Here is a 57,671-nt window from a genome sequence, read left to right as displayed (position 1 = left end):
GCCGTACGCCTCGACAGCCGCGTCGAGGGCGTCGGCGTCGACCCGCGCCAGCCCCCGCTCGTGTGGGAGGCCTGGAACGGCGGCGGCTGGCAGGCCTGCGAGACCGGCGACGACACCACCGGCGGCCTCAACCGGCCCGGCGAGGTCGTCGTGCACGTGCCCGCCGGACACGTGGCGTCCGTGATCGGCGGGACCCGGGCCGGATGGCTGCGCTGCCGGGTCACCGAGGCGGAACCGGGCCAGCCGTTCTACTCGGAGTCCCCGACGGTCCGCGAGGCGGAGGTCTTCACCGTCGGCGGCACCATGGCGGTCGAGCACGCCGAGACGGTCACCGACGTACCGCTCGGCGTCTCGGAGGGGGTCGCGGGACAGACCTTCCGGCTCGCCCGGCCGCCGGTCCTGCTCGACGCCGGGCCGCCCGTGGTGGAGGTGTCCTCCGAGGAGGGCTGGCGGCGCTGGGAGGTGGTCGAGCACTTCGGCCGCTCCCTCCCCGCCGACCGGCACGTCCGGGTGGACGCCACCACCGGCGAGTTCGCCTTCCCCCCGGCCCTGCGGGAACCGGACGGCACCCTGCGGCAGTGCGGCGCCGTACCGCCCAAGGGCGCGCGGATCCGGGTCGCCCGCTACCGCACCGGCGGCGGTCCCGCCGGCAACGTCGCCCGCGGCGCGATCTCCGTCCTGCTCAGCTCCGTCCCGTACGTCGCCCGGGTCACCAACCGGGAGGCGGCGCGCGGCGGCGTCGCGGGGGAGAGCGTGCGCGACGCCCGGCTGCGCGCACCGGAGACGCTGCGCATGCAGGACCGCGCGGTGACCGCCGAGGACTACGAGATCATCAGCCGCCAGGCCGCGCCCTCGGTGCGCCGGGTGCGCTGCCTGCCGGCCGCGGACGCACCTGGCGCGGTACGGGTCCTGGTGGTCCCGGACGCCGTCGCCGACGAGGGCGACGACCGGCTCCGCTTCGAGCAGATGATCCCCGGCGAGCAGGTGCTCTCGGCGATCACCGCGAGCCTCGACGAACGGCGCCTGATCGGCACCCGCCTCGTGGTGGAGCCGCCGGTCTACCAGGGCGTCACCGTGGTCGCCCGCCTCGCCGCCGCCCCGGGCGACGCCGACGCGGTCCGCACGGCGGCCCTGGACGCCCTGTTCCGCCACTTCAACCCGCTGACCGGCGGCCCGGACGGCACCGGGTGGCCGTTCGGACGGCCCGTCCAGTACGGCGAGGTCTTCGGCGTCCTGCAACGCGCCACGGGCGACGCGCTGATCGAGGAGATCCGCCTGTTCCCGGCCGACCCGGTCACCGGCCGGCGCGGCGCCCCGGCGGACCGCATCGACGTCGGCCCCGGCGCCCTGGTCTTCTCCTACCAGCACCAGGTGGTCGTGTCCGCCACCGGACCGGAGGGACGATGAGCCGCGCCGCGATACCCGGGCTGCCCAGCAGGCACCCCATCGGGGAGCAACTGCCCGCGCTCTACGCCGACGACGACCTCGCGCAACGCCTCACCGCCGGCCTCGACACGGTCCTCGCCCCGGTCTTCTCCACCCTCGACAACCTGCCCGCCTACCTCGACCCCCGCCTCGCGCCGCCGGACTTCCTGGTGTGGCTGGCGTCCTGGGTGGGCGCCGCCGACGATCCGCGCCGCCCCCTGGAGCTGCGCCGGGAGGTGGTCGCCCGCGCGGTGGAAATGCACCGGTGGCGCGGCACGAAACGGGGCCTTGCCGAGGCCCTGCGCCTCGCCCTGGACGTGCGCGCCGAGATCGTCGGCGACGGCGGGGCGGTCTGGTCGGACACCGCGGGCTCCGACCTCCCGCCGGAGCCCGACGCCGAACTGCTCGTCCGGGTCGTCCCGGAAGGGGCGCGGGCCGGACGGGTGGACGCGGACCGGGTCCACGAGATCGTCCGGGCCATGTGCCCGGTGCACGTCGCGTTCCGGGTGGAGGTCGTCACCGACCCGCCCGCCGAGGAAGGGAGCTGACGCATGCGCGCGTGTCCTTCGTGCGGGGCGGCCAACGACCCCGCCGACGACTTCTGCGGCAACTGCGGCGCGTATCTGGGCTGGTCGGACGAGCCCGCGCGACCCGGGACGGCGGGCGGTACGCCGTCGTCCGGGGGGACTCCGGAGAGTACGGGCGGGCCGACGGGTACGGGCGCGCCGGCGGGCGGCACGGGCGGGCCGGGGAGCACGTCCGCGTCGGCGGGTGGCAGAGGCGGACCGGAGAGCACACCCGCGCCGGCGGGCGGTACGGGCGGGCCCGAGAGCAGGCCCTCACCGGCGGGCGGTACGGGCCGGCCGGCCCGTACCCGCGGGCGGGGGAGCAGGGGTCCGGACGGGGAGGCGGGCGCGATCGTCCCCGGCGAAGCCCCGGCGCCCGCGGACCCCTCCGGCGCGCCGTCCGGCCCCCCGACCGGGGCGCGCACCGGGCCGGGCGACGAGGGGGAGCGCGGCGCCCCGGAGGCCGGTACCTCGGTGCCGGACGCCCCGGCGTCGAATGTCCCGGCACCGGACACCTCGGCGCCTGCCACCCCGGTACCGGGTGCACCGGCACCGGACACCCCGGCACCCGGCACCCCGGCACCGGGTGCCCCCGCACCTGGCACCCCGGCACCGGACACGGCGGCGGCCCGGACCCGGGCGGCCCTCGCCCGGGCGGCGCTGACCCGATTCGCCCGGACCCGGGGCGCCGGGACTTCGGACGTCCCGCCGACCGGCACCGAGGACCCCGTACGTACCGAGAACTCCGTACGTACCGAGGACCCCGTACGTCCCGCCGACCAGGCGTCCGCACCCACACCCGCCCCGGCCCCGGCGCCCGCCCCGGCACCCGGTTCGGGGACGGCCTCCCGGCCCCCGGGCGCCCCCGTCGCGCCCGCCGTCCCCGCCTCCCCGACCGCCCCGCGCACTCCCACGCTCCCCACGCCGCCCACGCCCTCCTCACCCACCCGCGACCCGATCCTGCCCGTGCTCCCGGCAAAGGCCGTCGCGCCCCGCCCGGTCGTACGGCCCGCGGCGGTGGAGGACGAGGGGAGCGGGCGGCCCTGTCCGGCGTGCGGGACGCCCAACCGGCCGGAGCGGAAGTTCTGCCGGCGCTGCGCCGCGGAACTGCGGCCGGTGCCGAAGGCCGCGCCGCTGCCGTGGTGGCGGACGATGTGGCCGTTCCGGCGCCGGACGCGGGCGGGCTCGGGGCGGGGGGTGCGCCTCACCGTGATCCTCGCGGTCGTGCTCGCGCTGTGCGCCGCCGGGTTCCTCCTGCTGCCCGCGGGACGCGCCCTGATCGAGGACGTCCGGGACAAGCTGGGCAAGGCCACGCCCATCACCCCCGTACGGACCGAGGCGAGCGGAGCGCTCCCCGGGCACCCCGCGACCAACACCACGGACGGCCTGAACAACAAGTACTGGGCGGCCCCCGGGCCGGGCGCCTCGGTGACGTACACCTTCCGCAAGCCGTTCCGGCTGGTCGACCTGATCATCACCAACGGCGCGTCCACGTCCCCGGAGGCGTACGCCCGCCAGGCGCGCGCGCTCCAGGTGGACCTGGAGGTGACGACGGCGGACGGCACCCGCCACGTCAAGGAACTCGCCCTCAGCGACAAGCCGGTCCCGCACACGGTCCAGACCGGGATCAGCGACGCCACGACGGTCCGTCTGACGCTGCGTTCGCCGGTGAACCTGTCCGGGGGACGTCATCTGGCCCTGGCGGAGGTGGAGTTCTTCCAGAGGAGCTGAAGCGGATCCTCCGCTCCTGGATGACGGCCGGGAGTACGGGAGTTGAAGCAACCGGGGAGCGGAGAAGGCGAATCGGCCGGGAAGCGCGGGACCGGCCGTACCCCGCCCCGCCGGTGGCTACGTTGACCCCGTGCAGACACAGCAGCAGTCAGGGGACGACAGGGCCGGCACGTCCGAGCGGGCGGACCGGACGCCCCGCACCGCGCCCCCGGACGCGCTCGCCGCCGGGGCCGCGCACCCGCTGCTCTCCCTCCAGCGCACCGCGGGCAACGCGGTCGCCTCACGGGCCGTGGGCAGGAACCGGAACCGGAGCGCCCGTCCGGCGCTGCCGGACATCGAGGAGCGCACCGAGACGGGCTTCGTCCTGCCGTCGTACCTGCTGCGGCTCCAGGCGGGCGGTCTCTCCTCGACGTACGGCCTGACCGGCCACGAGTTCGTCCGGCACGCGGTGTCCGCGGCCGTCGGGCACGCCGACGGCACGGTCGCGGAGATCGCGGAGGAGCTGGCCGGGCGCCCGGAGAGCTTCTACGGACAGGGACGGGCCTTCGCCGTGGAGGGCCGGACGGGCACGGAGTCGTACGACGTCACCGTACGGATCTCCCGGGCCCCCGCCGACCGGCCGCCCGTCTTCCAGCCGAAGGACCTGCTGTCCGCCGCCTCGGCGGGGACCGACGGCGTGCCGCAGGCCGCCCTCGACGAGCCGGTGGGCAAGGACACCAAGCTCGACGTCCACCACAATTCGGCCGCCACCGTCGGAAGTTCGAGCGGCGGCTCGTCGAGCAAGGGCGCCGGCGGCCTCGCCTTCGGGCTCGCGCCCGTCGCGCCCGGACTGTGGCTCGGCGGCGCAGCCACCCTCAACGCCCAGCCCTGGCAGTCCTCCCGGGAGTCCCGGCGGCAGACGACCGTGGCCGAACCCCGCGTGCTGCGCAGCGACAAGGGCACGGTCGAGGTGCGCCGCCAGGTCCGCTACGAGGTCCGCGTCCGGCGGCACGGCACCGACGACGCGCAGACCTTCCGGGACTCCGGCACGCTCCTCCAGCGCGTGCCGACCGAACACCTGGTCCCGGTGGGCACCGAGGACCCCGCCCCGCCGGTGCCGGTCTCCGCGGACACCGCCCGCCGCGTCTCCCTCGCCGACTCGCTGGCGCCGGTCGCCGTCACCGACGACGCCGCGCCCCACCGCTCGGGCCGAGGCCTGTTCGACGCCGTCGCCTCCGTGCTGCACCCCTCGCTCACCGAGCCCGGCGCGCCGGGCCGGGGCAGGCTGTACGAGGCGACCTCCACGGCGACCGTCCTGGAGGACCTGCCCCGGCTGCTGCGCGACGGCGTGACCGGCGAGGACCTGTACTCCAAGGACGGCAGGACGGCCGGCGGCTACCGGCTGCGCGCCGCGATCACCGGCCTCTCCCCGGCCTGGGGCACCGGCAGGACCCAACTGCGCACCCACCAGCACGGCCAGACCGCCGTGACCGACGCCGCGGGCAAGGGCCGGTCCGTGCAGGCGGGCCTGGGCCCGGCGATCGGCGTCGGGGCGGCGGCGAACGCGGCCGTCGTCCGGGCCACCGCCATGCCGGTCGCGGCGGCCCGCAAGGCACGCTTCACGGTGGCCGAGCAGAGCGTCGCGAGCCGCCAGGGCGCCGAGGTCAAGGGGGAGAAGGCGCTCTACTCCGGGACCGTGACGTTCACCGCCGAGGGCACGGGACCCCGCTCGGTCCGGGCGATCCTGCGCCCCGAAACCCGGGTCGCCGTCCACACCATGCACGTGTGGATCAGCCTCCGCGCCGACGAGGCCCGCTCGTTCGGGCTGCCGCTGCCGGCGGGGGTGACCGCCGAGGACTTCGTGAGCAAGCCGAAGCGCGTCGACGAGAACGGCGAGGAACAGGAGCTGGAACGCCATCTCCCGTACGACGGGAAGGGATCGAGCGTCGCCCTGAGCCAGGTCGACACCGGGCCGATGGTGCGCGCCGTGCTGCGGATGTTCGCCACCGACCCCCGTCTCGCGGGCTACCTGCCCGCCTTCGGCACCACCGCGCCCGCCCCCGGCATCGGCGACGAGGAGGCCGAGGCCCAGCGGCGCAACCACCGCGAACTGACGGCCGCCCTCTCGGAGACCAACCTCCGGGTCAACAAGGACCAGTTGCTGTCCACCGGCCTCCGGGTGCGGCTGCGCCGCAAGACCACGATGCACTCCCACGACGTGCAGGTCCTCGTCCGGGGCAGCCTGAGCGACACCGCCTACGAGGGCGACGTCAAGGACTGGTCGGTCCGCAGCCACGCCACCGTGGGCGCCGGCGCGCAGAGCGGGCGCAGCAGTTCGCGCTCGATCGGGGGCCTGGTGCTCGGGCAGGCCCGGCTGATCCCCGGCGTCCTGACCGCCGGAGCCCGCTACGAGCGGCACAGCTCCGGCTCCCACCGCAACCAGGCGGGCCCCACCGGCCGTACGGACGTCGTCGCCAACGGGTCCGACACCGCCGCCGCCTTCCGCGCCGCCCTGCACCTCGACGTGGAGGCCACCATGACCTCCCGGCCCCGCAAGCTCGCCCGCGGCCTCACGGTCGGCGCGCCGGGCCGGGACGTGCCGGAGGCCGAGACGCTGACGTACATGAACCTGGGGAGCCAGGACGTACGGCTCCTCACACCGGCCGAGTTCACCCTGGACCAGGAGGGCAAGGACCGGGCCGACGCGGCGCTCGCGGCCGGTACGACACCGTCGCCCACCGCCACCGTCGCCGCCGAGGGCATCGGAGACCTGGCCGGTCTCGCCCCGGCCGCCGGAGCGGGGCCGGTCCTGCGCGACTGGCAGCTGGTGGAGACCGTCGACGCGCGGCCCGTACGGGAGCTCGCCTTCGCGCTGCTGTCCCGGGCCGCCGCCCGGAACCGGGGGCTGCGCGAGGACCCGGCGCTCGCCACCGAGGGGCTCGCGCCGCGGCTCGCGATCGAGGAACGGTTCGGCGAACGGGCCGTCCAGGCCGCCCTGCGGCAGGCCGCGTCCTCCGGCTGGATCGTGAAGAACCTCCGCTATCCGCGCCGCCTGGCCGCCCTCGACGGCGCGGTCGGCACCCGCCTCGCGCTCGCCAACCCGAGGTTCGTGCACACCGCCGAGGGCCCGGGCACCGAGACCTTCGTGCTCGGCGGCCACCAGTCGGCGGGACAGACCGGGCAGGGCACCAGCAGCACCGTGCAGGTGGGCGCGACCGGATCGGAGACCGGTGCCACGTGGCGGGCCGGACAGGGCCTGTCGACGTTCCGCACGAAGAGCGAGGGCGACACGGAGGCGTACGCCCTGTCCGGCACGGTCGAACGCAACGCCCACACCCCGAAGAAGGGACCGCTGCACCTGGTCCAGTGCGACCTGCTGGTCACCATGGTGGCCGAGGTCAAGGTGACCGGCGGCGGCCCCTACGTGGCCACGGGCGCCCGGACGCTCCCCGCGGCGACCGGAGTGTGGCTGACGGAGGAGCAACTGCCCGAGGCGCTGCGCCGCCGCCTGCGGCCCGACGCACAGCCCTCCACGGCGTCGTCCGCGCCGCAGGGGGAGAGCCCGGCGGAGAGCTCGCGAACGGCCGCCGAACGGACGACCACCGAACGGACCACCGGCCCGGAGGGCTCCTCCCCGGCCACACCGCCCACCACCACCACCGGCCCCGCCTTCCGCCGCGAACTCCCCCTCGGCTTCGGCACGATCGAGGACCTCCCCGACTTCGTACCGCTGCTCGCACAGCTGCGGGCGGGGCTCGTCGCCACCCGGCGCCAGGACCTGGCCGACACCCTGCTGCCCCGCCGGCAGCTCGACGACCGCAACGACAACGTGCGGCGGCTGCTGCGCGTCCTGGACCGGGACGGCTCGGCGGGGCTGCTGTCCGGTGCCATGGACGGCGGGGTCACCGTCGAGCTCCTCGACGGCCGCCGCACCCCGCACTGGGCGGTGTTCAAGGTCGACCGGGTGGGCGACGGCGCGTTCCTCGGGGACGCGAAGGACCGGCGGGACATGGAGTACATCACCTCCGCCGTCGCCCAGCGGGCCACCTCCCACGACGAGGGCACGACCACCGGCGTCGAGGGCGTCCTGGCGGGCTCCGGCAAACCGGACGGCGGGACGGGGCAGGTGAAGAGCACCGGCGGAGCGGCCGGCGCCGCCCTCGCGTCCGGCGCGTCACGGCGCCGTGGCACCGTGAGCCGGGGCCAGCTCGGCATGAAGACGGTCGCGGACGCCGGTTCGGCGGCGGTGGCGAGGATGCGGGTGCCGGTCCGGGCGAGCCTGGAGCTGTACCGGGGCGGCACCCGGGTGGCGCTCGCCCGGCTGGACGGCCTGACGCTCACCCACCGCGTCCTGCGCGCCGACCTGGAGGCGCTGTCCCGGGCCGAACTCCCGGCGCGGGACGTGGCGGCGGTCGCCCGCGGCTCGCACGCCCCCGACCCGGGAGCTCCGGCCGACCCGGCCGCCTGGCGCGCGAGCGGCGCGAGCCTGCCGATGGAGGCCCAGGTCAACGGATTCCACGGCGTCACCCAGGTACGGCAGCTCCTGACGTCCGCGATCCGGGGGGCGGGCGGCGGGGCGCGCTTCCGCGACCGGGGTCAGGCCGCCGCGTACGCCCTGAACGAGGCGGTCTCCACCGAGTGGATGATCGCCGCCCTGCCCCTGCTCACCTCGGCCGGCGCCGACCTGCCCCCGGTGCACGCCTCCGGCGCGGAGGGCCAGGACCTGCGGGCGTCCCTGCACGCCCGGCTGCGCGACGGCCGGGTCCTCGGCGTGGGCGACAAGATGGCCTTCGAGACGATCGGCCAGAGCCACCTGGAGGGCATGCGCCCCACTCAGCGGGACGGGCAGAGCGCCGCCGACCACGGCAGGTCGGCCCGCGGCCTGCTGGGCGCCGGGCTCCTCAACGCCGACCAGTTCCGGCTCAACCAGCTCATGGCCAACACGGGCGGCTCGGGCGGCACCACCGACGCCACGGCGAACTCCTCCGGCTCGATGCCGGTCCACAAGCCGAAGAGCAGGTCGGTCCTGGTCCAGTTCACCCTGGACGTCAGGGCGGTCGCCCGGGTCACGGGCAGGATCCGCTCCGGCACCACCGCGACGGCGACCCGCGAGACGACCCTCGCCCGCCCCCTGGTCATCCGCATGCCGGAACACGCCGTCCGCCCCATGCTCACCGCCCACCCCACCCGACTCCACGACCCCGACGGCCACCTGAACCCGCGCTGACGACCACGACGGCCCCGGACGACGACGCCCGGGGCCGCGCGCGGGTCCCGGCCCGAAGGGGAGGGGGGTGGGCGTACGGCCCCCTCCCCGGCGGCCCTCAGATGTCCCGGAAGATCTCGATCTGCGCCCCGATCGAGTTCAGCCGCTCCGCCAGGTCCTCGTACCCCCGGTTGATGACGTACACGTTCCGGAGGACCGACGTGCCCTCGGCGGCCATCATCGCGAGGAGGACGACCACGGCGGGGCGGAGGGCGGGCGGGCACATCATCTCGGCGGCGCGCCAGCGCGTCGGGCCCTCCACGAGGACGCGGTGGGGGTCGAGGAGCTGGAGGCGGCCGCCGAGGCGGTTGAGGTCCGTGAGGTAGATGGCCCGGTTGTCGTAGACCCAGTCGTGGATCAGGGTCTTGCCCTGCGCCGTGGCCGCGATGGCCGCGAAGAAGGGGACGTTGTCGATGTTCAGGCCGGGGAACGGCATCGGGTGGATCTTGTCGATCGGCGCCTCCAGCTTGGAGGGGCGGACCGTCAGGTCGACCAGGCGGGTGCGGCCGTTGTCGGCGGTGTACTCGGGCGAGCGGTCGTGGTCGAGGCCCATCTCCTCCAGGACCGCGAGCTCGATCTCCATGAACTCGATCGGGACCCGGCGGATCGTCAGCTCCGACTCGGTGACGACGGCGGCGGCCACCAGGCTCATCGCCTCGACCGGGTCCTCGGAGGGGGAGTAGTCGACGTCCACGTCGATCTGCGGCACGCCGTGCACGGTCAGGGTGGTGGTACCGATGCCGTCGACCCGTACGCCGAGCGCCTCCAGGAAGAAGCAGAGGTCCTGGACCATGTAGTTGGAGGAGGCGTTGCGGATGACGGTCGTGCCGTCGTGCCGGGCGGCGGCCAGCAGCGCGTTCTCGGTGACCGTGTCGCCGCGCTCGGTCAGGACGATCGGGCGGCCGGGGGAGACCGAGCGCTCGACCTGCGCGTGGTAGATGCCCTCGGTGGCCGTGACCTCCAGGCCGAAGCGGCGCAGCGCGATCATGTGCGGCTCGATCGTGCGCGTGCCGAGGTCGCAGCCGCCGGCGTACGGCAGCCGGAAGCGGTCCATGCGGTGCAGCAGCGGGCCGAGGAACATGATGATCGAGCGGGTGCGGATCGCGGCCTCGGCGTCGATGGACTCCATGTCCAGCTCGGCCGGCGGGACGATCTCCAGGTCCACGCCCTCGTTGATCCAGCGGGTGCGCACGCCGATGGAGTTGAGGACCTCCAGGAGCCGGAAGACCTCCTCGATGCGGGCGACCCGGCGCAGGACCGTGCGGCCCTTGTTGAGGAGCGAGGCGCAGAGCAGCGCGACACAGGCGTTCTTGCTGGTCTTGACGTCGATGGCGCCGGAGAGCCGGCGTCGGCCGACGACCCGGAGGTGCATGGGACCCGAGTACCCCAGGGACACGATCTCGCTGTCGAGGGCCTCGCCGATCCGGGCGATCATCTCAAGGCTGATGTTCTGGTTGCCGCGCTCGATCCGGTTGACGGCGCTCTGGCTCGTGGCCAGTGCTTCGGCGAGCTGCGTCTGGGTCCAGCCGCGGTGCTGCCGGGCGTCACGGATGAGCTTGCCGATGCGTACGAGGTAGTCGTCTGCCATGGCGTCACGTTATCTCAGATATGAGATGAAGATCGGATCGGGGGTGAGCCGTCAGGGTGAAAGGTCGTGCGCGGTCGGGTGACGCGGTTCGTAGAGGGGGAGTTCGGTGCCGCTCGGCAGCCGGACGGCCGCGAGCAGCCCCCAGCCCCGCTCGGTGATGGCCCGTGAGATCTCCGCCCCCCGGTCCTCCAGGACCGTCAGGGTGCGGGTGAGGTCGTCGCACATGAGGTACACCTCGTGCCGCGGCCCGTCCGCCGTGGGGTGCATCGCGATCTCGGCGGGCGGCAGCTTGAAGACGAGCCAGCCGCCCCCCGCGTCCACGTGCTCGAAGCCGAAGACGTCCTGGAGGAAGGCGCGGTCGGCCTCCGCGTCCCGGCTGTAGAAGGTCACGTGCACGCCGCTGAACATGGTCCGATCCTCGGCCTCCCGCGCCGGGACGGCCACTCGCCCGCGTCCGTACGGGGGGCGGCAGGATGTTCGCATGGAGCGATCCCTTCACGTGCCCGACCTCGTCGCCCGCGACGGCCTCGCCCTCCGGCCGTGGCGCATGTCCGACCTCGGCCTCGTCCGCGAGGCCTCGGCGGACCCGTACATCCCGCTCGTCACGACCGTGCCCTCCCCGTACTCCGAGGCCGGGGGCCGCGCCTTCGTGGAGCGCCAGTGGGGGAGGGCGACGACCGGGGCCGGGTACCCGTTCGTCCTCGTGGACGCCGACGGGCGGCCCGTCGGCACCGTCGGTCTCTGGCAGGGCGGGGAGGAGGTCGCCCTGGGGTACTGGGTCGTCGCCTCCGCCCGCGGCAGGGGCACCGCCGCGGCCGGTCTCGCCGCCGTCGCCGACTGGGCCCTGCGGGAGCTGGGCATCCCGCGTCTGGTCCTCCACATCGAGCCGTGGAACACCGCCTCCGTACGCGTCGCCGAGCGCGCGGGCTTCCGGCGCGAAGGGGTACGGGAGGGGTGGCTGCGAGTCGGGGACGAGCGCCGTGACGTGCTCGTGTTCGCGCTCTCGCGCCCCGAAGGGCGCACGGCGGCGCGCCCCGGGGGCGCGGCGTCCCGCACTTCACGGGCGCCGATCCGTCGCAGCGAAGGCTGAGCGCTTCTCGCTGAAGGCCGAGCGGTCGGCCGCCGACCGGGTGGGCTCCGTTCGCGGACCTGACCTCCTCGCGGGGCGCCTCCGTCGCTGTTCAGCGGGGGCCGGTCTGTCGGGCTCGGCGGGTGGCGGTGCGAGGGCTGCCGGTGAGGGGCCGGCCGTGGCCGGGCAGGAGGAGGGTCGCGGTGGCCAGCTCGTCCAGCCGGTCGAGGGAGGCCAGGGCGGTGCGGCTGTCGTGGGTGAAGCCGCGGCAGACCAGGGTGGGACCGGTGTGTCCGGTCAGGCCGTCGTGGGTGACCAGGGCGTCGCCGGTGAAGAGCAGTCCGCGTTCGGGGAAGAGGTAGCCGGTGCTGCCCGGGGTGTGACCGGGCAGCAGGACGGTCCGTGGTGCTCCGGGGACCTCGTCCAGTCGCCGGTCGGTGTCGAAGTCGCGCACCCCGGAGACGGCGGGGGCGGTGAAGGCTCCCTTGCGGGCGAGGTGGAGCGGGGTGGTGATCGCGGTGGGCCGGCGCAGGAGGTAGGGCAGCGCGGAGCGTTCCGGCTTGGCGTGGCGCAGGGCGCTGCGCGGGCCGTCGCGCAGGATCGCGGCGTCCCGCTCGTGGACCCAGATGTCGGCGCCGGCTTGTCGGAGGGTGTGGGCCAGGCCGGTGTGGTCGGGGTGGCCGTGGGTCAGGAGCACGGCGCGGATGTCGGTCAGGGAGCGGCCGGAGCCGGCCAGGTGCTCGCGCAGCTGCTTCAGGTGGGCCGGCAGTCCGGCGTCGACGAGGACCAGGCCGTCGGCCTCCTCGACCAGGTAGAAGTTGACGACGTCGTCCCCGAGACGGTCCACGCCGGGAGCGACGCGCCGGGCGGGGCGGGGGCGGGCGGAGCGGGACATGCGTTCCTCCGGCTTCGGGACGGACACGCTTTCGATACAGTGAACTGTAATGGATTGGGGAGGCGAACGGGATGCCCAGCGGTACTCCACGCCGGCCGTACGACTCGGGACGTCGGAAGCAGGCCGCGCGCCGCAACCGCGCCGCGGTGCTTCAGGCGTGCCGGGAGCTGCTCTTCCGCGACGGCTACCAGGCCACCACCATTCGCGCGGTGGCCGAACGCGCCGGCGTCTCGCCCGAGACCGTCTACAAGGCGTTCGGCGGCAAGCCGGGACTGGTCAAGGCCTTGTGGGACCTCACTCTGGCCGGAGACGACGAACCCCTGACCATGGCCGAGCGGCCCCAGCTCCAGGAGGTCTTCGAGACGCGCGACGCGCGCGCCAAACTCCGTCTGTACGCCGCGTTCGTCCGCGGCGTCCACGAACGGCTCGCCGCCCTGTTCACGCTCCTCGCCCAGGCCGGCCCCGAGGTCGGACGGGTCCTCGCCCTCGGCGAAGAGGAGCGCGTGACCGGCGTCACCGCTTTCGTCACCCACCTCGCCGACACGGGCGCCCTGCCCGCCGACGCCGACACCGCCCGCCTGGCGGACTCCTGCTGGGCACTGACCGGGCCACACCTGTTCACCCAGCTCACCGCCGGCCGCGGCTGGCCCGCCGATGCCTACGAGGACTGGCTGACCGGCATGCTCGCCTCGGCCCTTCTGGGCGCGGACTGAGCCCGCCGGCGACCTCGTCCTTCCCCCGGATGCCGCAGCGGCCGGTGGAGTCCGAACGCCCCGCCGGTCCGCACCGCGATCACGTGCCCAGCATTTTCCGGCCGGGGAACTCCTCGGCCTTCGGCGAGAACCGCTCGGCTTTCGCCGCCACGGATCGGGCGCCCGGGCATGACCGAACGACGGGGATGCACTAGAGTTATCTCGACATCGAGATAACTGCTTACGGCGCACCGTGGCCGCCCGGCCGGTAAGGGTTACCTAACTTAGCCCTACCTTAACGGATCCGCGAGGGGTCGTGGCGGCAGCATGACGGTAGTACGCGCACATTGATGAAGGAGACTGTCGTGTCGGCGAACAGCTTCGACGCCCGCAGCACGCTGCGCGTGGGCGACGAGTCGTACGAGATCTTCAAGCTGGACAAGGTCGAGGGCTCCGCGCGCCTCCCTTACAGCCTGAAGGTCCTCCTGGAGAACCTGCTCCGCACCGAGGACGGCGCGAACATCACCGCCGACCACATCCGGGCCCTCGGCAACTGGGACTCGCAGGCCCAGCCGAGCCAGGAGATCCAGTTCACGCCGGCCCGCGTGATCATGCAGGACTTCACCGGTGTGCCCTGCGTCGTCGACCTCGCCACCATGCGCGAGGCCGTCAAGGAGCTCGGCGGCGACCCGGCGAAGGTCAACCCGCTCTCCCCGGCCGAGCTGGTCATCGACCACTCGGTCATCGCCGACAAGTTCGGCACCAAGGAGGCCTTCGGCCAGAACGTCGAGCTGGAGTACGGCCGCAACAAGGAGCGCTACCAGTTCCTGCGCTGGGGCCAGACCGCCTTCGACGACTTCAAGGTCGTCCCGCCCGGCACCGGCATCGTCCACCAGGTGAACATCGAGCACCTGGCCCGCACGGTCATGGTCCGGGGCGGCCAGGCGTACCCCGACACCCTCGTCGGCACCGACTCGCACACCACCATGGTCAACGGCCTCGGCGTGCTCGGCTGGGGCGTCGGCGGCATCGAGGCCGAGGCCGCGATGCTCGGCCAGCCGGTCTCCATGCTCATCCCGCGCGTCGTCGGCTTCAAGCTGACCGGTGAGCTGCCGGCCGGCACCACCGCCACCGACCTCGTCCTCACGATCACCGAGATGCTGCGCAAGCACGGCGTCGTCGGCAAGTTCGTCGAGTTCTACGGCGAGGGCGTCGCCGCCACCTCCCTGGCGAACCGCGCCACCATCGGCAACATGTCGCCGGAGTTCGGCTCCACCGCCGCGATCTTCCCGATCGACGGCGAGACCCTGAACTACCTCAAGCTCACCGGCCGCTCCGAGCAGCAGGTCGCGCTCGTCGAGGCGTACGCCAAGGAGCAGGGCCTCTGGCTCGACCCGGCCGCCGAGCCCGACTTCTCCGAGAAGCTGGAGCTCGACCTCTCCACGGTCGTCCCCTCCATCGCCGGCCCGAAGCGCCCGCAGGACCGCATCGTCCTCGCGAACGCCGCCGAGCAGTTCGCCAAGGACGTCCTCAACTACGTCGAGGTCCCGACCGTCGAGGCCGGCACCGCCGCCTCCCCGGTGGACGAGGCGAGCGTCGAGTCCTTCCCGGCCTCCGACGCCCCCGCCTACGGCAGCCAGGAGAACGGCGCGGGCGCCCCGCAGCACGCCGAGGGCACCGGCGCCGCGGTCCCGTCCCACCCGGTCACCGTCACCGCCCCCGACGGCTCCACCTACGAGATCGACCACGGCGCCGTCACCGTCGCCGCGATCACCTCCTGCACCAACACCTCGAACCCGTACGTCATGGTCGCCGCCGCGCTCGTCGCGAAGAAGGCCGTGGAGAAGGGCCTGACCCGCAAGCCGTGGGTCAAGACCACCCTCGCCCCGGGCTCGAAGGTCGTCACCGACTACTTCGACAAGGCGGGCCTCACCCCGTACCTCGACAAGGTCGGCTTCAACCTCGTCGGCTACGGCTGCACCACCTGCATCGGCAACTCCGGCCCGCTGCCGGAGGAGGTCTCCAAGGCCGTCAACGACCACGACCTGGCCGTGACCTCGGTCCTCTCGGGCAACCGCAACTTCGAGGGCCGCATCAACCCCGACGTCAAGATGAACTACCTGGCCTCCCCGCCGCTGGTCGTCGCGTACGCCATCGCCGGTTCGATGAAGGTGGACATCACCAAGGACGCCCTGGGCACCGACCAGGACGGCAAGCCGGTCTACCTGACGGACATCTGGCCGACCGAGGCCGAGGTCAACGACGTCGTGGCCAACGCCATCGGCGAGGACATGTTCAACAAGTCCTACCAGGACGTCTTCGCGGGCGACGCCCAGTGGCAGGCGCTGCCGATCCCGACCGGCGACACCTTCGAGTGGGACGCCGAGTCCACCTACGTGCGCAAGCCCCCGTACTTCGAGGGCATGACGATGGAGACCACCCCGGTCTCCGACATCACGGGCGCCCGCGTCCTGGCCAAGCTGGGCGACTCGGTCACCACCGACCACATCTCCCCGGCCGGCGCCATCAAGGCCGACACCCCGGCCGGCCAGTACCTCACCGAGCACGGTGTGGAGCGTCGTGACTTCAACTCCTACGGCTCGCGCCGGGGCAACCACGAGGTCATGATCCGCGGCACCTTCGCCAACATCCGCCTGCGCAACCAGCTCGCGCCGGGCACCGAGGGCGGCTACACCCGCGACTTCACCCAGGCGGACGGCCCGGTCAGCTTCATCTACGACGCCTCCCGCAACTACATCGAGCAGGGCACCCCGCTCGTCATCCTGGGCGGCAAGGAGTACGGCTCCGGCTCGTCCCGCGACTGGGCCGCCAAGGGCACCGCGCTGCTCGGCGTCAAGGCCGTCATCACCGAGTCGTACGAGCGCATCCACCGCTCGAACCTCATCGGCATGGGCGTCCTGCCGCTCCAGTTCCCGGAGGGCCAGTCCGCCGACTCCCTGGGCCTGACCGGCGAGGAGACCTTCTCCTTCACCGGCATCGAGGAGCTCAACAACGGCACCACGCCGCGCACGGTGAAGGTCACCACCGACACCGGCGTCGAGTTCGACGCGGTCGTCCGCATCGACACCCCCGGCGAGGCGGACTACTACCGCAACGGCGGCATCATGCAGTACGTGCTCCGCAACCTGATCCGCGGCTGACGCCGTAGCATCAGGCAGCACGAAACGGGCCCCGCTCCTCGGAAGAGGAGCGGGGCCCGTTTCGTCCGTGCGGTCAGAACATGAGGCGGAAGCCGTTCCAGCCGCTCGTGCCGATCTGCACCCGGCCGGAGAACGCGGACGAGGCGTTGCCCGTCCCCTTGTAGAGCCACAGGGCCCCGGCCTTGTCCCGGGCGACGAGGTCCGCGACGCCGTCGAAGTTCAGGTCGCCGCTGGAGACGAGGTAGTTGTAGCCGTTCCAGCCGCCGCCGACGCGGACGCGGCCGCCGAAGGGCGCCTTGTAGTTGCCGGTGCCCTTGTAGAGCCACAGCACGCCCGAGCCGTCGCGCGCGACGATGTCGGCCCTGCCGTCGCCCGTCAGGTCGCCCTTGCCGGCGATCTGCGTGTAGGCGTTCCAGCCGCCGCCGATCCGGTAGCGCTGGGTCAGTCCGCCGTTGCCGGTGCCCAGGTAGTGCCACAGGACACCGGAGGAGTCCCGGGCGATCAGGTCCTCGGCCTGGGCGCCACCGGTGTTGGCGACGGCGACGATCTTGTTGTAGGCGCTCCAGCCGCCGCCGAGGTCGCGGGGGTCGGTACGCCACTTGGTGTAGTACAGGCGGCCGTTGTAGACGTCGTACAGGCCGTCGGAGTGACCGTCGCCCGACACGTCGACCTGGTTGATGTGCTTGCTGTAGTTCCAGCCGGTGCCGGAGTTCTCCGAGAGGCGCTTGATGGCGCCCCCGCCGGTGGGCTGGTAGCCCCAGATGGTGCCCGAGCTGTCGACGCCGTACAGGGCGTTCTCCGGCGTGGCGACGCCGGAGGCCGTGAAGGCGCCCGCCTTCACGTCCTGCTCGACGCCGGAGGCGGAACGGCCGGCCGGCGCGTCCGCCGCGACGGCGGCGGTGGTGGTGCCGACGAGGGCGGCGGTTATCGCGGCGACGGTGACGCGGGACAGGATGCCCGTGCGGTTCAGGCCGGAGGTCTTGGCCACGTAGTACTCCAGATCCGAGGAAAAGGGGAAGGTCCCGACGCGCCCGTCACGCGGACGGAAGGCGGCGGGAGCCCTATGATTCCGGATCACCCTTACGAGATCTCCCTTTGAGGGACGGCTGTGACAGACCTGTTTCGAACCCGGCCCTCCACCCCTTTTGTCCTACCGGCCCCGCTCTTGCCGGACTTGGCCCCGCCGGCCGGTTCGACGCCGTGTCCCCGGAGCTCCTGTACGGGTGGGCCGGGACCCGTGTCAAGGGTGTCGCCGGACGGATGGTTGGACGAAACGCCGCAGATCCAGCCTGCTTATCCCGCAGGTCTCAACTCGGGAAAGATGGCCGTCGAAACCTGCTTTCGATCTTGCTCAGGCGAAGGGAAGTGGACTATACCTGTCGGCGTCCAGCCCGTCGTATCCATCGACGACGGTCCGACGCGTGCACGACCCGGCTGCAAATGACCGCGGTGGCGGGGCCCTTCGCCTGTGGCGAGTTGAGAACGGGCGACCGGTACACCGCATGAGTCCTGAATGAAGGCGAGGACTTGAGCATGGGATCCACCTCCGCACAGACCAATGAGGGCCTCGGCCGTCGCGATCTGATCAAGCGTTCCGCCGCTATCGGTCTGATCTCCGTACCGGCCATGGGGTTCCTGTCCGCCTGTGCGAGCAGTGACAGCGGTGGCAACGGAAAGGTCGAGAAGGGTACGAAGTCCGACAAGAACCCGCTCGGCGTGAACGAGTCGGCGCCGCTCGACTTCGTCCTCTTCGACGGCGGATTCGGACAGCAGTACGCCAAGGACGCGATCAAGGTCTACGAGACGAATTACCCCAAGGCCAGCGTCAAGTTCACCCCGACCCAGAAGATCACCACCACCCTGCAGCCGCGCTTCAACGGCGGCACCCCGCCGGACCTCATCGACAACTCCGGCGCCGAGCAGATGGACATGGGCGTCCTGGTCGGCCAGAAGCAGCTCGCGGACCTCACCCCGCTGCTCGACGCGCCCTCCGTCGACGACCCGAGCAAGAAGGTCCGCGACACCCTGCGGCCCGGCATCGTCGAGATGGGCCAGTTCGACGGCGAGCAGTGCTGGATCCTCAACTACGCCTACACCGTCTACGGCGTCTGGTACTCGCAGAAGCTCCTCGACTCGCTCGACGCGAAGTACCCGGAGACCTGGGACGAGATGCTGGCCGTCTGCGAGAAGGCCAAGAAGAAGAACATCGCCGCCTGGACGTACGCGGGCAAGCACCCGTACTACGTCCCCTTCTCGCTCTACCCGATGATCGGCAAGGTCGGCGGCCGCGAGGTCCTGGACGCCATCGACAACCTGGAGCCCAAGGCCTGGGAGCACCCGGCCGTCAAGGCGTGCTTCGAGGCGTACTACGAGCTCGTCCGGAAGGGCTACATCCTCAAGGGCACGCCCGGCCTCGACCACATCCAGTCGCAGACCGCCTGGACCGAGGGCAAGGCGCTGTTCATCCCGAACGGCTCCTGGGTCGAGAACGAGGCCGCGAAGACCATGCCGGCCGACTTCGGCCTGGCCGTCTCCGGCCCGACCGGCCTCGACGCCTCCGACAAGATGCCGTTCGGCACCATCTGGGCCGCCGGCGGCGAGCCCTTCGTCGTCCCGGCCAAGGCGAAGAACGCCGAGGGCGGCATGGAGCAGCTCCGCATCATGCTCAGCGAGGCCTCCTCCAAGAACTTCACGCAGTCCGTGAAGTCCCTGACCGCCCTCAACGGCGGCACCGACGGCATCGAGCTCTCCCCGGGCCTGAAGTCCGGCGTCGCGGCCCTGGAGAAGGCCGGCCAGAACGTCGTCAACCCGCGCCTCCAGGACTGGTACGTCGCCCTCCAGAAGGAGAAGATCGGCGTCGCCGGCATCGGCGAGATGATGGCCGGCCGCGCCACCCCCGCCGAGACGATCAAGAAGATCCAGAAGTACGCCGACGAGGCGGCCAAGGACTCCTCGATCAAGCACTACAAGCACTGATGAGCAGTGCCGGGGCCCCTTCCCGCCGACCGGGAGCGGGCCCCGGCCCCCTAGCGCGCGGCACGAGCGGCGCGCCCTCGCGGGAAGATCGGGGTCGGTAGGAAATGCAACACGGCAAGTACCGTTTCATCGTGGGGTTCCTGGCGGCCCCCCTCGCGCTCTACGCGCTGTTCGTCATCTGGCCGTTCATCCAGTCCATCTATTACTCCTTCACGGACTGGACCGGGCTGAGCCCCGAATTCGGAATGATCGGATTCGGCAACTACAGCAGGATGCTGGACGACGAGATCTTCTGGAAATCGCTCCAGCACAGCCTGACCTTCGCGGTGGTGCTGCCACTGGTGACCGTCGGCCTCGCACTGTTCTTCGCCTTCATGCTCAATGTCGGCGGTCGGCGCCGAAAGGGCGCGGCCGTCGCCGGTGTGCGCGGGTCGTCCTTCTACAAGATCGTCTATTTCTTCCCGCAGGTGCTGTCGATCGCGATCGTCGCGCTGCTCTTCCAGTTCGCGTACAACCCGAACAGCGGTGCCATCAATTCCGTGCTGAAGGGCGTCGGTCTCGGCGGCGTCCAGCCGGACTGGCTCGGAGACCCGGACCTCGCCCTCATCTGCGTGATGGTCGTCCTCGTCTGGTCCACCGTCGGATTCTTCGTCGTCCTCTTCTCGGCCGGCATGGCGTCCATTCCGAGGGACTTCTACGAGGCGGCCCTGCTCGACGGCGCGAGCCGCTTCACCACCTTCTTCCGGATCACCCTGCCGCTGCTCTGGGACACCGTGCAGTCCGGGTGGATCTACATGGGCATCCTCGCCCTCGGCGCCGAGTCCTTCGCCGTCGTCCAGATCATGACCGTCGGTCCCAGCGGCGGCGGGCCCGACTACTCCACCATCGTCCTGCCGCTGTACGTGTACCAGAAGGCGTTCCGGGACGGTCAGGCCGCCTACGCCACGACCATCGGCGTCGCCCTGCTCGTCGTGACGCTGGCCTTCGCGGCCGTCGTGATGAAGCTGGGCCGGCGCGAGCGGCTGGAGTTCTGATGAAGATCACCGACACGACCCCCGCCGGAGTGGACAACCCCGGCTCCCCGGCCGGACCGGACCCCGTGGTCACCGAGGCGACCGCCCCCGCGCCCCGCAAGGAGCCGAAGGGCGAGGGCGCCGCCCTCAACGTCTTCTCCCACGGCATCCTGATCCTCTGGGCGATCATGGTGATCATGCCGCTGCTCTGGGCGGTCATGACCTCCTTCAAGACCGACCGGGCGATCTTCACCTCCCCGTGGGCGCTGCCCGACAGGCTGCACTTCGAGAACTGGTCGCGCGCCTGGACCGAGGCGCACATGAGCGACTACTTCCTGAACACCCTCCTGGTGGTCGGCGGCTCGCTGCTCGGCACGCTCCTCCTCGGCTCGATGGCGGCCTACGTCCTGGCCCGCTTCGAGTTCCCGGGCAACCGCTTCATCTACTTCCTCTTCATCGGGGGGATGAGCTTCCCGATCATCCTGGCGCTCGTGCCGCTGTTCTACGTGATGCAGAACATGGCCCTGCTCAACACGCTGCACGGCCTGATCCTCGTCTACATCGCGTACTCGCTGCCGTTCACCGTCTTCTTCCTCACGGCCTTCTTCCGCACCCTGCCGACCTCGGTGGCGGAGGCGGCCTTCGTGGACGGCGCCTCGCACACCCGGACCTTCTTCCAGGTGATGCTGCCGATGGCCAAGCCCGGCCTCATCAGCGTCGGCATCTTCAACTTCCTCGGGCAGTGGAACCAGTACCTGCTGCCGACCGTGCTCAACACCGAGCCGGAGCGGAAGGTGCTCTCGCAGGGCCTCGTCCAGCTCGCGGTGAGCCAGGGCTACAAGGGCGACTGGTCGGGACTCTTCGCCGGCCTGGTGATGGCCATGCTCCCGGTCCTCGCCGCGTACATCGTCTTCCAGCGGCAGGTGGTGGCCGGTCTGACCGCCGGCGCCGTGAAGTGACCCCCGGGGCCGCACCCGCCCCGCCACCGCTCCCGAAGGGCCCCCGGCGCACCGCGCGCCGGGGGCCCTTCCGGTCGTCCGGGACCCCGGGGGACGCCCGGGGAAACCCGGCGCGAACACCGTGTGACCCTCACCTCCGTCACTCAAGGTCTTGACGGGGACCAAGGCGAAAGCGTCCCCTTAGAGTTCACATGTTGGAGAAAACGGTGGGAGTGAGTGAGTCGATGGAGACTCCGGGTTCGCAGACTTCTCTGCACAGGGCCAACCTCGAACGGGTCGTCCGGGCGGTGCGCATGGCCGGCTCGCTCACCCAGGCGGAGATCGCCCGGGCGACGGGCCTGTCCGCCGCCACGGTCTCCAACATCGTGCGGGAGCTGAAGGACGGCGGCACCGTCGAGGTCACGCCCACCTCCGCCGGGGGACGCCGGGCCCGCAGCGTCTCGCTCTCCGGCGACGCCGGCATCGTGATCGGGGTCGACTTCGGCCACACCCACCTCCGGGTCGCCGTCGGCAACCTCGCCCACCAGGTGCTCGCCGAGGAGGCCGAGCCGCTCGACGTCGACGCCTCCGCCGCCGAGGGCTTCGACCGGGCGGAGCAGCTGGTCAAGCGGCTCGCCCTGACCACCGGCATCGGCCCCGACAAGGTGATCGGCGTCGGCCTCGGCGTCCCGGGCCCGATCGACGTCTCCTCCGGGACCCTCGGCTCGACGTCGATCCTGCCGGGGTGGAGCGGCATCAACCCCGCCGAGGAGCTCTCGGGCCGCCTCGGGGTCCCCGTGCACGTCGACAACGACGCCAACCTCGGCGCGCTCGGCGAGCTGGTCTGGGGCGGCGGCCGGGGCGTCAAGGACCTGGCGTACATCAAGGTGGCCAGCGGCGTCGGCGCCGGTCTGGTCATAGACGGACGGGTCTACCGGGGCCCCGGCGGCACCGCGGGGGAGATCGGGCACATCACCCTGGACGAGTCGGGACCGGTCTGCCGCTGCGGCAACCGGGGCTGCCTGGAGACCTTCACGGCCGCCCGCTACGTCCTGCCGCTGCTCCAGCCGAGCCACGGGCCCGACCTGACCATGGAGCGGGTCGTCCAGCTGGCCCGGGAGGGCGACCCCGGCTGCCGCCGGGTGATCGCGGACGTCGGGCGGCACATCGGCAGCGGCATCGCCAACCTCTGCAACCTCCTCAACCCCAGCAGGGTGGTGCTCGGCGGCGACCTCGCCGAGGCCGGGGAGCTGGTCCTGGCGCCCATCAGGGACTCCGTCTCGCGGTACGCGATCCCCAGTGCCGCCCGGCAGCTCTCGCTGGCCCAGGGGGCCCTCGGCGGGCGCGCCGAGGTGCTCGGCGCCCTCGCCCTCGTCCTGAGCGAAATGGGCGATTCGACCCTGTTGGAGAGTGCGCTGCCGACCGCCGGCCCGGCCTCCCGGCTTGCCTTCACTTAGATAACGAACACCACCGTTGTCATCTCGTTAAGAATTTACTTCTTGACGTCAACGTTGCGGCCGAGTTGACTTCGTGCCACCTCGGCCGCAACGTCGCGGCCTCGTCAGGGAGGCAACCCCAAATGAACGCAGTGACGCGTCGTGCCGTCATAGCCACGGCCGCGGTGTCGATGGCCCTCTCGCTCGCCGCCTGTGGCCAGGCCGGCGGCGACGACAGCGGCGACAAGGGCAGCTCGACCAAGATCGGCCTGCTCCTTCCCGAGAACAAGACCTCGCGCTACGAGGCCCTGGACAAGCCCCAGTTCGAGAAGGCCGTCAAGGCCGCGTGCGGCGACTGCGAGGTCGTCTACAACAACGCCGTCTCCGACGTCGTCAAGCAGAAGCAGCAGTTCGACCAGTTCATCGCCGACGGCATCAAGGTCATCGCCCTCGACCCGGTGGACGCCACCAAGGCCGAGAGCTGGATCAAGGACGCCAAGGCCAAGGGCGTCAAGGTCGTCGCGTACGACCGCGCCGTCAAGGGCGCCGACGCCTACGTCAGCCACGACAACAACAAGGTCGGCGAGCTCCAGGGCCAGGCCCTCCTCGCCGCGCTCGGCGACAAGGCCGCCGCCGCCAACGTCGTGATGATCAACGGCGACGAGAAGGACCCGAACGCCGCCCTGTTCAAGAAGGGCGCGCACACCGCCCTCGACGGCAAGGTCGGCAAGATCGCCTACGAGGCCTCCGGCGAGTGGGACCCGAAGGTCGCCGGCGAGAAGATGTCCGCCGCGATCTCCTCGGTCGGCAAGGACAAGATCGGCGCCGTCTACTCCGCCAACGACGGCATGGCGGGCGGCATCGTCACCTCCCTGGAGAACGCCGGCATCAAGGGCATCCCGGTCGGCGGCCAGGACGCCGAGGTCGCGGGCATCCAGCGCATCATCGCCGGCACGCAGACCTTCACGATCTACAAGTCGCCGCTCCAGCTGGCCCCCGAGGCCGCCAAGTTCGCGGTGAACCTGCTCCAGGGCAAGGACCTCGGCGCCCAGGGCGACACCGACGGCGTGCCGTCCACGCTCTTCCCGCCGGTCGTGGTCGACAAGACCAACATCCAGACCACGGTCGTCAAGGACGGCATCTACAAGGCCGCCGACCTCTGCACCGCGGACCTCGCCGCCAAGTGCACCGAGCTGGGCGTCAAGTAACCCCCGCTCGTCCCCCCGCCGGGCCCTCGCGGGCCCGGCGCCACGGATCCCGGTCCGGCCGCGCACGGCACCCCGGCCGTCCCCCGACCGGGGCGGCGTCCGCCGCGCTGCCGCCGCCCCCGTACGGAGGGTGAAGAACCCCGTACGACGTCCGGCGACGGGCCCGGATCCGTTCCCCCAGCCCGTCCGGTCCCCGGCCGACCCAGACCCCGCTGTCGGCCCGGGGACCGGACGAAGCCCACCCCCCCAGAACTTTGTTGGCGCTGCACCGGCGGCGCGACGTGCCGCCGTCCGCGGGCGGCGAAGGAGTTGGTTCACGTGTCCCAGACGCCCGTGCTGGCGTTGCGCGGGATCTTCAAGCGATTCGGAGCGGTCCAGGTCCTCTCCGGTGTCGATCTCGAAGTCCACGCAGGTGAGGTCGTCGCGCTCGTCGGCGACAACGGAGCGGGAAAGTCCACGCTGGTCAAGACGATCGCCGGTGTGCACCCCATCGACGAGGGCGTCATCGAGTGGGAGGGCGAGCGGGTCGAGATCTCCCGCCCGCAGGACTCCCAGAACCTCGGCGTCGCGACCGTCTACCAGGACCTCGCCCTCTGCGACAACCTCGACGTCGTCGCCAACCTGTTCCTCGGCCGCGAGATCAAGAAGGGCGGCGTCCTCGACGAGGTCGCCATGGAGAAGCGCGCGAAGGACCTGCTCTCCACCCTCTCCATCCGCATCCCCAGCGTCCGCATCCCCGTCGCCGCCCTCTCCGGCGGCCAGCGGCAGGTCGTGGCCATCGCCCGCGCCCTGGTCGGCGACCCGAAGATCGTGATCCTCGACGAGCCGACCGCCGCCCTCGGCGTCGAGCAGACCGCACAGGTCCTCGACCTGGTCGAGCGGCTGCGCGAGCAGGGCCTCGGCGTCATCCTCATCAGCCACAACATGGCCGACGTGAAGGCCGTCGCGGACACCGTGGCCGTCCTCCGCCTGGGCCGCAACAACGGCACCTTCCCGGTCGCCACCACCACGCACGAAGAGATCATCGCCGCGATCACCGGTGCCACGGACAACGCCGTGACCCGCCGCCAGGCCCGCAACGCGGAGGTAGCGAAGTGAGCACGACCCCTCCCACCGCGAACGACCCGGCCGCGGTGCCCGAGCCCCGCACCCCCGACGCCGACGCGCCGGCCACCGAGACCCCGGCCGCCGCCGCGATCCCCGCCGTCGACCCCCGCCTCCTCGTCCGCGAGCAGGGCTTCAAGGGCTACGTCGAGGAGTTCAAGCGCAAGATCCGCTCCGGCGAGATCGGCTCGCTGCCCGTCGTCGTCGGCCTCATCGTCATCGGCGTCGTCTTCCAGGCCCTCACCGGCAACTTCATCACCTCGTACAACCTCGACCAGATCACGCTGTACGCGGTCGGCCCCGGCATCATGGCCGTCGGCATCGTCTTCGTGCTGCTGCTCGGCGAGATCGACCTCGCCGTCGGCTCCGTGGCCGGTCTCGCCGGCTCCGTCTGGGGCGTCCTCGGCACCGACATGCCCGACGGCCTCGCCATCCTCCTCGGCATCCTGTCCGGCACCCTGATCGGCGCCTTCCACGGCATCGTGTTCGCCAAGATCGGCGTGCCCGCCTTCGTCGTCACCCTCGCCGGCTTCCTCGGCTGGGCCGGCCTGCAGACCTGGGTGATGGGCGAGCGCTCCACCATCTCCACCCCGATCGGCAGCTTCGTCAACGACCTCACGAAGTACTACTTCTCCGACGTCGCCGCCGCCTACGGCCTCGCCGTCGTCGTGATCGCCGCCTTCTACCTGGCCCAGTTCCGCGACGCGCACCGCCGCAGGGCCGCCGACCTGCCGCACCGCCCGCAGAGCGAGATCATCCTGCGCACCGCCGTCCTCGCGGTCCTGGTCCTCGTCGCCGCGTACGGCTTCAACCAGGAGCAGGGCCTGCCGCTCTCCCTGGTGATCTTCCTGGTGATCCTGCTCGTCACCGACTTCGTCCTGCGCCGCACCACCTACGGCCGCCAGGTCTTCGCGGTCGGCGGCGGCATCGAGGCCGCCCGCCGCGCCGGCATCAACGTCTCCTGGATCCGGGTCTCGGTCTTCATGATCTCCGGCACCATGGGCGCGATCGGCGGCCTGTTCCTCGCCTCCGCGACCGGCGGCGCCGACCGCTCCCTCGGCGGCGGCAACCAGCTCATGATGTGCATCGCCGCGGCCGTCATCGGCGGCACGTCCCTGTTCGGCGGACGCGGCAAGGTCTGGTCGGCGCTCCTGGGCATCCTGGTCATCCAGTCGATCGTCCAGGGCCTCAACCAGATGAACCTGTCCTCGAACGCGATCCAGTACATGATCACCGGAGCGGTCCTGCTCATCGCCGTGATCATCGACTCCGTCTCCCGCAAGACCCAGAAGACGGCCGGACGCGCCTAGCGCCGGAAAACGACGGGCGCGCCCAGCGCCGGAAACGGCGGGGCGCGCCCGGAAGGCCGCGCCACGCGCACGCGTAACGCTCGCCACACCTGCCCGGCGCCGTGAAACCGGCGCCGGGCACCGGTGCGTCCGGACCAGTGCACACGCCCGCACGGAGCCGTACGGATCATCGGCCCGTAAGCCGTCGGAGTGACGCCTCACCCCCCGGCCCGCTGCCCACGATCCAAGACGGAACATTAGACTCGACAAATCGGCAAGCTCGACCAGCTCAAACGCAAGGAGGAACGGGTGGCTCTGCTGACCCGTATCAGGGGACCGCGAGACCTGGACCGGCTCTCCCCGGAACAGCTGGACCAGCTGGCCGACGAGATCCGGACGTTCCTCGTGGACGCCGTCTCCAAGACCGGCGGGCACCTCGGACCCAACCTGGGCGTGGTCGAGCTGACCATCGCCCTGCACCGCGTCTTCGACTCCCCGAAGGACAGGGTCCTCTGGGACACCGGCCACCAGAGCTACGTCCACAAGCTCCTCACCGGCCGCCAGGACTTCTCCCGCCTCAAGATGAAGGGCGGCCTCTCCGGCTACCCCTCGCAGGCCGAGTCCGAGCACGACGTCATCGAGAACTCGCACGCCTCCACGGTCCTCGGCTGGGCCGACGGCCTGGCCAAGGCCAACGAGGTCCTGAAGAAGGACGACCACGTCGTGGCCGTCATCGGCGACGGCGCCCTCACCGGCGGCATGGCCTGGGAGGCGCTGAACAACATCGCCGCCGCCAAGGACCGCCCGCTCGTCATCGTCGTCAACGACAACGAGCGCTCCTACGCGCCCACCATCGGCGGCCTCGCCACCCACCTGGCGACCCTGCGCACCACCGACGGCTACGAGCGCTTCCTCGCCCGCGGCAAGGACATCCTGGAGCGCACCCCGGTCGTCGGGAAGCCCCTCTACGAGACCCTGCACGGCGCCAAGAAGGGCCTCAAGGACTTCATCGCCCCCCAGGGCATGTTCGAGGACCTCGGCCTCAAGTACGTCGGCCCCATCGACGGCCACGACATCGAGGCCCTGGAGTCCGCCCTGACGCGCGCCAAGCGCTTCGGCGGCCCCGTCATCGTCCACTGCCTCACCGAGAAGGGCCGCGGCTACCAGCCCGCCCTCCAGGACGAGGCCGACCGCTTCCACGCCGTCGGCAAGATCCACCCCGACACCGGCCTGCCGATCGCCACCTCCGGCGCCGACTGGACCGGCGTCTTCGCCGACGAGATGGTCGCCCTCGGCAAGGAGCGCGCGGACGTCGTCGCCATCACCGCGGCCATGCTCCAGCCCGTCGGCCTCGACAGGTTCGCCAAGGCCTTCCCCGAGCGGGTCTTCGACGTCGGCATCGCCGAGCAGCACGGCGCGGTCTCCGCGGCCGGCCTCGCCACCGGCGGCCTCCACCCGGTCTTCGCGGTGTACGCCACCTTCCTCAACCGCGCCTTCGACCAGGTCCTGATGGACGTGGCCCTGCACAAGTGCGGCGTCACCTTCGTCCTCGACCGGGCCGGCGTCACCGGCACCGACGGCGCCTCCCACAACGGCATGTGGGACATGTCGATCCTCCAGGTCGTGCCCGGCCTGCGGCTCGCCGCCCCGCGCGACGCCGACCAGGTCCGCGCCCAGCTCCGCGAGGCCGTCGAGGTCACCGACGCCCCCACCGTGGTCCGCTTCTCCAAGGGCGCGGTCGGCCCCGCCGTCCCCGCCCTGCGCCGCGTCGGCGGCATGGACGTCCTCCGCGAGCCCGGTACGGACAGGCCCGACGTCCTCCTGGTCTCGGTCGGCGCCCTGGCGCCGATGTGCCTGGAGATCGCCGACCTCCTGGACCGGCAGGGCATCTCCACCACCGTGGTCGACCCCCGCTGGGTCAAGCCCGTCGACGAGGCCCTCGCCCCGCTCGCCGCGCGCCACCGGGTCGTCGTCACCGTCGAGGACAACAGCCGTGTCGGCGGCGTCGGCTCGGCCGTCGCCCAGGCCCTGCGCGACGCCGGCGTGGACGTGCCGCTGCGCGACTTCGGCATCCCGCCGCGCTTCCTCGACCACGCCTCCCGCGCCGAGGTCCTGGCCGAGATCGGCCTGACCGCCCCGGACGTCGCCCGGCAGGTCACCGGCCTCGTCTCCCGCCTCGACGGCAGGTACGAGGACAGCGCCGGGGAGAGCGCGCCGGAGAACGGCGCCAAGACCGCGGAACCCGCCCGCGACTGACCCCGCACCACCTCCGCATCACCCTTTGGGCCGGTCGGCTCACCCTCCCGGGTGCCGACCGGCCCTTTCGCGTGCATTCTGGCTCTGTCCGGGCAGTCGTCATCACAGCCTCCGACCCGCGGGGGCACCGAGACCGGCGTCGGGCGGAGCGCGGAGGTACCACGGTGAGTACGGACCAGCAGCCACGGGCGAACTCCGGTGTGTTCCGGACCAAGACGGTCGAGCAGTCGATCCGGGACACGGAGGAGCCGGAACACGCCCTCAGGAAGTCCCTGTCCGCCTGGGACCTGACGGTCTTCGGCGTCGGCGTCATCATCGGCACCGGCATCTTCGTCCTCACCGGCAAGGTCGCCAAGGAGAACGCCGGCCCGGCGACGGCCCTCGCCTTCGTCGCCGCCGGCATCGTCTGCGCCCTCGCCGCCCTCTGCTACGCCGAGTTCGCCTCGACGGTGCCGGTGGCCGGATCGGCGTACACCTTCGCGTACGCCTCCATCGGCGAACTGCCCGCCTGGATCATCGGCTGGGACCTCGTCCTGGAGTTCGCCCTCGGGACGGCGGTGGTGGCCGTCGGCTGGTCCGGCTATGTCCGCTCGCTCCTGGACAACATCGGCTGGCACCTGCCGGCCTCCCTCGAAGGCCCGGACGTGCCGGGCGGCACCTTCGACCTCCTGGCGTTCCTCCTCGTCCTGGTCATCACCGTCGTCCTCGTCCTGGGCATGAAGCTCTCCGCCCGGATCACCGCGCTCGTCGTGGCGATCAAGGTGACCGTGGTGATGATCGTGATCGTCGCCGGACTGTTCTTCATCGTCGGCGACAACTACAAGCCCTTCGTCCCGCCGGCCGTCACCCCGGAGGGCGGCGGCTCCAACTGGGACTCCCCGCTGGTCCAGCTCCTCTTCGGGTACGAGCCGACGAACTTCGGCGTCATGGGCATCTTCACCGCCGCCTCCGTCGTCTTCTTCGCCTTCATCGGCTTCGACGTGGTGGCCACCGCCGCCGAGGAGACCAAGCTGCCGCAGCGGGACATGCCCCGGGGCATCCTCGGCTCCCTCCTCATCTGCACCGTGCTCTACGTGGCCGTCTCGCTCGTCGTCACCGGCATGCAGAACTACAAGGAGCTGTCCGTCAGCGCCCCGCTCGCCGACGCCTTCAAAGCCGCCGGCCACCCCTTCTACGCGGGCGTGATCAGCTTCGGCGCCGCTGTCGGCCTCACCACGGTCTGCCTGATCCTGCTCCTCGGCCAGACCCGCGTCTTCTTCGCGATGAGCCGCGACGGCCTGCTGCCGCGCTTCTTCTCCGTCACCCACCCCCGGTTCCGGACCCCGTACCGGCCGACCATTCTGCTCGGCGTGATCATCGCGATCGTCGCCGGCTTCACCAGCATCAACGAGCTGGCGACCCTGGTGAACATCGGCACCCTCTTCGCCTTCGTGATGGTCGCGGCCGGCGTCATCATGCTCCGCCGCACCCGCCCCGACCTGCCGCGCGCCTTCCGCACCCCCTGGGTGCCCGCGCTGCCGATCATCTCCATCGCGGCCTCGTTCTGGCTGATGCTCAACCTGCCGGGCGAGACCTGGTTCCGGTTCGCGGTCTGGATGGCGATCGGCATCGTCGTGTACTTCCTGTACGGGCGGAGTCACAGCCGGTTGGGCCAGGAGGGCCGGGGAGCCCGGTACTGAGGGGGCGCCGGGGACGGGGCGGCGGGCGGCGGAAAACGCGTTCGGAGGAGCCGCTACAGTCGGCTCGTATCCGACCCGCACCCCCCCCCGATGACCGGAGCGCTGCACCCCTCATGGCGAATCGATCCGAGGCCTCCACCGCCCCCTCCCAAGGCTCCTCCACCGCCCCCCGCCTGCGGGGTTCCTGGCTGGCCCGGGGGAAGGAGGGCAGATTCAGCGTCTACCTGCCCCGGGACGGCGAAGTGGTGCGCTGGACCGAGGGCGCCGGCGGCGACTGGAGCGGGCCCGTGCAGATCGGCGGCGACGGCGCCGCCCTGCTGCCCGGCCTCTCGGTCGGCCAGGGCGCCGACGGATACGTCCACCTCGTCGGCATCCGGCCCGTGGCGGACGGCGAGCCGGACCACGTCGAGCTGGTGCACACCATCCAGTACCAGACGGGCCGCCCGGCCCTGGACTGGCGCTCGATCACCCACCCCAACGGCCCCTCCTACCGGTGGACCGGCACCCCCGCCGTGGCCGTGGACGGCAACGGGCGCGCGTACGTCTTCTGCCGGAACGGCGGCGGCGGCATCAGCGTGCGGGCCCAGAAGGACGCGGGCGGCTGGCACCCGTGGTGGGACCTCCTCGGCTCCAGGACCGACCCCCTGCCGGTGGCCGTCACCAACGGCTCCGGCCTCGTCGAGCTGTACTCCTCGCACGCCGCGGGCCTCCTGCGCTACGTGCAGCGCGAGTCGGGGGCGAAGCCGATCCGCGAGGAGCTCCTCCCCGCCCAGGTCACCGAGGGCACCCTGGCGGCCGTGAAGGGCCCCTCCGGGCACGCCACGGCCTTCTACGTGGACCGGGAGGGGAAGGTGTGCGCCTGGTCGCCCGAGCGGTCCCTGAAGCCCACGCCCCTCACCGAAGCGGTCGGCACCGGCCCGCTGTCCGTCACCCGCTGCCTCGTCGACGGCTTCGACTGCACCGTCCTCGCCCAGCGGGCCGAGGACGGCCGGCTCGCCCTCGCCGCCTACCCGAGCGAGCAGGAGGAGGCGGGCGCCCGCTGGTCGGAGACGGGGGAGCGGCACGGCGAGCTGACCGCCGCCCTCACCCGGGACCTCGACGGACGCCTGGTCGCGGCGGTCCTGGCCGGCGGCTCCTCGCTGCTCCTCACCCGCCAGCGGCCCGGGGCGGACGGTTTCGTGCTGGAGAACTGGCGCCCGGTGCGGTGACGCCGCCGCCCGGCGGGCGCGCACGGGAGAACGGGGACGGCCCCGGCACCTTGGAAGGTGCCGGGGCCGTCCGTGTACGGGACCCGGAGCGTTACGCCGGGACGCTCGCCACGCCCTGCGCCAGGAAACGCCTGCCGTTGACGCGCTCGGAGACGCCCTCGCGGTCCAGGTACGGCGTGATGCCGCCCAGGTGGAAGGGCCAGCCCGCGCCCGTGATCAGGCAGAGGTCGATGTCCTGCGCCTCGGCGACGACACCCTCCTCCAGCATCAGGCCGATCTCCTGCGCGACCGCGTCCAGGACGCGGTCGCGGACCTGCTCCTCGGTCAGGACGCTGTCGCCCTGCTTGAGGAGGGCGGCGACCTCGGGGTCGAGCTCCGGCTTCCCGGAGTCGTACACGTAGAAGCCGCGCTTGCCGGCCTCGACGACCGCCTTCAGGTTGGGGGAGACCGTGAAGCGCTCCGGGAAGGAGCGGTTCAGGGTCTCGGAGACGTGCAGGCCGATCGCCGGGCCGACCAGCTCCAGGAGGACCAGCGGCGACATCGGCAGGCCGAGCGGCTCGATGGCCTTCTCCGCGGTCTCGACGGGGGTGCCCTCGTCGATGACGTTCTGGATCTCGCCCATGAAGCGGGTCAGGATGCGGTTCACGACGAACGCCGGGGCGTCCTTGGTGAGGACCGCGGTCTTCTTCAGCTTCTTCGCCACGCCGAAGGCGGTGGCGAGGGAGGCGTCGTCCGTCTGCTCGCCGCGCACGATTTCCAGGAGCGGGAGGATCGCGACCGGGTTGAAGAAGTGGAAGCCGACCACGCGCTCGGGGTGCTTGAGCTTGGAGGCCATCTCCGAGACGGACAGCGAAGAGGTGTTGGTGGCGAGGATCGCGTGCGCCGGGGCGACCGCCTCGACCTCCGCGAACACCTTCTGCTTGACGGACATCTCCTCGAACACGGCCTCGATGACGAAGTCCGCGTCCGCGAAGCCCTCGGCCTTGTCCAGGACGCCGGAGACCAGGCCCTTGAGGCGGTTGGCCTTGTCCTGGTTGACGCGGCCCTTGCCGAGCAGCTTCTCGATCTCGGCGTGGACGTAGCCGACGCCCTTGTCGACGCGCTCCTGGTCGATGTCGGTCAGGACGACCGGCACCTCCAGGCGGCGCAGGAAGAGCAGGGCGAGCTGGGAGGCCATCAGACCGGCGCCGACGACGCCGACCTTGGTGACCGGGCGGGCCAGCGACTTGTCCGGAGCGCCGGCGGGGCGCTTGCCGCGCTTCTGCACCAGGTTGAAGGCGTAGATGCCGGAGCGGAGCTCGCCGCCCATGATCAGGTCCGCGAGGGCCTGGTCCTCGGCGTCGAAGCCCTTCTGGAGGTCCCCGTCCTTGGCGGCCTCGATGATGTCGAGGGCGCGGTAGGCGGCCGGGGCGGCGCCGTGCACCTTGGAGTCGGCGACGAAGCGGCCCTTGGCGACGGCCTGGTCCCAGGCCTCGCCGCGGTCGACCTCGGGGCGCTCGACGGTCGTGGTGCCGTTGAGGACGGAGGCCGTCCAGATCAGCGACTGCTCCAGGAAGTCCGCGCCCTCGAACAGCGCGTCGGCGATGCCGAGCTCGAAGACCTGCTTGCCCTTGAGCTGACGGTTCTGGTTCAGCGAGTTCTCGATGATGACCGAGACGGCCTTCTCGGCGCCGATCAGGTTCGGCAGGAGGGCGCAGCCGCCCCAGCCGGGCACCAGGCCGAGGAAGACCTCGGGCAGCGAGAAGGCCGGCAGGGCCTTCGAGACGGTGCGGTAGGTGCAGTGCAGACCGACCTCGACGCCGCCGCCCATGGCCGCGCCGTTGTAGTACGCGAAGGTCGGCACGGCGAGGGACGACAGACGCTTGAAGACGTCGTGGCCGCCCTTGCCGATGGCGAGGGCCTCGTCGTGCTTCTTCAGCAGCTCGACGCCCTTGAGGTCGGCGCCGACGGCGAAGATGAACGGCTTGCCGGTGATGCCGACGCCGACGATCTCGCCGTTGGCGGCCTCCGCCTCGACCTGGTCGATCGCCGTGTTCAGGTTGGCGAGGGACTGCGGCCCGAAGGTGGTCGGCTTGGTGTGGTCGAAGCCGTTGTCCAGCGTGATCAGCGCGAACCGACCGGCGTTCGCCGGGAGTTCGAAGTGCCGTACGTGGGCGCTGGTGACGACCTCGTCCGGGAAGAGCTCGGCGGCGCCCTTCAGAAGCTCGGCGGTGGTGCTCACTTGCCCTCCCAGTGGGGGTTCTCCCAGATGACCGTCGCGCCCATGCCGAAGCCGACGCACATGGTGTTGAGGCCGTAACGGACCTGCGGGTTCTCCTCGAACTGGCGGGCCAGCTGCGTCATCAGACGGACGCCGGAGGAGGCCAGCGGGTGACCGTAGGCGATGGCGCCGCCGTACTGGTTGACGCGGGCGTCGTCGTCGGCGATGCCGTAGTGCTCCAGGAAGGCGAGGACCTGGACCGCGAAGGCCTCGTTGATCTCGAAGAGGCCGATGTCCTCGATGGACAGGCCGGCCTGGGCCAGGGCCTTCTCGGTGGCCGGGATCGGGCCGTAGCCCATGACCTCGGGCTCGACACCGGCGAAGGAGTAGGAGACCAGGCGCATCTTGACCGGGAGACCGTTCTCCCGGGCGAAGTCCTCGGAGGCGATGATCGAGGCGGTGGCGCCGTCGTTCAGGCCGGCCGCGTTGCCCGCGGTGACGTTGCCGTGGACGCGGAACGGCGTCTTCAGGTTGGCCAGCGACTCCAGGGTGGTGCCCGGGCGCATCGGCTCGTCGGCGGTGACCAGGCCCCAGCCCGTCTCGCCGCCCTCGGGGGAGGTGCGGCGGACCGAGATCGGCACCAGGTCCTGCTGGATCTTGCCGTCGGCGTACGCCTTGGCGGCCTTCTCCTGCGAGCGCACGGCGTACTCGTCGGCGCGCCGCTTGGTGATGCTCGGGTAGCGGTCGTGCAGGTTCTCGGCGGTCATGCCCATGAAGAGGGCGGACTCGTCGACGAGCTTCTCCGACACGAAGCGCGGGTTCGGGTCGACGCCCTCGCCCATGGGGTGGCGGCCCATGTGCTCGACGCCACCGGCGATGACGGCGTCGTAGGCGCCGAAGGCGATCGAGCCGGCGGTCGTGGTGACGGCGGTCAGCGCGCCGGCGCACATGCGGTCGATGGAGTAGCCCGGCACCGACTGCGGCAGCCCGGCGAGGATGCCCGCCGTGCGGCCGAGGGTCAGGCCCTGGTCGCCGATCTGCGTGGTCGCGGCGATGGCGACCTCGTCGATCTTCGCGGGGTCGAGGCCGGGGTTGCGGCGCAGCAGCTCCCGGATGGCCTTGACGACGAGGTCGTCGGCGCGGGTCTCGTGGTAGATGCCCTTCGGGCCCGCCTTGCCGAACGGGGTGCGGACGCCGTCGACGAAGACGACGTCCCTGACGGTACGAGGCACGATGGCTCTCCTCCAGGGTGCGGAACGGCCTGCTGCGACGCACGCCTAAGCGCGCGCTTGCTCCCCCATGCTACTTGCGGGTAACCATGCTGCCCACCCCCTGGGGGGCAAGCGGCGAAGGTCACACCGGGAACTCTGCCGGAGACGGCCGGAAACGGCGGAACCCCCGTCACCCTTCCGGGTGCGGGGGTTCCACGGGCGGGAGTTCCGTTCGCGGGAGTTCCGATCGGGGGTCTTCCGCTCGCGGGAAGTTCCGATCGGGGGTGCTCCGCCCACGGGAGTCCCGCTCACGGAGTCACGCGGTCGCCGTCAGCGCCTTCACCAGGAGCGGGGTCACCAGCTCCACCTGCCAGGGGCGCGCCCCGTGGCCCGTCAGGGCGGCGGCGACGCGGTCGGCGTCGGCCGGGGACGGCGGCTCCCAGCAGACCCGGCGCACGGTGTCCGGGGTGATCAGGTTCTCCTGCGGCAGGTTCAGCTCCTCCGCGAGCGCCGAGACCGCCGCGCGCGCCGCCGACAGGCGGGCCGCCGCGACCGGGTCCTTGTCGGCCCAGGCACGCGGCGGGGGCGGCCCCGCCGGCTGCTGGCCCGGCTGGGGCAGCTCGCTCTCCGGCAGCGCCCTGGCCCGGTCCACCGCCGCCTGCCACTGCTCCAGCTGGCGCCGGCCCATCCGGTGGCCGAAACCGGTCAGCGCGGTCAGCGCGGCCAGGTTCACCGGCACCGCGAGCGCCGCCTCCACGATCGCCGCGTCGCTCAGCACCTTGCCGGGGGAGACGTCGCGCCGCTGGGCCACCCGGTCGCGGGCCGTCCACAGCTCCCGTACGACCGCCATCTGGCGGCGGCGGCGCACCTTGTGCATGCCGGAGGTCCGCCGCCACGGGTCCTTGCGCGGCGGGGCGGGCGGGGCGGCGGCGATCGCGTCGAACTCCTGGCGCGCCCACTCCAGCTTGTCCTGCCGGTCGAGCTCCTCCTCCAGGGCGTCCCGCAGGTCGACCAGCAGCTCGACGTCGAGCGCCGCGTACCGCAGCCAGGGCTCGGGCAACGGCCGGGTCGACCAGTCCACGGCGGAGTGGCCCTTCTCCAGGGCGTAGCCGAGGACGGACTCGACCATCGCGCCGAGGCCGACGCGCGGGAAGCCCGCGAGCCGCCCGGCCAGCTCGGTGTCGAAGAGCGAGGTCGGCCGCATGCCTATGTCGCGCAGGCAGGGCAGGTCCTGGGTGGCGGCGTGCAGGATCCACTCGGCTCCGGACAGCGCCTCGCCGAGTCCCGAGAGGTCGGGGCAGCCCACGGGGTCGATCAGGGCGGTGCCCGCGCCCGCGCGGCGGAGCTGGACGAGGTAGGCGCGCTGGCCGTAGCGGTAGCCGGAGGCGCGCTCGGCGTCCACGGCCACGGGGCCGGTCCCGGCGGCGAAGGCGGCGATGACCTCCGCGAGCGCGTCCTCGGTCTCGACGACGGGCGGCACCCCCTCGCGGGGCGCCAGCAACGGGGTCGGAAGCCCATTCGCAGGGACGTCGTCGTCCGGGGGGCCGCCCCCGGTGGTGCGCAGTGCTGTGTCTGCTGCGGTCTCTTGGGCGTCGGTCACCCGTCAAGGGTATCGGTGAACGGCGGGCACCTGTCGACGGAACGTTCCGTCGACAGGTGCCCGCCGGTTGTCCACCGCGGGTCAGTGGATGATCCCCGTCCGCAGGGCCACCGCGACCATTCCGGCGCGGTCGCCGGTGCCCAGCTTGCGGGCGATGCGGGCGAGGTGGCTCTTCACGGTCAGGGCGGACAGGCCCATGGACACGCCGATCGCCTTGTTCGACTGGCCCTCCGCGACGAGCCGCAGCACCTCGACCTCACGGCCGGAGAGCTCGCGGTAGCCGCCCGGGTGGCTCGGGGCACCCGGGGGGCGGCGGTGGCCCAGACGGGCCGCCGCGGCGCCGATGGGGGCGGCGCCGGGACGGGTGGGGTGACCGATGTTGGTCCGGGTGCCGGTGACGACGTAGCCCTTCACGCCGCCCGCGAGGGCGTTGCGCACGGCGCCGATGTCGTCGGCGGCCGAGAGGGCGAGGCCGTTGGGCCAGCCCGCGGCGCGGGTCTCGGACAGCAGGGTCAGGCCGCTGCCGTCGGGCAGGTGGACGTCGGCAACGCAGATGTCGCGCGGGTTGCCGACGCGGGGGCGGGCCTCCGCGATGGACGACGCCTCGATCACGTCACGTACTCCGAGGGCCCACAAGTGGCGGGTCACGGTGGAACGGACGCGCGGGTCGGCCACGACGACCATGGCCGTCGGCTTGTTCGGGCGGTAGGCGACCAGGCTTGCGGGCTGCTCGAGGAGAACGGACACCAGGCCTCCTGGGGGGGAAGGTGGGGGGACGGAGCCGGCTCGGGGAAGAAGCCGGGGGCGAACCCGTGCTGTGAAGGGGTCACTGACTCCTTCGGCAGCAGGGGCGCCCGCCTTTAGGGAAAGATCACGATTTGGTGAGTAACAATTAGGGCAATTCGGACGGCTGCTCGATCATCCTACGAGCGGAGCCCGCTCCTTCACCCTCCTGGGGGAGCCCCGGAGCGCTTTCCGAACGCCTTGTGCGACACGCCGGGGCACCCTCCGGGCCGACGCGGACGGACCCGAGCCCGCCTTCCCGGCGTCGACGCGGTGCGTCCGGACCCGCCTTCCGGAGCCGACGCGGACGGGTGCGGACCCGTCCTCCCGGACCCGTCCTCCCGAGGCCGACGCGGCGCGTCCGGGCTCGTCTTCCCGGGCCCGCCCCGCCGAAACGCGCCCCTCAGACCTGCTGCGGCCCCCGCCGCTGCGGCAGCGAGACGACGCCCCCGCCCCCGCCCGTGGCCGTCCCCGCCGCCCCCGGCTCGACCGGCGCGGGCGGCAGCCCCGCGATCTGGCAGAGCAGGTCGCACCAGGCCGCCAGGTGCGCCCCCGTGTCCGGCACCCCGCCCAGGGCCTCGCGCGGCGTCCAGGACGCCCGGATCTCGATCTGGGTCGCCGGCCGCCGGTCCGCGAGCCCGCCGAAGTAGTGCGAGCCCGCCATCGTCACGGTCCCGCTCGCCTCCCCGTACGCGAGCCCCCGCGCCTCCAGGGCCCCGGTCAGCCAGGACCAGCACACCTCGGGCAGCAGCGGGTCCGCCGCCATCTCCGGCTCCAGCTCCGCCCGCACCAGCGTCACCAGGCGGAACGTTCCCTTCCAGGCCTCGTGCCCGTCCGGGTCGTGCAGCAGCACGAGCCGCCCGTCCGCCAGGTCCTCCTCGCCGTCGACGACGGCCGCCTCCACCGCGTACGCGTACGGCGCCAGCCGCTGCGGCGGCCTCGTCGGGTCCACCTCGATCTCGGACCGCAGCCGCGCCGCGCGCAAGGCCTCCACCGCCCGCCGGAAAGCCGGTGGCACCGGGTTCGTCTCCGTACTGTCCGCCGTTTCGTCCGTCCCTCGATCGCCGTCGGAATGATCGGAAAAGTGTCCCTGAGCCGCAGCCATGCGGGGAAGAGTAGGCGGAACGCGGCCTCCGTGCAGGGAGGGACACCCGGCCCGGACGAGCGGCTTCCCGCCACATGCGAAGATTCTGGGCGTGAGTGCCAACGACAGCCCGCAGGGCCAGCAGACGAAGCAGCAGTCGCGGACGTACGACTCCGCGTTCCTCAAGGCGTGCCGGCGCGAACCGGTGCCGCACACCCCCGTCTGGTTCATGCGGCAGGCCGGGCGCTCCCTCCCCGAGTACCTGAAGGTCCGCGAGGGCATCCCCATGCTGGAGTCGTGCATGCGGCCCGAGCTGGTCACCGAGATCACGCTCCAGCCGGTGCGGCGCCACGGGGTCGACGCCGCCATCTACTTCAGCGACATCGTCGTCCCCCTCAAGGCCATCGGCATCGACCTCGACATCAAGCCCGGCGTCGGCCCGGTCGTCGCCGACCCGATCCGCACCCGCGCCGACCTGGCCCGGCTGCGCGACCTCACGCCCGAGGACGTCCACTACGTCACCGAGGCCATCGGCATGCTCACCGGAGAGCTGGGCGACACCCCGCTCATCGGTTTCGCCGGCGCACCCTTCACCCTCGCGAGCTACCTCGTCGAGGGCGGTCCGTCGCGCAACCACGAGCACACCAAGGCGCTCATGTACGGCGACCCGCAGCTCTGGGCCGACCTCCTCGACCGCCTCGCCGGGATCACCTCGGCCTTCCTCAAGGTCCAGATCGAGGCCGGCGCCTCCGCCGTGCAGCTCTTCGACTCCTGGGTCGGCGCCCTCGCCCCGGCCGACTACCGCCGCTCCGTGATGCCCGCCTCCGTGAAGGTGTTCGACGCGGTCGCCGGGTACGGCGTCCCGCGCATCCACTTCGGCGTCGGCACGGGCGAGCTGCTCGGCCTCATGGGCGAGGCGGGCGCGGACGTCGTCGGCGTCGACTGGCGCGTCCCGCTCGACGAGGCCGTCCGCCGCGTCGGCCCCGGCAAGGCGCTCCAGGGCAACCTCGACCCCGCCGTGCTCTTCTCCTCCCGCGAGGCCGTCGAGGCCAAGACGGACGAGGTCCTGGCCGCCGCGAGGGGCCTGGAGGGACACGTCTTCAACCTGGGCCACGGCGTCCTGCCGACCACCGACCCGGACGCCCTGACCCGCCTCGTCGAGTACGTCCACACCCACACGGCCGTCTGAGCGCGGACCCGGGCACCCACACGGGAGGGGGCGGCGGCCCGGCGGCCGCCGCCCCCTCCCGGGCCGGCCTCCTCAGCCCGCCGCGCGGACCGCCGCCGTCGCCTTGCGGGCCGCGACGAGGACCGGGTCCCACACCGGCGAGAACGGCGGCGCGTACCCCAGGTCCAGGGCCGTCATCGCCTCCACCGTCATCTTCGCCGTGAGCGCCACGGCCGCCACGTCCACCCGCTTCGCCGCGCCCTCCCGGCCCACGATCTGCGTCCCGAGCAACCGCCCGGTCCGCCGCTCGGCCAGCATCTTCACCGTCATCGGCGCGGCCCCCGGGTAGTAGCCCGCGCGGCTCGTCGACTCGACCGTCACCGTCACGAACCGCAGCCCGACCTCCCGGGCCTCCTTCTCCCGCAGGCCGGTCCGCGCGATCTCCAGGTCGCACACCTTCGACACCGCCGTGCCCACCATGCCCGGGAAGGTCGCGTAGTCGCCGCCGACGTTCGACCCGATGACCTGGCCCTGCTTGTTCGCGTGCGTCCCGAGCGCCACGTGCCGCATCCGGCCCGAGACCAGGTCCAGGACCTCCACGCAGTCGCCGCCCGCCCAGACGTTCCCGTGCCCCCGCACCCGCATGCCCAGGTCGGTGAGCAGCCCGCCGTACGACCCGAGCGGCAGCCCCGCCTCCCGGGCGAGCGAGGTCTCCGGCTCCACGCCCGTGCCCAGGACCACCACGTCCGCCGGGTACTCCTCCTCGTCCGTCGCCACCGCCCGGACCCGGCCGTCGGGGCCCGTGAGCACCTTCGTGACCTCCGCCGAGTTGACCGTCCTGATCCCGAGCCCGTCCATCGCCTCGCGCACGAGGCGGCCCATGTCCGGGTCGAGCGTCGCCATCGGCTGCTCGCTCCGGTTCAGGACGGTCACCTCGTACCCCCGGTTGAGGAGGGCCTCGGCCATCTCCACCCCGATGTACCCGGCGCCGACCACCACCGCCCGCCGCCCCTCCGCACCGGAGCCCTCCGCGCCGGATTCCTCCGTACGGGACAGCGCGTCGATCAGGGCCTGGCCGTCGTCCAGGTTCTGCACGCCGTGCACCCCGGGCGCGTCGATCCCCGGCACCGGCGGGCGCAGCGGGCGCGCCCCCGTCGCGATCACCAGCTTGTCGAAGCCGGTCCACTCCTCCGTACCGGACTCCAGGTCCCGGGAGCGGACCCGCTGCCGGTCGACGTCGATCTCCGTCACCTCGGTCCGCGTCCGCAGGCCGATGTCGCGGGCCCGGTGCTCCTCGGGGGACCGGGCGACCAACTCGTCGCGCGAGCCGACGTCCCCGCCGACCCAGTAGGGGATGCCGCAGGCCGAGTACGAGGAGAAGTGCCCGCGCTCGAAGGCGACGATCTCCAGCTCCCCGGGGGACTTGAGCCTGCGCGCCTGCGACGCGGCGGACATGCCCGCCGCGTCGCCACCGATGACCACCAGTCGTTCGCTCATGGGGACGACGCTACTTCTCCGGAGCCTCCGCGTGCTGGGGGGCCGCCTCCTCGGGGCGCGGCCCCGGCACCCGCGCGGGGCGGCGGGCGGCGAGCCGGGGGCGGACCAGACGGCGCCAGAGGACGAAGGCGACCAGGCCGACCGCGAGCCACGGGGCCAGGGCCGCGAGCACGATCAGGATCCAGGCCACCACGCCGACCAGGGCGTTCCAGCCGCCGCTCAGGGCGTCCAGGAAACCGGGGCGGCCCTCCTGCCGCTCCTCGTCCTTCGGCTCCTCCTTCCGCTTCTCGGTGAGCTGGAGGGTGATCGTCGCCAGCGACGTCCGGTCCTTCAGGGACGACTGCTGGGCGAGCAGCGCCTCCAGGTCCGCCTGACGCCGGCTCAGCTCGGCCTCCAGGGTCACCACGTCGGACAGCTTCTCCGCCCGGTCCATCAGCTCCCGCACCCGCGCCACGCTCGCCCGCTGGGTGGCGATCCGGCTCTGCACGTCCACCACCTGGTCGGTGACGTCCTTCGCGTCGGCCTTGCGGCTCACCAGCTTTCCGGTGCCCGCCAGTTCGGCGAGGACGGAGTCGTACGCCCCCTGCGGCACCCGCAGCACGATCCGCGAGGCGAGGTACGCGTCGTCGATCCGCTCCGTCGACTCGTCCTCGACCCGCCCGCCCGCGCCCACCGCCGCCGCACGGGCCGTGGCCAGGGCCTTCGTCGCGTCCGCGACCTCCACGGACAGCGAGGCGGTGCGGATGACGTGCTGCGGGGCCGACGCCTTCGCCGTGGCCTGCGCGGAACCGGAATCGGAACCGGAACCCGAATCGGCCTTGGCCCCGGAGCCGGAATCCGTCCCGGACGCGGCTCCCGAGGAGCCCTCCACCGCGCCCCGCCCCCGGTCGGCGGGCTGCGCCGCCCGGGCCCCCGCCGCCTTGTCGCCCGCGTCCGTGCCGCCCGCCCCGCAGCCCGTCAGGACCAGCGACGCCGTCAGCAGGACGGCGGCCGTCGTACTCGTTCTCCGCACGGGAACCCCCCAAGGTGGTGACGATCGATGCCCCTTTGACGTACGACCCGGCGGCGCGGGTTGCCGTCCGGCGGTAGCGATGCGGTCACGGTCCGGCCTCGGAACGGGAGCGGACGGGCGATTTGAGAGAGTGGCCCCATGAACGCGGACACCACGGGACCCCACGTCGTCGTCGCGGGAGGCGGGATCACCGGCCTCGCGGCCGCCCACCGGCTGGCCCTCGCCGGCCACCGGGTGACCCTCCTCGAAGCGGACGGCAGACTCGGCGGCAAGCTCCTCGCCGGGGAGGTCGCGGGCGCGCCCGTGGACCTCGGCGCCGAGTCGCTGCTCGCCCGCCGCCCCGAGGCGGTCGCCCTGGCCCGCGCCGTCGGCCTCGGCGACCGGCTGAAGGCCCCCGCCACCACCACCGCGTCCGTCTGGTCCCGCGGCGAGCTCGTCCCCATGCCGAAGGGGCACGTCATGGGCGTCCCCGGCGACGCCCGCGCGGTCGAGGGCCTCCTCTCCGAGGAGGGCGTGCGCCGGATCGCCGCCGACCTCGACCTGCCGCCCACCGAGATCGGCGACGACATCGCCATCGGCGCGTACGTCGCCGCCCGCATGGGCCACGAGGTCGTCGACCGCCTCGTCGAACCCCTCCTCGGCGGGGTGTACGCCGGGGACGCCCACCGCATCTCCCTGAGGGCCGCCGTCCCGGCCCTCTTCGAGGCCGCCCGCGAGCACCCCACGCTCACCGCCGCCGTCCGGGCCGTCCAGCGGGCCGGCGCCGCCGTCCCGGCCGACGCGGCGGGCGCCGCCACCGGCCTCGGCGGCTCCGTCTTCGCCGGGATCGAGGGCGGCGTCGGCACCCTGCCCGGCGCGGTCGCCGACGCGGTCCGCGCGGCCGGCGGCGAGATCGTCCTGAACGCCCCCGTGACGGCGCTGCGCCGCACCGGGGCCACCGGCTGGCAGGTCGTGAGCGGCGACCGCGTCCTCACCGCCGACGCCGTCGTCCTCGCCACCCCCGCCGGGCCCGCCGCCACCCTCCTCGCGGAGCACGCCCCCGCCGCCGCGGGCGAGCTCGGCGCGGTCGAGTACGCCTCCATGGCCCTGGTCACCCTCGCGTTCCGCCGCACGGACGTGCCCGGCCTGCCCGGCTCCGGCTTCCTCGTGCCCCCCGTCGACGGCCACACGATCAAGGCCTCCACCTTCTCCTCGCTCAAGTGGGGCTGGGTCGCCGACGCCGCCCCCGACCTGTTCGTCCTGCGCACCTCCGTCGGCCGCCACGGCGAGGAGCGGCAGCTCCACCGCGAGGACGCCGACCTGGTGGACGCCTCCCTCAAGGACCTCGCCGCCGCCACCGGCCTCGGCGCCCGCCCCGTCGCCACCACGGTCACCCGCTGGGCCGGCGGCCTGCCCCAGTACCCGGTCGGCCACCTCGCCCGCGTCGCCCGGGTCCGCGAGGCCGTCGCCGCCCTGCCCGGACTGCGGATCGCGGGCGCCGCGTACGACGGCGTCGGCATCCCCGCCTGCATCGCCTCGGCGCACCGCGCGGCCGACGAGATCATCGCCACGTCGGAAACGGCGGCCCCCGGTGCGGGGCACTCCTCGTGACGGGCGAGAATAGGCGTATGAGTGCGCCCGAAAAGATCCCGAACGCCGGTAAGAAGGCGAAGGACCTCAACGAGGTCATCCGCTACACCCTGTGGTCCGTCTTCAAGCTGCGCGACGTCCTGCCCGAGGACCGGAGCGGCTACGCCGACGAGGTCCAGGAGCTGTTCGACCAGCTCGCGGCCAAGGACATCACCGTCCGCGGCACGTACGACCTGTCCGGTCTGCGCGCCGACGCCGACGTCATGATCTGGTGGCACGCCGAGACGAGCGACGAGCTCCAGGAGGCGTACAACCTCTTCCGCCGCACCCGCCTGGGCCGCGCCCTGGAGCCGGTCTGGTCGAACATGGCGCTGCACCGCCCGGCCGAGTTCAACAAGTCGCACATCCCGGCCTTCCTGGCCGACGAGAACCCGCGCGACTACGTCTCGGTCTACCCCTTCGTCCGCTCGTACGACTGGTACCTGCTGCCGGACGAGGACCGTCGCCGGATGCTCGCCGACCACGGCAAGATGGCCCGCGGCTACCCCGACGTGCGCGCCAACACGGTCGCCTCCTTCTCGCTCGGCGACTACGAGTGGCTCCTCGCCTTCGAGGCCGACGAGCTGCACCGCATCGTGGACCTCATGCGCCACCTGCGCGCCTCCGAGGCGCGGATGCACGTCCGCGAGGAGGTCCCGTTCTACACCGGCCGGCGCAAGGACGTCGCCGACCTGGTGGCGGGCCTGGCCTGACGGCCCCGCGAAAACCCGGTGGCGGCCCGGCTCCCGGCCGGGCGCGCCATCCCTCGACCCGGAAGATCAGACGGCCGGCGGAAACCATTCGCCCGCCGCTCCAGCGACACCGGGTCCGGCTCCTGGTGCGGCGCGCTTCACGCGCGCCGCACCGGCGTCATTTCCGGGACCTTTTCCGGTCTTCCCCCGTACGGTACGGGCGGTCAGCTGCTGGAGCTGGAACACGAGCTGGAGCTGGAGCCCCCGCCGCAGCTGCTGGAACTTCCACCGCAGCTCGAACCCCCTCCCGAGCAGGACCCGGAGGAACACGAACCCGACGAGCACGAACCCCCGCCGCCCCCGCCCCCTCCGCCGCACGACCCGGCGTCCGCGCACCACACGGTGACCACGCCGAGCGCGTCCGCGCCGGAGGAGGACGAGGAGGAGTGGTGGTGCGGGAACGGCCCCGGACGCCCGCCGCGGCCCGGCCTCCGGAACCCGCTGACGCGGGCGGCGGCGAGGAGCTGCTCCCGGAGCACCGGGTCCGGCAGTGCCCGCAGCCCGTACAGGGCCACGAGGTGGCCCGCGTCCGCCAGGTGCCCCCGCTCGCGCCCGTACGCGGCGAGCGCGCGCCGGCCGGCCGGGGTGACCCGCCCGGCGGAGGCCGTCCCGCAGACCACGGCCGCGGCGCCCATGGCGAACAGCGCCGGGATCACCTTGAAGACGAACGGCGCCGAGACCTCCTCGCTCACGGCGAACTCGCCGATCGTGAGGAAGAACGAGACCGGGAGCAGGACGAACGTCGTGACGCCGACCGCGGCGCACCACCGGTTCGTGACGCGCCGCACCGCCGGGTCCACGAGGAGGCCGCGCTCCGCGAGCCCGTCGCCGATCTCCTGCACCGCCGGGTGCCGCATCACGGCGAGCCGCAGGTGGTGCAGGGCGCCGTGCGGGGCGGCGGCGTGCTCCTGGAGCACCGCGCGCTCCACCGGGTCGTGCGCGGTGGGGCGGACGACGGCCACGATGCCGGGTCCGCCGATCGCGATCCGCCCGTCCGCCCGGAGGGCGGCGAGGGCGCTGTCGACGGCCCTGGCGGGGCCGCCGTTGAGGAAGGCGGCCTCGTACCGGTCGTGGACCGGTCCGCCGGAGCCGCGGCGGGACCGGACGAGCCGGGTGACGAGCAGGCCGACGGCGACGGCGGCCACGAGGTAGTACAGGGCGGTCGGGATGCCCATGGTCATCTCCCCACGAGTGCGTGGCGGGCGGCCCGGACGAGCCGCGCGGCGGGGCCCTGCGGACGGTTGCCGGAACGGTCCTGCCACCACCGGGTGAGCCGGCGGTGGGCGACCGGGTCCTCCGGACGCCCGGCGATCAGCAGGTGCTCGGCGAAGTCGAGCGCGTCCCGGCGGTAGCCGCCGCTCATGGGACGGGACCTGGCGTACGCGAGGAACGCGGGCCGGAACTCCCGGCCCAGGATCTCGGGCAGCTCCGGTGCGACCTTGGCGACCACTCCGGACCGCTTGGCCGCGAGCGCCCGGCTCTGCACCCCGAGCCGCCGGCTGTCGAACCCCTCGGGCACGGGCGTGCCCGCGACGAGGGCCGAGAGCAGCGAGGCCTGCGCGAGCCCGAGCCGCTGCCGCGCGCCCTCGTCACCGGACGCGGCTCCGGACGGCTGCCGCGCGCCCTCGCCGCCGGACCCGTCCCCGTCCCGTACGGGCGCGCTCGCCCGCACCGGAACCGGGGGCGCGTCCGGGAGGACCTCGGGCATCGGCCCGCCCGAGACGCGGGCACCGGCGCCGATGAGCAGCGGCCGACCGGCCGGCCTCTCCGCCTCCGCACCGCGGCGGACGGACGCCCCCGTCACCGTCGCCCGGATCACGGTCAGTTCCTCCGCCAGCTCCTCCGCCGGAGGGAAGTCGTCGTCCCGCTCCAGGAGCACCCCGGGCGGGGAGACCCGGGAGGCGAGGTCGGCGAGGACGTCGAGGACCGGGCGCGGCACCGGGTGGGCGTGCGTGTCGTGCCAGACGCCGTCCCGCTCGACGCCGCCCGCCACGTGCACGTACGCGATGGCCTCGACGGGCAGTTCGGACAGGGCCCGCGCCGGGTCCTCGCCGCGGTTGACGTGGTTGGTGTGCAGGTTGGCCACGTCGATGAGGAGCCGCACCCCCGTGCGCTCCACCAGCTCGGCGAGGAACCGCCCCTCCGTCATCTCCTCGCCCGGCCAGGAGATCAGGGCGGCGATGTTCTCCAGGGCGAGCGGCACGGGCAGCGCGTCCTGGGCGATGCGCACGTTCTCGCAGAGCACGTCGAGGGCGTCCCGGGTGCGGGGCACGGGAAGCAGGTGGCCCGCTTCGAGCGCCGGGGAGGCGGTGAGCGTCCCCCCGGCCCGTACGAACGCGATGTGCTCCGTGACCAGCGGCGTCCCCAGCGCCACCGCCTTCTCGCCCAGCGCCGCGAGCCGCGCCGGGTCCGGCCGGTCGGCGCCGCCGAGCCCGAGCGAGACCCCGTGCGGCACGACCGTGACGCCGCGCCGCCGCAGCCGGGTCAGGGAGTCGGGCAGGTGGTCCGCGCAGATGTTCTCCGCGACGACCTCCACCCAGTCGACCCCGGTCAGTCCCTCCACCGCCTCCGCGATCTCGGGACGCCAGCCGATGCCGATGCCGAGTTCCGTCATGTCCCCCTCCTTCGGTCCTCAGTTGCCCACGTGATGGCCCACGCGGGAACGTTCGAACCCCGGGAGGGGGACGTTCAGAGCTTCATTTGAGGTTTCGGTGCTCCGGGGGCTCCCGGCCGCCGTCTCAGCCGGTGCGGGGGAACGCCGACACGACCGTGGGCGAGCCCGGGGCGATCTCCGTGAAGCCCGCGTCGCGGACGACCGGGAGGCCGCTCGTGGTGAGGGCGGGCCAGTCGTCGGCCGGGGCGGTGCGGACGGCGAGGGGGAAACCGGCCTTCCGCCAGGCCTCGCGGTCGGCGTCCGGCAGGGCCCACCAGAGGAGTTGGGCGCCGTGGCCGGCCTGGGCCATCGACTTGCCCGCCGACATGTCGAGGCGGGGGTTGAACCACAGCACCGCCGCCCCCTCCGGTACGGGGCCGGGGGCGGCCGGGTCGTCGAGGTCGGTGCCCGAGACCTGGAGGCGGGCCAGGTCCTTAGGCCAGCCGTCGAGCGGGACCGGCGGGAAGACCCGTACCTCCGCCTCCGCGCCGGTGACCGTGATGCCGGGGAGCGCGCACGCCCGCCGCCACTCGGCGCCGCGCGCCCGGCGCACCACCTTGCGGATCCGGGCGTCCTGCCAGTCGGCCATGGCCCGCGCCCACTCGCCCTCGCCGGTGGAGCGCCCGTCGGTCAGGATCTCCAGGACGGCCCGCGCCGCGGTCTCCAGGGCGTCGGTACGGGCCGGGGGCGCCTCGCGCTCGATCCGCACCACCAGGGGGAGGACGAACTGGGGCTTCTCGTCGCGGGGATCGGTCTCGTCGCTGCTCACCGGGCAAGTCTGCCACTGCCGTCACGTGCGTCCCCACCGGCGTCGTGACGAGCGGTCCTCGTGGGAACGGCTGCCACGGCACGCCTGGAGTGAGCGCGCCGGGAGTACGCTCGGACACATGACCGAGACCGCGCCCGCGTCCGCATCCGTGTCCGCGTCGTACTGTGCCCCCGAGCCCGCCCCGAGGCCCGAACCGGCGGCCGAGGGGCCGTTCGCGGCCTGCGTGCTGTGCCAGGAGCCGACCGAGTACCCGGAGTCGGCCAAGGGCATCACGCTCTGCCCGGTGTGCGAGTGGCAGGAGGCCCAGCGCACGGCCTGCTCCGGCTGAGGCCCCTCAGCCGCGCATGAGGTCGGACACCTTCACGAAGCGGTAGCCGCGGGCCCGCAGCTCCGGGACGATCCGGCGGATCGCCCGCTCGGTGACGGGCGCGGCGCTGCGGGTGCAGTGCATGACCACGAGCGAGCCGGGCTTCACCCCGTCGAGCACCTGCTCGGCGACCGCGTCCGCGTCCTTGGCGAAGGCGTCCCCGCTGACCACGTCCCACTGGACCGCCGTCACCCCGGCGGGACCGAGGGCGCGCAGGGCCGCGTCGTCGTAGCAGCCGCCGGGGAAGCGGAAGTACGGGACGACGTTGAGGGCCCCGGCGTCCCGGAAGGCGTCGAAGGCGCGCTGCACGTCCGCCGCCATGTCGGGCCCGGCGACGGTGGGCAGGCCGTAGCAGGGGGACGCGAAGGCGTAGTGGCTGTACGAGTGGTTGGCGATCTCGAAGCGCGGGTCGCCGCCGATGGACTTGGCCTGGTCGGGGTACTCCTCCGCCCAGCGGCCCGTCATGAAGACGGTCGCGTCCACCTTCAGGCGGCGCAGGGTCGCGATGAGTTCCGGGTTGTCGAACCGCTCGCCGCGCGCGGCCCTCGGTCCCTGGTCGGCCGTCATGTCGGCGTCGAAGGTGAGCGCGACGACCTTCTCGGCGCCCTTCGGGGAGCTCGCGGCCCGGCGCGTGTAGACGGGGGTGAGCCCGTTCGGGCCGGGCGCCATGGTGGGCGCGGCGGCGGGTTCGGCACCGGGCTTGGGGCGGGCGGCGGTGCTCGCGCTCGCGCGGGGCGAGGACGTGCCGACCGCCGCCGGGGTGCTCACGGCGTCCGGGGTGCTCGCCGCCTGCGGGGCGCCGCCCTCGCCGCAGCCGACGAGGGCGGCGCCGAGCAGGCCGAGTACCGCCATTTTTCGCACAGAAACGTTCACGTGCGGAAGTTATACGATCAAAGGCTTTAAAGCCCGTTCCTTGGTGGGGGCGGTGCCCGAGTCCACACGCCGGGCCCCGTGCCCCGCGCCCCGCGCTCCGGCCCCGTTCCGTTCGACGCGGCCTCAGGCGGAGTGGTCGGCGGCCGGAGCGTCACGTACTTCCGGAGGACCGTCCCATGCGCGCGGGGCCGCTCCGGCGTCGAGCCAGCCCCGCTGCGCGGCGAGCGCCCCGGCCTGGAAGCGGCTCCGCGCCCCCAGCATGTCCATGACTCCGGCCACGACCCGGCGCGTGGTGCGGCTGGAGATGCCGAGCCGCTTCGCGATGGTCTCGTCGGTGTGCCCGTGTTCCAGGAGCCGGAGCGTCTCGCGCTCCTGGGACGTGAGCCCTCGCTCGTCGCGCGCCCTCGCGGTGCCCAGCGGATCGGCCCGCCCCCAGGCCAGGTCGAACAGGGCGCACAGCGCGGTGAGGGCCCCGTCCCCCGTGAGCAGCACCGCGCTGTGCCCGCTGTTCTCCCCGTACACCGGCAGGACGGCGACGCGCCGGTCGATGACGGTCATGCGGACCGGGACGTCGGGGGTGGTGCGCACCTCGCCCCCCGCCGACGCGAGCCACTTCGCGTACTCCGTCCCGGCCGGGTTGTTGCGCAGGGACTCGGGATACAGGGTGCGCATGCGCACCCCCCGGCCCAGCAGCTCGGAGTCCAGCGGTTTGGCCGCCTCGATGTTCTTCGCGTCGGGCGCGTCCGGGACGAACGCCATGACCTCGTGCTCGATGTGGCGGCTCAGCTCGGCCAGCCGATCGCGTATCCGGTCCACCCCGACGAGCAGTTCCACGCCGCTCGAGTCCGTCATCGGTTGAAAACCGACCCAGTCCGCGATGAGTTGGGCGGCGGCGGCGCGGGACGCCTCCAGCTTCTGCTGCTGTGCGAGCAGTTCCGCCTGCTGGCGCGCGAGCAGCGACTCCATCGCCAGCTCCGGGCTGACCGGGTGGAGCCTGGTCTGCTCCGTGGCGGAGGGGCGCAGGAGCGACAGCTCGCTGAGCCGGTCCAGCGCCTCCCGTACGTCCGCCTCGGCCAGCGAGAGGGAGGCCGCCAGCTCCGCGACCCCCCAGTCGGTGTGCTGAAGCAGCATCCGATAGATGCCTTCTGTTCGCGTGTCGATTCCCAGTGCGTCGAGCATGTGTGTACCCCCCATAGATACGTGCAGGAATCATCACACGACGTGTTCCTTCTTGTTGCTTCTGTGGCCGAAGTGCGTGCTGAAGTGTCCGATTGCGGCCTTGGCCGCTTCGGGACATCCGAGAGCGGAGGCACGGGCGGAGCGGCTCACGAAGATCGAGGGATGTATCTGATCCATGTACGGCTGCGCCGTCCCGTCGACGGCGAGCCGGCCCCGGAGGCGGCGCGGGAGATCCTCGCCACGGTCGCCCCGGACGACGGCGTGGAACACGTCACGGTGCACCACGTCTCCGGACGGGAGGCCGTGGTCGGCCTGTTCGTCCGGGCGGAGAGCCTCGCCGTCGCCGAGGAGGCGGCCGCCGCGGTGTGTTCCCGCGCGCTGAGCCTGCGGCCCGCCTGGGGATACGTCACCGTCTCCTGCGGTGCCGTACTGGTCTGGCCCCTCCTGGAACTCTAGGGGGTGTCTTGTCGATCGTGCCGGACGCCGCGAGCCCGGCCCGATCGACAAGGCACCCCCTAGGGACGTGCGCCGGCGGACACGGCGGCGGTGATGTCCCCAAGCGGACGTGTCCCGATGCGGACAGCGCGATGTTCTTCACCGGCACCACGGCCTCGTGCAGTATCCAGTCATCCGCATTTCGGATCGACGAACCCACTCACTCCCGCAAAGGATTCAGCCGTGCTGCGTGCCCGCCTTGCCGTCACCCTCTTCCTCGCTTTCGCCTTTGCCGGTTTCAGCACCAGCGCCATGGCGGACAGCCCGGTCGTCAAGGCCACGCTCGGCTGGCAGTGAGTGAATTCCCGACTCTCTCCGAAACCCCTCCGCTTCACTTCTCCTGCGGAATGCAGACCCGATCTTTCGGAAGGCAGAAAATGACCGGAACCAGGAACAGCCGCCGGCTCACCGTCGCCCTGTGCGCGGCCACGGCCATCGGACTCGGCGCGACCGGCAGCGCGTTCGCCCAGCAGGGCGGGCCGGCCGACAGCCGCCCGGCCGCGGAGGCGGGCAGGGCCGACTACCCGGGCGCGGGACAGGGCAAGGTCACCCCGGTCCCCACGGAGTTCCGCAGGGACTCCGCCCAGCGCAGCCTCACCGCCGCGGCGGAGATCACCCGGAGCGAGGTCATCGCGCGGGCGAAGTCCTGGGTCGGAAAGGGCCTGGACTACAGCTGGACGAACTATTACAAGGGCTACCGGATGGACTGCTCCGGTTACGTCTCCATGGCGTGGGGGCTCAGCAGCTCGCTGGCGACCCCGAACTTCGTCCCCGGAACGGCCGAGTGGATATCGAAGGGCGAACTCAAGCCCGGTGACGCGCTGCTGGACGACGACGGCGGCGCGGAAGGCCACATCGTTCTCTTCGAGGAATGGACGAACAGCGACAAGACCGCCTACTGGGGTTACGAGTTCACCCCCAGCGGCGTTCACCACCGCATCATCCCCTATCCCTACTACAGCGGCCACGGGCCTTTCTCCCCGGTGCGCCTGAAGAACATCGTGGACGACCCCGTCCCGGAGCCGGAGGAGCCGAAGGAGGACACCTCGTCCCGGGTGAACGCGGACTTCAACGGTGACGGTCGGGACGACGTGGCGGCGTTGTACGGGTACGGGGACGGGTCGGTGGCGTTGTTCACGTTCCTGGCGCGGGCGGACGGTGGGTTCGACGCTCCGTTGAAGTCGTGGACGCGTCCGCCGGGGAACTGGACGTTCAAGAGCGTGAAGCTGACGGCGGGTGACTACGACGGCAACGGGCGTGCGGATCTGGCCGCGATGTACGACTACGCGGACGGTTCGGTCTCGCTGTTCACGTTCAAGTCGAAGGCCGACGGCGGTTTCTCGGACCCGGTGAAGTCGTGGACGACGGCGCCGGGGAACTGGTGGCCGGAGAACGTGCAGCTGGCGTCGGGCGACTTCGACGGCAACGGCCGTGACGACGTGGCCGCGTTCTACGGCTACAGCGACGGCCGCGCCGCCCTCTACACCTTCAAGCCCAATGCCTCCGGCGAGTTCGGCACCCCGCTGCGCTCCTGGAACGTCCCCGAGAACTACTGGTGGGGCGAGAACGTCGAGCTCGCCGCCGGTGACTTCGACGGCAACGGCCGCGACGACCTGGCCGCGATGTACGGGTACGAGGACGGCACGGTCTCGATGTTCACCTTCAAGTCCCAGACGGACGGCGGCTTCGTGGCGCCGGTGAAGTCGTGGACCACGGAGCCGGGCAACTGGACCTTCTCCAACGTCAAGCTGACCGCCGGCGACTACGACGGCGACGGCCGGGCGGACGCCGCCGCCTTCTACGGCTACAGCGACGGCCGGGCCGCGCTGTTCACCTTCAGGACCAAGACCGACGGAACCTTCAACAGCCCGGTCAAGTCCTGGAACGTGCCCGCGGACTACTGGTGGGGCGAGAACGTCCAGATCGCCTCGGGCGACTACGACGGCAACGGCCGCTCGGACGTTGCGGCGTTCTACGGCTACAACGACGGCCGCGCCGCGCTCTACACCTTCAAGCCCAACGCCTCCGGCGAGTTCGGCAGCCCGCTGCGCTCGTGGAACGTCCCGGAGAACTACTGGTGGGGCGAGCACGTCAAGCTCGGCTGACCCGGGCGGGGCCGGACGCACGCAGTCCGGCCCGCCCGTACCCCGGCGGGGCCGCCCGCACTCCGGCGGCCCCGCCCGCATCCCGACGGAGCCGCCCGGCGGCTCCGCGCCTCGCACCCCCTGGTCCCTCCCGGCCCGTCCCCGTACCCCGAAAGCGAATCCCGCCATGCGCACCCTCTCCGGACACGACGTCCGAAAACCCCGCGGACGCCGTGTCGTCGCCGCCACGCTGACGGCCCTCGCGCTGTCCGGCGCGTCCGTCTCCGTGGCGTCCGCCTCCCCGCAGCTCTCCGGAGCGCCCGCGCCGGCCGCCGACACCAAGCCCGTGGAGTACCGCGGGCTCCACCTCGACGTCCCCGCGCACTGGCGCGTCGTCGACCTGGAGAAGTCGCCCGGCACGTGCGTCCGGTTCGACACGGCCGCCCTCTACCTCGGCCACCCCGGGGCACAGCAGTCCTGCCCCGCCGACGCCGTGGGCGAGCGGACCGACGCCCTGGTGGTGGAGCCCCTCTCCGGGGCCACCGTCACCGACCCCTCGTCCGTCCTGCGCGTACCGGCCGGCCAGCCCCTTCCGACGCGCCTCGCGGGCAACGCGGAGCACGAGGTCCTCCTGTCCGCCGAGGGCGCCGGACTGCTCGTCACGGCCGTCTACGGCACGACCCCCGACACCGTCTCCCGCGTCGTCGGCTCGGGCCGCACCGGCCCCGCGGCGGTCCCCGGCGAACTCCCCGCCCCCCGCCTGGCGGCCGCGAGGGCGGCGGCCGAGACCCCCAGCACCGGATACACCGGCAAGGCCTTCGACGCCTGTGCCGCTCCCTCCGCGAGCCTGATGCAGGCGTGGAAGTCCTCGCCCTACCAGGGCGTCGGCATCTACATCGGCGGCCCGACCAGGGTCTGCGCCCAGCCCAACCTGACCGCCGGATGGGTGTCCGACCGCACGGCCGACGGCTGGCACATGATCCCGATCTACGCCGGCCTCCAGGCCAGGGGGATCACGCCCGGCGAGGCCGTCGCCCAGGGCAGGGAGTCCGCCGAGGGCGCGGTCGACAGGGCCAAGGCGCTCGGATTCGCGGCCCAGACCGTGCTGTACACGGACATGGAGCCCTACCCCTCCGCGACCTACCGCACCCGCGTCCTCGACTACCTCTCCGGCTACAACGCGCGGGTCCGCGAACTGGGCTTCCGCCCGGGCGTGTACGTGAACGTCCAGAACTCCGGCGACATGGCGGCCCTGCACAACAACACCCGCTACGCGAAGCCCGACGTCCTCTGGGTCGCCAACTGGAACGGCGCGGCGGACGTCTCCAACGGCTCGATGGGCCTGCCGGGCGCCTCCTACTGGTCGGGCAAGCGGCGCGTGCACCAGTACGCGGGAGACGTGGGCGAGACGCACGGCGGGGTCTCCCTCAACATCGACCGCAACTACGTCGACGTCGCCCCCGCCACCGCTCCGGAACCCGCGCCCGAGGAGTGGCGCGAGGACGCGGCCTCCCGGGTGAACGCGGACTTCAACGGTGACGGTCGGGACGACGTGGCGGCGTTGTACGGGTACGGGGACGGGTCGGTGGCGTTGTTCACGTTCCTGGCGCGGGCGGACGGTGGGTTCGACGCTCCGTTGAAGTCGTGGACGCGTCCGCCGGGGAACTGGACGTTCAAGAGCGTGAAGCTGACGGCGGGTGACTACGACGGCAACGGGCGTGCGGATCTGGCGGCGATGTACGACTACGCGGACGGTTCGGTCTCGCTGTTCACGTTCAAGTCGAAGGCCGACGGCGGCTTCTCGGACCCGGTGAAGTCGTGGACGACGGCGCCGGGGAACTGGTGGCCGGAGAACGTGCAGCTGGCGTCGGGCGACTTCGACGGCAACGGCCGTGACGACGTGGCCGCGTTCTACGGCTACAGCGACGGCCGGGCCGCGCTCTACACCTTCAAGTCCGACGCCTCGGGTCTGTTCGGCAGCCCGCTGCGCTCGTGGAACGTCCCCGAGAACTACTGGTGGGGCAAGAACGTCAAGCTGGCCTCGGGCGACTTCGACGGCAACGGGCGCGACGACGTGGCCGCGTTCTACGGCTACAGCGACGGCCGCGCGGCGCTGTTCACCTTCAAGTCGGGCGCGGACGGCGGCTTCGCGAGCCCCGTGAAGTCGTGGAACGTGCCGGAGAACTACTGGTGGGGCGAGAACGTCAAGCTCACCGCCTCCGACTACGACGGCAACGGACGCACGGACGTGGCCGCGATGTACGGCTACGAGGACGGCACCGTCTCCCTCTTCACCTTCGCCACCCGGGCGGACGGCACGTTCGAGAACCCGGTGAAGTCCTGGACCACCGAGCCCGGCAACTGGTGGATCGAGAACGTCCAGATCGCCTCGGGCGACTACGACGGCAACGGCCGCGGTGACGTGGCGGCGTTCTACGGCTACAGCGACGGCCGCGCCGCCTTCTACACCTTCAAGTCCGACGCCTCGGGCCTGTTCGGCACCCCGCTGCGCTCGTGGAACGTCCCCGAGAACTACTGGTGGGGCGACCACGTGAAGCTCGGCTGAACCGGCACCGATCCCGGGCGGCGGCACCTCTCCGTGCCGCCGCCCTTCTCGATGAGACGAGACGACATGACGAGACGGGACGACATGAAACGCACACACCTCGGTACGACGGCACGCGGCGCGCTCACGGCGGCCCTGCTCCTCGGCGCGACGACCCTGCTGCCGGCACCGTCCGCACTCGCCGCGTCGGTCGCCACCTGGGACAAGGTCGCCCAGTGCGAGAGCAGTGGGAACTGGTCGATCAACACGGGGACGGGCTACTACGGCGGCCTCCAGTTCAAGCTCAGCACCTGGAAGGACTACGGCGGCAGCCGTTACGCGACCTACCCCCACCTGGCCACCAAGAAGGAGCAGATACTCATCGGCGAGAAGGTCCTCGCCGGCCAGGGCGAACGCGCCTGGCCCACCTGCGGTCCCCGCGCGGGCCTGGGCTCCGACACCGCCGAACCCTTCCCCACCGAACCCGCCGAGCCCGCCGAACCCGCCTGGCGGGACGACGCCGCGTCCCGGGTGAACGCGGACTTCAACGGCGACGGCCGGGACGACAACGCGGCCTTCTACGGCTACGCCGACGGTTCCGTCGCCCTCTTCACCTTCCTCGGCAAGAGCGACGGCGGGTTCGCCGTCCCCGTCAAGTCCTGGACCACGACGCCGGGCAACTGGACCCACCGCAGCATCAAGCCCGTGGCCGGCGACTTCAACGGCGACGGGCGTGCGGACCTGGCCGCGATGTACGACTACGCGGACGGTTCGGTCGCGCTGTTCACGTTCCTGTCCAAGGCCGACGGCGGTTTCTCGGCTCCGGTGAAGTCCTGGACGACGGCCCCGGGGAACTGGTGGCCGGAGAACGTGCAGCTCGCGTCGGGCGACTTCGACGGCAACGGCCGTGACGACGTGGCCGCGTTCTACGGTTACAGCGACGGCCGGGCCGCTCTCTACACCTTCAAGTCCGACGCCTCGGGTCTGTTCGGCACTCCGCTGCGCTCCTGGAACGTGCCGGAGGACTACTGGTGGGGCGAGAACGTCAAGCTGGCGTCGGGCGACTTCGACGGCAACGGCCGTGACGACGTGGCCGCGTTCTACGGGTACAACGACGGCCGCGCCGCGCTCTTCACCTTCAAGTCGGGCGCGGACGGCGGCTTCGCGAGCCCCGTGAAGTCGTGGAACGTGCCGGAGAACTACTGGTGGGGGAAGAACGTCAAGCTCACCGCCGGCGACTACGACGGCAACGGACGTGCCGACGTGGCCGCGATGTACGGCTACGAGGACGGCACGATCTCCCTCTTCACCTTCGCCACCGCGGCGGACGGCACCTTCGGGAACCCCGTGAAGTCGTGGACGACGGAGCCCGGCAACTGGTGGATCGAGAACGTGCAGATCGCCTCGGGCGACTACGACGGCAACGGCCGGTCCGACGTGTCCGCCTTCTACGGCTACAGCGACGGCCGGGCCGCCTTCTACACCTTCAAGCCGGATGCGGCGGGCAGGTTCGGCACGCCCCTGCGCTCGTGGAACGTCCCGGAGAACTACTGGTGGGGCGACCACGTGAAGCTCGCCTAACCCCGCCCGGAAGCGGCGCCGGTCACGATGCCAGCAGCCGCTTCCGGCTCTCCTCCACGTCGAAGTCGCCCGGCGGGTACTTCGGGTCCAGCGCCTCCAGGTGTTCGAGGAGCAGCTTGCTGATCGCCCAGTTCCGGTACCACTTGCGGTCCGCCGGGACCACGTGCCAGGGGGCCGCGTCCGTCCCGCAGCGCTCCAGGGCCAGTTCGTAGGCCTTCTGGTAGTCCGGCCAGAGGGCCCGTTCCTCGATGTCCCCCGTGGTGAACTTCCAGTGCTTGTCGGGGTCGTCGAGCCGGGCGAGGAGCCGGGCGCGCTGCTCCTCGTACGAGAGGTGCAGGAAGACCTTGACGACCGTCACCCCGTCGTCCGCGAGGGACTTCTCGAAGTGGTTGATCTGCCGGTAGCGGCGCTTGATCTCGGAGCGGGAGACCAGGTCGTGGACGCGCGGGACGAGGACGTCCTCGTAGTGCGAGCGGTCGAAGATGCCGATCTCGCCCGGCAGGGGCAGCGCCTTCTCGATCCGCCAGAGGAAGGAGTGCTCCTTCTCCTCCGGCGTCGGGGCCTTGAAGCCGCGCACCCGGCAGCCCGACGGGTTGAGGAAGCCGATCACGTGCTTGACCGTGCCGCCCTTGCCGCTGGTGTCCATGCCCTGGAGGACCAGGAGCAGCCTGCGCCGGTCCCCGGCGGTGCTCGACGCGTACAGGCGCTCCTGGAGGTCGGCCAGGCGCGGC

At 72.5% G+C, this 57,671-nt stretch carries 42 protein-coding genes (2 of these 42 cut by a window edge); 25 read left to right on the top strand and 17 right to left on the bottom strand.

Annotated elements, in window-relative coordinates; translation table 11 throughout:
- From ACIP5O_RS22760 to ACIP5O_RS22745, 4 genes are all read left to right on the top strand, one after another.
- On the top strand, positions 1-1,407 hold the 3' portion of the coding sequence (locus tag ACIP5O_RS22760) for a putative baseplate assembly protein (protein ID WP_401296122.1). 552 nt of this gene lie to the left of the window's left edge; only the last 1,407 of its 1,959 coding nucleotides appear in the window; its start codon lies beyond the left edge, outside the window; it ends in the stop codon at positions 1,405-1,407.
- Positions 1,404-1,973, top strand: coding sequence for a phage tail protein (locus tag ACIP5O_RS22755; RefSeq protein WP_401296120.1), 570 nt, complete (start codon positions 1,404-1,406; stop codon positions 1,971-1,973). The genes ACIP5O_RS22760 and ACIP5O_RS22755 overlap by 4 nt, the downstream gene beginning before the upstream one ends.
- Positions 1,974-2,957: 984 nt before the next feature.
- Positions 2,958-3,722 (top strand): NADase-type glycan-binding domain-containing protein, encoded by a 765-nt coding sequence (locus ACIP5O_RS22750; protein ID WP_401296118.1) that lies wholly within the window; start codon positions 2,958-2,960, stop codon positions 3,720-3,722.
- 130 nt (positions 3,723-3,852) lie between these two features.
- Positions 3,853-8,928: a hypothetical protein gene (locus ACIP5O_RS22745; protein WP_401296116.1), complete on the top strand. Its 5,076-nt coding sequence runs from the start codon at positions 3,853-3,855 to the stop codon at positions 8,926-8,928.
- A 97-nt stretch (positions 8,929-9,025) separates the two neighbouring features.
- Here ACIP5O_RS22745 and ACIP5O_RS22740 read toward each other — a convergent pair whose 3' ends face one another.
- On the bottom strand, positions 9,026-10,555 hold the full coding sequence (locus tag ACIP5O_RS22740) for a UDP-N-acetylglucosamine 1-carboxyvinyltransferase (protein ID WP_356547399.1): 1,530 nt from the start codon (positions 10,553-10,555) through the stop codon (positions 9,026-9,028).
- A gap of 51 nt (positions 10,556-10,606) precedes the next feature.
- The gene (locus tag ACIP5O_RS22735) at positions 10,607-10,963 is read right to left on the bottom strand and encodes a VOC family protein (RefSeq protein ID WP_401296113.1); all 357 of its coding nucleotides are present in this window, start codon (positions 10,961-10,963) and stop codon (positions 10,607-10,609) included.
- Positions 10,964-11,036: 73 nt separating this feature from the next.
- Here ACIP5O_RS22735 and ACIP5O_RS22730 point away from each other — a divergent pair, with 73 nt between their 5' ends.
- Positions 11,037-11,645, top strand: coding sequence for a GNAT family N-acetyltransferase (locus ACIP5O_RS22730; RefSeq protein WP_401296111.1), 609 nt, complete (start codon positions 11,037-11,039; stop codon positions 11,643-11,645).
- A gap of 91 nt (positions 11,646-11,736) precedes the next feature.
- Here the strand turns inward: ACIP5O_RS22730 and ACIP5O_RS22725 are convergent, their stop codons facing one another.
- The gene (locus ACIP5O_RS22725; RefSeq protein WP_401296109.1) at positions 11,737-12,519 is read right to left on the bottom strand and encodes an MBL fold metallo-hydrolase; all 783 of its coding nucleotides are present in this window, start codon (positions 12,517-12,519) and stop codon (positions 11,737-11,739) included.
- Positions 12,520-12,590: 71 nt separating this feature from the next.
- Here ACIP5O_RS22725 and ACIP5O_RS22720 point away from each other — a divergent pair, with 71 nt between their 5' ends.
- Together ACIP5O_RS22720 and ACIP5O_RS22715 are read left to right on the top strand one after the other, a co-directional pair.
- The gene (locus ACIP5O_RS22720; protein ID WP_401296107.1) at positions 12,591-13,232 is read left to right on the top strand and encodes a TetR/AcrR family transcriptional regulator; all 642 of its coding nucleotides are present in this window, start codon (positions 12,591-12,593) and stop codon (positions 13,230-13,232) included.
- A gap of 344 nt (positions 13,233-13,576) precedes the next feature.
- Entirely contained in the window at positions 13,577-16,372 is a 2,796-nt protein-coding gene (locus ACIP5O_RS22715; protein WP_401296105.1) for an aconitate hydratase, read from the top strand.
- A 73-nt stretch (positions 16,373-16,445) separates the two neighbouring features.
- On the opposite strand, the gene ACIP5O_RS22710 is transcribed toward ACIP5O_RS22715, so the two are convergent.
- On the bottom strand, positions 16,446-17,360 hold the full coding sequence (locus tag ACIP5O_RS22710; RefSeq protein WP_401296103.1) for an FG-GAP repeat domain-containing protein: 915 nt from the start codon (positions 17,358-17,360) through the stop codon (positions 16,446-16,448).
- A gap of 545 nt (positions 17,361-17,905) precedes the next feature.
- Here ACIP5O_RS22710 and ngcE point away from each other — a divergent pair.
- The 10 genes from ngcE (at position 17,906) to ACIP5O_RS22660 (ending at position 31,479) form a co-directional block, all read left to right on the top strand.
- Entirely contained in the window at positions 17,906-19,348 is a 1,443-nt protein-coding gene (ngcE, locus tag ACIP5O_RS22705; protein ID WP_401296101.1) for an N-acetylglucosamine/diacetylchitobiose ABC transporter substrate-binding protein, read from the top strand.
- Positions 19,349-19,452: 104 nt separating this feature from the next.
- Positions 19,453-20,382, top strand: a complete 930-nt coding sequence (locus tag ACIP5O_RS22700) for a carbohydrate ABC transporter permease (protein ID WP_401296099.1) — start codon at positions 19,453-19,455, stop codon at positions 20,380-20,382.
- Positions 20,382-21,320 carry a carbohydrate ABC transporter permease gene (locus ACIP5O_RS22695; RefSeq protein ID WP_401296097.1) on the top strand — a complete coding sequence of 313 codons (939 nt, stop codon included), beginning with the start codon at positions 20,382-20,384 and terminating at the stop codon, positions 21,318-21,320. Before ACIP5O_RS22700 ends, ACIP5O_RS22695 begins: the two co-directional genes overlap by 1 nt.
- A gap of 224 nt (positions 21,321-21,544) precedes the next feature.
- Positions 21,545-22,756 carry an ROK family protein gene (locus tag ACIP5O_RS22690; protein WP_401296095.1) on the top strand — a complete coding sequence of 404 codons (1,212 nt, stop codon included), beginning with the start codon at positions 21,545-21,547 and terminating at the stop codon, positions 22,754-22,756.
- 122 nt (positions 22,757-22,878) lie between these two features.
- The gene (locus ACIP5O_RS22685; protein ID WP_401296093.1) at positions 22,879-23,943 is read left to right on the top strand and encodes a sugar ABC transporter substrate-binding protein; all 1,065 of its coding nucleotides are present in this window, start codon (positions 22,879-22,881) and stop codon (positions 23,941-23,943) included.
- A 318-nt stretch (positions 23,944-24,261) separates the two neighbouring features.
- A complete protein-coding gene (locus ACIP5O_RS22680) occupies positions 24,262-25,041 on the top strand; it encodes an ATP-binding cassette domain-containing protein (RefSeq protein ID WP_383317712.1) in 780 nt (259 codons plus the stop codon).
- Positions 25,038-26,357: a sugar ABC transporter permease gene (locus ACIP5O_RS22675; RefSeq protein ID WP_401296091.1), complete on the top strand. Its 1,320-nt coding sequence runs from the start codon at positions 25,038-25,040 to the stop codon at positions 26,355-26,357. Before ACIP5O_RS22680 ends, ACIP5O_RS22675 begins: the two co-directional genes overlap by 4 nt.
- A gap of 288 nt (positions 26,358-26,645) precedes the next feature.
- Positions 26,646-28,592, top strand: a complete 1,947-nt coding sequence (gene dxs, locus ACIP5O_RS22670; RefSeq protein ID WP_401296089.1) for a 1-deoxy-D-xylulose-5-phosphate synthase — start codon at positions 26,646-26,648, stop codon at positions 28,590-28,592.
- Positions 28,593-28,756: 164 nt separating this feature from the next.
- On the top strand, positions 28,757-30,271 hold the full coding sequence (locus ACIP5O_RS22665) for an amino acid permease (RefSeq protein WP_401296087.1): 1,515 nt from the start codon (positions 28,757-28,759) through the stop codon (positions 30,269-30,271).
- A gap of 113 nt (positions 30,272-30,384) precedes the next feature.
- Positions 30,385-31,479 carry a hypothetical protein gene (locus ACIP5O_RS22660; RefSeq protein WP_401296085.1) on the top strand — a complete coding sequence of 365 codons (1,095 nt, stop codon included), beginning with the start codon at positions 30,385-30,387 and terminating at the stop codon, positions 31,477-31,479.
- 91 nt (positions 31,480-31,570) lie between these two features.
- Here the strand turns inward: ACIP5O_RS22660 and ACIP5O_RS22655 are convergent, their stop codons facing one another.
- The 5 genes from ACIP5O_RS22655 to ACIP5O_RS22635 form a co-directional block, all read right to left on the bottom strand.
- Complete coding sequence (locus ACIP5O_RS22655; protein WP_401296083.1) at positions 31,571-33,700, bottom strand: 3-hydroxyacyl-CoA dehydrogenase NAD-binding domain-containing protein; 2,130 nt, start codon at positions 33,698-33,700, stop codon at positions 31,571-31,573.
- Positions 33,697-34,911 (bottom strand): acetyl-CoA C-acyltransferase, encoded by a 1,215-nt coding sequence (locus tag ACIP5O_RS22650; RefSeq protein WP_125667869.1) that lies wholly within the window; start codon positions 34,909-34,911, stop codon positions 33,697-33,699. The genes ACIP5O_RS22655 and ACIP5O_RS22650 overlap by 4 nt, the downstream gene beginning before the upstream one ends.
- A 295-nt stretch (positions 34,912-35,206) precedes the next feature.
- Positions 35,207-36,490 (bottom strand): HRDC domain-containing protein, encoded by a 1,284-nt coding sequence (locus ACIP5O_RS22645; protein WP_401296081.1) that lies wholly within the window; start codon positions 36,488-36,490, stop codon positions 35,207-35,209.
- 81 nt (positions 36,491-36,571) lie between these two features.
- The gene (locus ACIP5O_RS22640) at positions 36,572-37,237 is read right to left on the bottom strand and encodes a response regulator transcription factor (RefSeq protein ID WP_015037008.1); all 666 of its coding nucleotides are present in this window, start codon (positions 37,235-37,237) and stop codon (positions 36,572-36,574) included.
- Positions 37,238-37,676: 439 nt separating this feature from the next.
- Positions 37,677-38,378: a DUF3000 domain-containing protein gene (locus ACIP5O_RS22635; RefSeq protein WP_401296079.1), complete on the bottom strand. Its 702-nt coding sequence runs from the start codon at positions 38,376-38,378 to the stop codon at positions 37,677-37,679.
- Between the two features lie 91 nt (positions 38,379-38,469).
- Here ACIP5O_RS22635 and hemE point away from each other — a divergent pair, with 91 nt between their 5' ends.
- A complete protein-coding gene (hemE, locus tag ACIP5O_RS22630) occupies positions 38,470-39,546 on the top strand; it encodes a uroporphyrinogen decarboxylase (RefSeq protein WP_401296077.1) in 1,077 nt (358 codons plus the stop codon).
- Positions 39,547-39,618: 72 nt separating this feature from the next.
- On the opposite strand, the gene ACIP5O_RS22625 is transcribed toward hemE, so the two are convergent.
- Together ACIP5O_RS22625 and ACIP5O_RS22620 are read right to left on the bottom strand one after the other, a co-directional pair.
- Complete coding sequence (locus ACIP5O_RS22625; RefSeq protein ID WP_401296075.1) at positions 39,619-41,022, bottom strand: FAD-dependent oxidoreductase; 1,404 nt, start codon at positions 41,020-41,022, stop codon at positions 39,619-39,621.
- A gap of 10 nt (positions 41,023-41,032) precedes the next feature.
- Complete coding sequence (locus ACIP5O_RS22620) at positions 41,033-42,034, bottom strand: DUF4349 domain-containing protein (RefSeq protein WP_401296073.1); 1,002 nt, start codon at positions 42,032-42,034, stop codon at positions 41,033-41,035.
- A gap of 138 nt (positions 42,035-42,172) precedes the next feature.
- Between ACIP5O_RS22620 and hemG the strand changes: the two genes are divergently transcribed.
- Complete coding sequence (hemG, locus tag ACIP5O_RS22615; RefSeq protein ID WP_401296071.1) at positions 42,173-43,624, top strand: protoporphyrinogen oxidase; 1,452 nt, start codon at positions 42,173-42,175, stop codon at positions 43,622-43,624.
- Positions 43,625-43,641: 17 nt separating this feature from the next.
- Positions 43,642-44,355, top strand: coding sequence for a hydrogen peroxide-dependent heme synthase (gene hemQ, locus ACIP5O_RS22610; RefSeq protein ID WP_366378383.1), 714 nt, complete (start codon positions 43,642-43,644; stop codon positions 44,353-44,355).
- A 203-nt stretch (positions 44,356-44,558) separates the two neighbouring features.
- On the opposite strand, the gene ACIP5O_RS22605 is transcribed toward hemQ, so the two are convergent.
- From ACIP5O_RS22605 to ACIP5O_RS22595, 3 genes are all read right to left on the bottom strand, one after another.
- Positions 44,559-45,569 carry a TIGR04222 domain-containing membrane protein gene (locus tag ACIP5O_RS22605; RefSeq protein ID WP_401296069.1) on the bottom strand — a complete coding sequence of 337 codons (1,011 nt, stop codon included), beginning with the start codon at positions 45,567-45,569 and terminating at the stop codon, positions 44,559-44,561.
- A 2-nt stretch (positions 45,570-45,571) separates the two neighbouring features.
- A complete protein-coding gene (locus tag ACIP5O_RS22600) occupies positions 45,572-47,008 on the bottom strand; it encodes a DUF692 domain-containing protein (protein ID WP_401296066.1) in 1,437 nt (478 codons plus the stop codon).
- Between the two features lie 124 nt (positions 47,009-47,132).
- Entirely contained in the window at positions 47,133-47,816 is a 684-nt protein-coding gene (locus ACIP5O_RS22595; RefSeq protein ID WP_401296064.1) for a peptidyl-tRNA hydrolase, read from the bottom strand.
- 118 nt (positions 47,817-47,934) lie between these two features.
- On the opposite strand from ACIP5O_RS22595, the gene ACIP5O_RS22590 reads away from it, so the two are divergent.
- Positions 47,935-48,144: a hypothetical protein gene (locus tag ACIP5O_RS22590; protein WP_401296061.1), complete on the top strand. Its 210-nt coding sequence runs from the start codon at positions 47,935-47,937 to the stop codon at positions 48,142-48,144.
- Between the two features lie 6 nt (positions 48,145-48,150).
- Here ACIP5O_RS22590 and ACIP5O_RS22585 read toward each other — a convergent pair whose 3' ends face one another.
- Positions 48,151-49,035, bottom strand: a complete 885-nt coding sequence (locus ACIP5O_RS22585) for a polysaccharide deacetylase family protein (RefSeq protein WP_401296272.1) — start codon at positions 49,033-49,035, stop codon at positions 48,151-48,153.
- A 144-nt stretch (positions 49,036-49,179) separates the two neighbouring features.
- The gene (locus ACIP5O_RS22580; RefSeq protein WP_401296059.1) at positions 49,180-50,235 is read right to left on the bottom strand and encodes a LuxR C-terminal-related transcriptional regulator; all 1,056 of its coding nucleotides are present in this window, start codon (positions 50,233-50,235) and stop codon (positions 49,180-49,182) included.
- 162 nt (positions 50,236-50,397) lie between these two features.
- Here ACIP5O_RS22580 and ACIP5O_RS22575 point away from each other — a divergent pair, with 162 nt between their 5' ends.
- From ACIP5O_RS22575 to ACIP5O_RS22560, 4 genes are all read left to right on the top strand, one after another.
- On the top strand, positions 50,398-50,691 hold the full coding sequence (locus tag ACIP5O_RS22575; RefSeq protein ID WP_401296056.1) for a hypothetical protein: 294 nt from the start codon (positions 50,398-50,400) through the stop codon (positions 50,689-50,691).
- 416 nt (positions 50,692-51,107) lie between these two features.
- On the top strand, positions 51,108-52,835 hold the full coding sequence (locus ACIP5O_RS22570) for an FG-GAP-like repeat-containing protein (protein ID WP_401296053.1): 1,728 nt from the start codon (positions 51,108-51,110) through the stop codon (positions 52,833-52,835).
- A 166-nt stretch (positions 52,836-53,001) separates the two neighbouring features.
- Positions 53,002-55,380 carry a glycoside hydrolase domain-containing protein gene (locus tag ACIP5O_RS22565; RefSeq protein WP_401296050.1) on the top strand — a complete coding sequence of 793 codons (2,379 nt, stop codon included), beginning with the start codon at positions 53,002-53,004 and terminating at the stop codon, positions 55,378-55,380.
- A gap of 84 nt (positions 55,381-55,464) precedes the next feature.
- A complete protein-coding gene (locus tag ACIP5O_RS22560; RefSeq protein ID WP_401296047.1) occupies positions 55,465-56,940 on the top strand; it encodes a transglycosylase family protein in 1,476 nt (491 codons plus the stop codon).
- Between the two features lie 22 nt (positions 56,941-56,962).
- Here the strand turns inward: ACIP5O_RS22560 and ACIP5O_RS22555 are convergent, their stop codons facing one another.
- A protein-coding gene (locus tag ACIP5O_RS22555) for a polyphosphate kinase 2 family protein (protein ID WP_401296044.1) crosses the window boundary here: on the bottom strand, positions 56,963-57,671 show its 3' portion. Its footprint extends 173 nt past the window's final position; the window shows 709 of its 882 coding nt (coding positions 174-882); its start codon lies beyond the right edge, outside the window; it ends in the stop codon at positions 56,963-56,965.

It is taken from the genome of Streptomyces sp. NPDC088915 (assembly GCF_044749825.1).
GTDB lineage: Bacteria > Actinomycetota > Actinomycetes > Streptomycetales > Streptomycetaceae > Streptomyces.
The sequence above is the reverse complement of the archived record's forward strand: the minus strand, read 5'-3'. Positions and strand labels throughout refer to the sequence as shown.

Excerpts from the sequence above, each read along its gene's own strand:
- ACIP5O_RS22755 (WP_401296120.1), top strand. The coding sequence starts at position 1,404 with ATGAGCCGCGCCGCGATACCCGGGCTGCCCAGCAGGCACCCCATCGGG.
- ACIP5O_RS22740 (WP_356547399.1), bottom strand. The coding sequence starts at position 10,555 with ATGGCAGACGACTACCTCGTACGCATCGGCAAGCTCATCCGTGACGCC.
- ACIP5O_RS22735 (WP_401296113.1), bottom strand. The coding sequence starts at position 10,963 with ATGTTCAGCGGCGTGCACGTGACCTTCTACAGCCGGGACGCGGAGGCC.
- ACIP5O_RS22730 (WP_401296111.1), top strand. The coding sequence starts at position 11,037 with ATGGAGCGATCCCTTCACGTGCCCGACCTCGTCGCCCGCGACGGCCTC.
- ACIP5O_RS22725 (WP_401296109.1), bottom strand. The coding sequence starts at position 12,519 with ATGTCCCGCTCCGCCCGCCCCCGCCCCGCCCGGCGCGTCGCTCCCGGC.
- ACIP5O_RS22720 (WP_401296107.1), top strand. The coding sequence starts at position 12,591 with ATGCCCAGCGGTACTCCACGCCGGCCGTACGACTCGGGACGTCGGAAG.
- ngcE (WP_401296101.1), top strand. The coding sequence starts at position 17,906 with ATGGGATCCACCTCCGCACAGACCAATGAGGGCCTCGGCCGTCGCGAT.
- ACIP5O_RS22700 (WP_401296099.1), top strand. The coding sequence starts at position 19,453 with ATGCAACACGGCAAGTACCGTTTCATCGTGGGGTTCCTGGCGGCCCCC.
- ACIP5O_RS22695 (WP_401296097.1), top strand. The coding sequence starts at position 20,382 with ATGAAGATCACCGACACGACCCCCGCCGGAGTGGACAACCCCGGCTCC.
- ACIP5O_RS22690 (WP_401296095.1), top strand. The coding sequence starts at position 21,545 with ATGGAGACTCCGGGTTCGCAGACTTCTCTGCACAGGGCCAACCTCGAA.
- ACIP5O_RS22685 (WP_401296093.1), top strand. The coding sequence starts at position 22,879 with ATGAACGCAGTGACGCGTCGTGCCGTCATAGCCACGGCCGCGGTGTCG.
- ACIP5O_RS22660 (WP_401296085.1), top strand. The coding sequence starts at position 30,385 with ATGGCGAATCGATCCGAGGCCTCCACCGCCCCCTCCCAAGGCTCCTCC.
- ACIP5O_RS22635 (WP_401296079.1), bottom strand. The coding sequence starts at position 38,378 with ATGGCTGCGGCTCAGGGACACTTTTCCGATCATTCCGACGGCGATCGA.
- ACIP5O_RS22625 (WP_401296075.1), bottom strand. The coding sequence starts at position 41,022 with ATGAGCGAACGACTGGTGGTCATCGGTGGCGACGCGGCGGGCATGTCC.
- hemG (WP_401296071.1), top strand. The coding sequence starts at position 42,173 with ATGAACGCGGACACCACGGGACCCCACGTCGTCGTCGCGGGAGGCGGG.
- hemQ (WP_366378383.1), top strand. The coding sequence starts at position 43,642 with ATGAGTGCGCCCGAAAAGATCCCGAACGCCGGTAAGAAGGCGAAGGAC.
- ACIP5O_RS22605 (WP_401296069.1), bottom strand. The coding sequence starts at position 45,569 with ATGGGCATCCCGACCGCCCTGTACTACCTCGTGGCCGCCGTCGCCGTC.
- ACIP5O_RS22600 (WP_401296066.1), bottom strand. The coding sequence starts at position 47,008 with ATGACGGAACTCGGCATCGGCATCGGCTGGCGTCCCGAGATCGCGGAG.
- ACIP5O_RS22590 (WP_401296061.1), top strand. The coding sequence starts at position 47,935 with ATGACCGAGACCGCGCCCGCGTCCGCATCCGTGTCCGCGTCGTACTGT.
- ACIP5O_RS22585 (WP_401296272.1), bottom strand. The coding sequence starts at position 49,035 with ATGGCGGTACTCGGCCTGCTCGGCGCCGCCCTCGTCGGCTGCGGCGAG.
- ACIP5O_RS22580 (WP_401296059.1), bottom strand. The coding sequence starts at position 50,235 with ATGCTCGACGCACTGGGAATCGACACGCGAACAGAAGGCATCTATCGG.
- ACIP5O_RS22575 (WP_401296056.1), top strand. The coding sequence starts at position 50,398 with ATGTATCTGATCCATGTACGGCTGCGCCGTCCCGTCGACGGCGAGCCG.
- ACIP5O_RS22570 (WP_401296053.1), top strand. The coding sequence starts at position 51,108 with ATGACCGGAACCAGGAACAGCCGCCGGCTCACCGTCGCCCTGTGCGCG.
- ACIP5O_RS22565 (WP_401296050.1), top strand. The coding sequence starts at position 53,002 with ATGCGCACCCTCTCCGGACACGACGTCCGAAAACCCCGCGGACGCCGT.
- ACIP5O_RS22560 (WP_401296047.1), top strand. The coding sequence starts at position 55,465 with ATGAAACGCACACACCTCGGTACGACGGCACGCGGCGCGCTCACGGCG.